The 57,671-nt window shown below is 71.2% G+C and carries 49 protein-coding genes (2 of these 49 cut by a window edge); 17 read left to right on the forward strand and 32 right to left on the reverse strand.

What is annotated here, in order from left to right; genetic code table 11:
* A protein-coding gene (locus AC507J_RS09185; RefSeq protein WP_496288649.1) for a cytochrome P450 family protein crosses the window boundary here: on the forward strand, window positions 1–830 show its 3' portion. Its footprint begins 361 nt before the window's first position; 830 of the gene's 1,191 nt are visible here — the last part of the coding sequence; its start codon lies off the left edge, out of view; the stop codon is at window positions 828–830.
* Window positions 831–907: 77 nt separating this feature from the next.
* On the opposite strand, the gene AC507J_RS09190 is transcribed toward AC507J_RS09185, so the two are convergent.
* The 7 genes from AC507J_RS09190 to AC507J_RS09220 all read right to left on the reverse strand — a co-directional run bounded on the left by AC507J_RS09190 (window position 908) and on the right by AC507J_RS09220 (window position 14,860).
* Window positions 908–1,540: a hypothetical protein gene (locus tag AC507J_RS09190; RefSeq protein ID WP_496288650.1), complete on the reverse strand. Its 633-nt coding sequence runs from the start codon at window positions 1,538–1,540 to the stop codon at window positions 908–910.
* Window positions 1,541–1,569: 29 nt separating this feature from the next.
* Entirely contained in the window at window positions 1,570–4,761 is a 3,192-nt protein-coding gene (locus tag AC507J_RS09195; RefSeq protein ID WP_496288651.1) for an OmpL47-type beta-barrel domain-containing protein, read from the reverse strand.
* A gap of 77 nt (window positions 4,762–4,838) precedes the next feature.
* Window positions 4,839–9,575, reverse strand: coding sequence for a discoidin domain-containing protein (locus tag AC507J_RS09200; protein WP_496288652.1), 4,737 nt, complete (start codon window positions 9,573–9,575; stop codon window positions 4,839–4,841).
* Window positions 9,576–9,674: 99 nt separating this feature from the next.
* A complete protein-coding gene (locus AC507J_RS09205) occupies window positions 9,675–11,633 on the reverse strand; it encodes a glycoside hydrolase family 127 protein (protein WP_496288653.1) in 1,959 nt (652 codons plus the stop codon).
* A 2-nt stretch (window positions 11,634–11,635) separates the two neighbouring features.
* The gene (locus AC507J_RS09210; protein ID WP_496288654.1) at window positions 11,636–12,556 is read right to left on the reverse strand and encodes a carbohydrate ABC transporter permease; all 921 of its coding nucleotides are present in this window, start codon (window positions 12,554–12,556) and stop codon (window positions 11,636–11,638) included.
* A 5-nt stretch (window positions 12,557–12,561) separates the two neighbouring features.
* Complete coding sequence (locus AC507J_RS09215) at window positions 12,562–13,479, reverse strand: carbohydrate ABC transporter permease (RefSeq protein ID WP_496288655.1); 918 nt, start codon at window positions 13,477–13,479, stop codon at window positions 12,562–12,564.
* Between the two features lie 121 nt (window positions 13,480–13,600).
* Window positions 13,601–14,860 (reverse strand): ABC transporter substrate-binding protein, encoded by a 1,260-nt coding sequence (locus tag AC507J_RS09220; RefSeq protein ID WP_496288656.1) that lies wholly within the window; start codon window positions 14,858–14,860, stop codon window positions 13,601–13,603.
* A gap of 359 nt (window positions 14,861–15,219) precedes the next feature.
* On the opposite strand from AC507J_RS09220, the gene AC507J_RS09225 reads away from it, so the two are divergent.
* On the forward strand, window positions 15,220–16,242 hold the full coding sequence (locus AC507J_RS09225; RefSeq protein WP_496288657.1) for a LacI family DNA-binding transcriptional regulator: 1,023 nt from the start codon (window positions 15,220–15,222) through the stop codon (window positions 16,240–16,242).
* 72 nt (window positions 16,243–16,314) lie between these two features.
* On the opposite strand, the gene AC507J_RS09230 is transcribed toward AC507J_RS09225, so the two are convergent.
* Entirely contained in the window at window positions 16,315–17,397 is a 1,083-nt protein-coding gene (locus AC507J_RS09230) for a LacI family DNA-binding transcriptional regulator (protein WP_496288658.1), read from the reverse strand.
* 267 nt (window positions 17,398–17,664) lie between these two features.
* Here AC507J_RS09230 and AC507J_RS09235 point away from each other — a divergent pair, with 267 nt between their 5' ends.
* Complete coding sequence (locus tag AC507J_RS09235; protein ID WP_496288659.1) at window positions 17,665–18,903, forward strand: cellulose-binding domain-containing protein; 1,239 nt, start codon at window positions 17,665–17,667, stop codon at window positions 18,901–18,903.
* A gap of 50 nt (window positions 18,904–18,953) precedes the next feature.
* On the opposite strand, the gene pdxY is transcribed toward AC507J_RS09235, so the two are convergent.
* A complete protein-coding gene (gene pdxY, locus AC507J_RS09240) occupies window positions 18,954–19,805 on the reverse strand; it encodes a pyridoxal kinase PdxY (RefSeq protein WP_496288660.1) in 852 nt (283 codons plus the stop codon).
* An 82-nt stretch (window positions 19,806–19,887) separates the two neighbouring features.
* Window positions 19,888–21,465, reverse strand: coding sequence for an alpha/beta hydrolase (locus AC507J_RS09245; protein ID WP_496288661.1), 1,578 nt, complete (start codon window positions 21,463–21,465; stop codon window positions 19,888–19,890).
* Between the two features lie 396 nt (window positions 21,466–21,861).
* On the opposite strand from AC507J_RS09245, the gene AC507J_RS09250 reads away from it, so the two are divergent.
* A complete protein-coding gene (locus tag AC507J_RS09250) occupies window positions 21,862–23,169 on the forward strand; it encodes a TolB-like translocation protein (RefSeq protein ID WP_496288662.1) in 1,308 nt (435 codons plus the stop codon).
* Between the two features lie 41 nt (window positions 23,170–23,210).
* Here the strand turns inward: AC507J_RS09250 and AC507J_RS09255 are convergent, their stop codons facing one another.
* The 4 genes from AC507J_RS09255 to AC507J_RS09270 form a co-directional block, all read right to left on the reverse strand.
* Entirely contained in the window at window positions 23,211–24,587 is a 1,377-nt protein-coding gene (locus tag AC507J_RS09255; RefSeq protein WP_496288663.1) for a pyridoxal phosphate-dependent decarboxylase family protein, read from the reverse strand.
* A 37-nt stretch (window positions 24,588–24,624) separates the two neighbouring features.
* The gene (locus AC507J_RS09260) at window positions 24,625–26,208 is read right to left on the reverse strand and encodes a GGDEF domain-containing protein (protein ID WP_496288664.1); all 1,584 of its coding nucleotides are present in this window, start codon (window positions 26,206–26,208) and stop codon (window positions 24,625–24,627) included.
* An 88-nt stretch (window positions 26,209–26,296) separates the two neighbouring features.
* Window positions 26,297–27,196, reverse strand: coding sequence for an RNA polymerase sigma-70 factor (locus tag AC507J_RS09265; protein ID WP_496288665.1), 900 nt, complete (start codon window positions 27,194–27,196; stop codon window positions 26,297–26,299).
* Window positions 27,197–27,326: 130 nt separating this feature from the next.
* Window positions 27,327–27,980 carry a DUF4360 domain-containing protein gene (locus AC507J_RS09270; protein ID WP_496288666.1) on the reverse strand — a complete coding sequence of 218 codons (654 nt, stop codon included), beginning with the start codon at window positions 27,978–27,980 and terminating at the stop codon, window positions 27,327–27,329.
* A 384-nt stretch (window positions 27,981–28,364) separates the two neighbouring features.
* Here AC507J_RS09270 and AC507J_RS09275 point away from each other — a divergent pair, with 384 nt between their 5' ends.
* Window positions 28,365–29,012 carry a DUF4360 domain-containing protein gene (locus tag AC507J_RS09275; RefSeq protein WP_496288667.1) on the forward strand — a complete coding sequence of 216 codons (648 nt, stop codon included), beginning with the start codon at window positions 28,365–28,367 and terminating at the stop codon, window positions 29,010–29,012.
* A 71-nt stretch (window positions 29,013–29,083) separates the two neighbouring features.
* On the opposite strand, the gene AC507J_RS09280 is transcribed toward AC507J_RS09275, so the two are convergent.
* The 3 genes from AC507J_RS09280 to AC507J_RS09290 are packed head-to-tail and all read right to left on the reverse strand — an operon-like array spanning window position 29,084 to window position 32,375.
* Complete coding sequence (locus AC507J_RS09280; RefSeq protein WP_496288668.1) at window positions 29,084–31,459, reverse strand: ATP-binding cassette domain-containing protein; 2,376 nt, start codon at window positions 31,457–31,459, stop codon at window positions 29,084–29,086.
* A gap of 50 nt (window positions 31,460–31,509) precedes the next feature.
* Window positions 31,510–31,920 carry a VOC family protein gene (locus AC507J_RS09285; RefSeq protein ID WP_496288669.1) on the reverse strand — a complete coding sequence of 137 codons (411 nt, stop codon included), beginning with the start codon at window positions 31,918–31,920 and terminating at the stop codon, window positions 31,510–31,512.
* Window positions 31,921–31,925: 5 nt separating this feature from the next.
* Window positions 31,926–32,375, reverse strand: coding sequence for a helix-turn-helix transcriptional regulator (locus AC507J_RS09290; protein WP_496288670.1), 450 nt, complete (start codon window positions 32,373–32,375; stop codon window positions 31,926–31,928).
* A gap of 77 nt (window positions 32,376–32,452) precedes the next feature.
* On the opposite strand from AC507J_RS09290, the gene AC507J_RS09295 reads away from it, so the two are divergent.
* Window positions 32,453–33,568: a sensor histidine kinase gene (locus AC507J_RS09295; protein WP_496288774.1), complete on the forward strand. Its 1,116-nt coding sequence runs from the start codon at window positions 32,453–32,455 to the stop codon at window positions 33,566–33,568.
* The gene (locus tag AC507J_RS09300; protein ID WP_496288671.1) at window positions 33,565–34,227 is read left to right on the forward strand and encodes a response regulator transcription factor; all 663 of its coding nucleotides are present in this window, start codon (window positions 33,565–33,567) and stop codon (window positions 34,225–34,227) included. The genes AC507J_RS09295 and AC507J_RS09300 overlap by 4 nt, the downstream gene beginning before the upstream one ends.
* A 4-nt stretch (window positions 34,228–34,231) precedes the next feature.
* Here the strand turns inward: AC507J_RS09300 and AC507J_RS09305 are convergent, their stop codons facing one another.
* Entirely contained in the window at window positions 34,232–34,579 is a 348-nt protein-coding gene (locus AC507J_RS09305; RefSeq protein ID WP_496288672.1) for a DUF6223 family protein, read from the reverse strand.
* A 204-nt stretch (window positions 34,580–34,783) separates the two neighbouring features.
* On the opposite strand from AC507J_RS09305, the gene AC507J_RS09310 reads away from it, so the two are divergent.
* The gene (locus tag AC507J_RS09310; protein WP_496288673.1) at window positions 34,784–35,125 is read left to right on the forward strand and encodes a hypothetical protein; all 342 of its coding nucleotides are present in this window, start codon (window positions 34,784–34,786) and stop codon (window positions 35,123–35,125) included.
* Here AC507J_RS09310 and AC507J_RS09315 read toward each other — a convergent pair.
* Complete coding sequence (locus tag AC507J_RS09315) at window positions 35,122–36,966, reverse strand: glycoside hydrolase family 3 protein (RefSeq protein WP_496288674.1); 1,845 nt, start codon at window positions 36,964–36,966, stop codon at window positions 35,122–35,124. The two genes, AC507J_RS09310 and AC507J_RS09315, sit on opposite strands and share 4 nt — an antisense overlap.
* A 189-nt stretch (window positions 36,967–37,155) precedes the next feature.
* Complete coding sequence (locus AC507J_RS09320; RefSeq protein ID WP_496288675.1) at window positions 37,156–37,992, reverse strand: metallophosphoesterase family protein; 837 nt, start codon at window positions 37,990–37,992, stop codon at window positions 37,156–37,158.
* 235 nt (window positions 37,993–38,227) lie between these two features.
* On the opposite strand from AC507J_RS09320, the gene AC507J_RS09325 reads away from it, so the two are divergent.
* Window positions 38,228–39,130 carry a hypothetical protein gene (locus tag AC507J_RS09325; protein ID WP_496288676.1) on the forward strand — a complete coding sequence of 301 codons (903 nt, stop codon included), beginning with the start codon at window positions 38,228–38,230 and terminating at the stop codon, window positions 39,128–39,130.
* A 55-nt stretch (window positions 39,131–39,185) separates the two neighbouring features.
* On the opposite strand, the gene AC507J_RS09330 is transcribed toward AC507J_RS09325, so the two are convergent.
* Window positions 39,186–39,614, reverse strand: coding sequence for a VOC family protein (locus AC507J_RS09330; protein ID WP_496288677.1), 429 nt, complete (start codon window positions 39,612–39,614; stop codon window positions 39,186–39,188).
* Window positions 39,615–39,930: 316 nt separating this feature from the next.
* Between AC507J_RS09330 and AC507J_RS09335 the strand changes: the two genes are divergently transcribed.
* Window positions 39,931–40,812, forward strand: coding sequence for a LysR family transcriptional regulator (locus AC507J_RS09335; protein WP_496288678.1), 882 nt, complete (start codon window positions 39,931–39,933; stop codon window positions 40,810–40,812).
* Between the two features lie 9 nt (window positions 40,813–40,821).
* Here the strand turns inward: AC507J_RS09335 and AC507J_RS09340 are convergent, their stop codons facing one another.
* From AC507J_RS09340 to AC507J_RS09390, 11 genes are read right to left on the reverse strand one after another with little or no spacing between them, the layout of a single operon-like run.
* Entirely contained in the window at window positions 40,822–42,390 is a 1,569-nt protein-coding gene (locus AC507J_RS09340) for an AMP-binding protein (protein ID WP_496288679.1), read from the reverse strand.
* A gap of 13 nt (window positions 42,391–42,403) precedes the next feature.
* A complete protein-coding gene (locus tag AC507J_RS09345; RefSeq protein ID WP_496288680.1) occupies window positions 42,404–42,928 on the reverse strand; it encodes a flavin reductase family protein in 525 nt (174 codons plus the stop codon).
* Window positions 42,925–43,782 carry a hypothetical protein gene (locus AC507J_RS09350; protein ID WP_496288681.1) on the reverse strand — a complete coding sequence of 286 codons (858 nt, stop codon included), beginning with the start codon at window positions 43,780–43,782 and terminating at the stop codon, window positions 42,925–42,927. Before AC507J_RS09350 ends, AC507J_RS09345 begins: the two co-directional genes overlap by 4 nt.
* Window positions 43,779–44,384 (reverse strand): 4'-phosphopantetheinyl transferase family protein, encoded by a 606-nt coding sequence (locus AC507J_RS09355; RefSeq protein ID WP_496288682.1) that lies wholly within the window; start codon window positions 44,382–44,384, stop codon window positions 43,779–43,781. The genes AC507J_RS09350 and AC507J_RS09355 overlap by 4 nt, the downstream gene beginning before the upstream one ends.
* Entirely contained in the window at window positions 44,381–45,586 is a 1,206-nt protein-coding gene (locus tag AC507J_RS09360) for an acyl-CoA dehydrogenase family protein (protein WP_496288683.1), read from the reverse strand. Before AC507J_RS09360 ends, AC507J_RS09355 begins: the two co-directional genes overlap by 4 nt.
* Window positions 45,586–45,843 (reverse strand): acyl carrier protein, encoded by a 258-nt coding sequence (locus AC507J_RS09365; protein ID WP_496288684.1) that lies wholly within the window; start codon window positions 45,841–45,843, stop codon window positions 45,586–45,588. Before AC507J_RS09365 ends, AC507J_RS09360 begins: the two co-directional genes overlap by 1 nt.
* Window positions 45,840–46,700, reverse strand: a complete 861-nt coding sequence (locus AC507J_RS09370) for an acyl carrier protein (protein WP_496288685.1) — start codon at window positions 46,698–46,700, stop codon at window positions 45,840–45,842. Before AC507J_RS09370 ends, AC507J_RS09365 begins: the two co-directional genes overlap by 4 nt.
* Window positions 46,697–48,013 (reverse strand): TrpB-like pyridoxal phosphate-dependent enzyme, encoded by a 1,317-nt coding sequence (locus AC507J_RS09375; RefSeq protein ID WP_496288686.1) that lies wholly within the window; start codon window positions 48,011–48,013, stop codon window positions 46,697–46,699. Before AC507J_RS09375 ends, AC507J_RS09370 begins: the two co-directional genes overlap by 4 nt.
* On the reverse strand, window positions 48,010–48,291 hold the full coding sequence (locus AC507J_RS09380) for an acyl carrier protein (RefSeq protein ID WP_496288687.1): 282 nt from the start codon (window positions 48,289–48,291) through the stop codon (window positions 48,010–48,012). Before AC507J_RS09380 ends, AC507J_RS09375 begins: the two co-directional genes overlap by 4 nt.
* Window positions 48,292–48,328: 37 nt before the next feature.
* Window positions 48,329–49,579: a glutamate-5-semialdehyde dehydrogenase gene (locus AC507J_RS09385; protein WP_496288688.1), complete on the reverse strand. Its 1,251-nt coding sequence runs from the start codon at window positions 49,577–49,579 to the stop codon at window positions 48,329–48,331.
* Entirely contained in the window at window positions 49,572–50,291 is a 720-nt protein-coding gene (locus AC507J_RS09390; protein ID WP_496288689.1) for an alpha/beta fold hydrolase, read from the reverse strand. Before AC507J_RS09390 ends, AC507J_RS09385 begins: the two co-directional genes overlap by 8 nt.
* A gap of 342 nt (window positions 50,292–50,633) precedes the next feature.
* Here AC507J_RS09390 and AC507J_RS09395 point away from each other — a divergent pair, with 342 nt between their 5' ends.
* The 7 genes in view from AC507J_RS09395 to AC507J_RS09425 are tightly spaced (at most 20 nt apart) and all read left to right on the forward strand, a layout consistent with a single transcriptional unit that may run on beyond the window.
* The gene (locus tag AC507J_RS09395) at window positions 50,634–51,950 is read left to right on the forward strand and encodes a KamA family radical SAM protein (protein WP_496288690.1); all 1,317 of its coding nucleotides are present in this window, start codon (window positions 50,634–50,636) and stop codon (window positions 51,948–51,950) included.
* On the forward strand, window positions 51,947–53,197 hold the full coding sequence (locus AC507J_RS09400; RefSeq protein ID WP_496288691.1) for a pyridoxal phosphate-dependent aminotransferase: 1,251 nt from the start codon (window positions 51,947–51,949) through the stop codon (window positions 53,195–53,197). The genes AC507J_RS09395 and AC507J_RS09400 overlap by 4 nt, the downstream gene beginning before the upstream one ends.
* A 20-nt stretch (window positions 53,198–53,217) precedes the next feature.
* Entirely contained in the window at window positions 53,218–53,478 is a 261-nt protein-coding gene (locus AC507J_RS09405) for a phosphopantetheine-binding protein (protein ID WP_496288692.1), read from the forward strand.
* Window positions 53,475–54,653, forward strand: coding sequence for an acyl-CoA dehydrogenase family protein (locus AC507J_RS09410; protein WP_496288693.1), 1,179 nt, complete (start codon window positions 53,475–53,477; stop codon window positions 54,651–54,653). The genes AC507J_RS09405 and AC507J_RS09410 overlap by 4 nt, the downstream gene beginning before the upstream one ends.
* Window positions 54,646–56,187 carry an amino acid adenylation domain-containing protein gene (locus AC507J_RS09415; RefSeq protein WP_496288694.1) on the forward strand — a complete coding sequence of 514 codons (1,542 nt, stop codon included), beginning with the start codon at window positions 54,646–54,648 and terminating at the stop codon, window positions 56,185–56,187. The genes AC507J_RS09410 and AC507J_RS09415 overlap by 8 nt, the downstream gene beginning before the upstream one ends.
* Window positions 56,181–57,461, forward strand: a complete 1,281-nt coding sequence (locus AC507J_RS09420) for an aminotransferase family protein (protein WP_496288695.1) — start codon at window positions 56,181–56,183, stop codon at window positions 57,459–57,461. Before AC507J_RS09415 ends, AC507J_RS09420 begins: the two co-directional genes overlap by 7 nt.
* Window positions 57,458–57,671 carry the start of an ATP-grasp domain-containing protein gene (locus AC507J_RS09425; protein WP_496288696.1) on the forward strand. It continues 1,049 nt past the right edge of the window, so 214 of the gene's 1,263 nt are visible here — the first part of the coding sequence; it begins with the start codon at window positions 57,458–57,460; the stop codon falls past the right edge of the window. The genes AC507J_RS09420 and AC507J_RS09425 overlap by 4 nt, the downstream gene beginning before the upstream one ends.

A 57,671-nucleotide genomic window follows, 5' to 3' on the forward strand; every position in this document is an offset into this window, starting at 1 on the left:
GGATCAGCGACCTCGCCGACCAACTGGTCGCCCGCGCCCGCCGGCAGGGCAGCATCGACGGCATCACCGACCTCGCCGATCCGGTGCCGGTAAACGTGATCGCCGAACTTGTCGGCGTGCCGGAGCCGGACCGGCCCCGGTTTCGCGCCTGGTCGGCGGCGATCGTCTCGGCAAGCGTCGACGGTCCGGCCGCGCTCACCGAGTTCGGGGCGTACCTCGACGGGTTGGCGGCCCGCCGCCGCGCGGCCCCGGCAAACGACCTGATCTCGCAGCTGGTGACCATCTCGGACCAGGGTGACCGGCTCGATCGCGACGAACTGGTGGCGCTTGTGCAACTGCTGCTCATCGCCGGCCAGGAGACCACCGTCGACCTGATCGTCAACGGGGTACGCCTGCTGCTCAGCCACCCCGAACAATGGCGGGCGCTGCGCGACGACCCGTCCCTGGCGTCGGCGGTGGTCGAGGAGACGCTGCGGTACCGGGGACCGGTCGAGGTCGTGCCACCGCGCTACGCCTTCGAGGAGATCGAGATAGCCGGCGGGCGGATCCCCGCATACGACCGGGTGGGCCTGTCGTTGTGGGGTGCCAACCGGGACCCGGCGGTGTTCGACCGGCCGCACGTGTTCGACATCCACCGCACCGACGGTCGCCAGCACATCGCCTTCGGGCACGGGATCCACTTCTGCCTCGGCGCGCACCTGGCCCGGCTGGAGAGCCGGATCATGTTCGACCGGATCGCCCGGCAGCTTCCCAACCTGCGGCTCGCGGTGGATCCCGCCGAGCTGGACAACTTCCGGCTGCATCACGGCGGGCTGCCGCTGCTGGTGTAGGTGGGCTCGGCTCATGGCGGGACCCTTCGCCGCGAGGGGTGGTGGGGGCCGCCGGGTGGCGGCCCCCACCACGGGTGTCACTCGAACAGGGACAGGGTCAACGTCGAGGCGTACTCACCCGCCGCGACATCAGCCGGCGTACGCAGGAACAACTCCGCGTTCACCGTGAACTCGCCACCGGCCACCGCACCCGAGTCGAACGTCGACACCAACAACTCCTGGTCGACCAGACCCACGTTGTTGCCCGGCTGCGTCGGCTCGTCGACCACAGTCACGACCTCCTCGCCCTCACTCACCAGACCGGTGTCCCCACCATCCAGCAGCTTCGGACGCCAACCCAGATGCCCCGCAGCGATCGGCTCCTGACCATCAGCCCCGACGAAGTCCGACGCCGAACCCAGCACCGCCCACGCCGAACCCGCCGGCACCTCATCAGCCGTACGCGTGTCCGTCACCGTCACCGTCGGCAACGTCCCCACGAACTGACGCACCAACAACGTCGACCCGTCCTCCGACAACGCCACCGAGTCGGCCGCCACCGACATCGCCAGCACCCCCGGCTCCTTGATCTCCTCGATGTCGACGGTCACCTCGACATCGGCGTTGTCGCCCGGCTCGGCCGACGCCGGTGCGGCCATCGCCACCGAGCCGAGCAGCAGGGCGCCGGCGGCCCCGGCCGCGAGCAGCCGCTTACGGTTCACTGCGTTCATCTCTTCAACTCCATTCCGGATCAGGTGAATCACTGGGCTTGTCGGGGATCGGCGGCGCAGTTGGCCCCGGCGTACTCCCCGGTGACGGTGGTCGTCGTCGCCTTGCCGTCGACGGAACCGGTGACCCGGACCGTCGCCGTGCCGGCCGGCACCGAGGCCGTCCGGGTGGCGAACTGCTGGAAGGCGTTGCCGCCCGGCGCCACCGCCGCGAAGGACCGCTCGCCGTACGCGGTTTCCAGGGTGATGCCAACCGGCGCGCCGTGGTCGTTGCGGGCCTGCACCGCCACGTACGCCCTACCGGCGAGGCAGCGCGCCTGCGCGGTCACCGTCACCGGCAGCTCCGGTTGGACACCCGGATCGTCGGCGAAGACCCGCCACTCGGTGATCGCGACCGCGGAGTAGGTGGTGCCGTTGCCGTTGGCCCGGATGGTGGCCCGCACCCTCGGTGTGGTGACCGGGTCGAAGGTGACCGTGTTGAACGCGGTGGTGCTGGTGCCGTAGTCCGAGGCCCCTGCCACGTCCCGCCAGGCCGAACCGGCCTCGTCCCAGTACTGGAGGACCCAGCCGTCGGGCTGGGCGACGCCATCGCCCGAACCCTGGTTGGAGTCCCGCCAGAACTTCAGCTCGGTGCCGGTGATCCGCACCGGGCGGGCCCAGTCGTACTGCACCCACTGGGTGGCCGGGCGGGTGCCGGACCAGGTGCCCCAGATCTGCGCCTGGCTCGGGTTGGTCGGGTCGGTGCCGTCGTTGAGCGCGCTGACGCTGTTCCAGCTCGCCGTGTAGGAGGCGGTAGGCGTCCCGATCGGCCCGATGTTGCCGGTAAGTGGCCCGGACAGGTCGGCCGGGATGGCGATCGATCTGGCCGTCTCCAGGTTGCCGGCCGCGTCGGTCGCGCGGAACTGCACGGTGTGCCGGTTCGAGTCGGGTGCCGCGATGGGGCCGTCGTACGCGGTCCACGCGCCGGTGCCGATGGCGTACTCGATCCGGGCGACCCCGGAGGTGGCGTCGCTCGCGGTCACCGTGACCGCCCGGGTGGCACTGTGCACGGTGGCCGTGCTGACCGGTGCGGTGGCGTCGATGCGTACGGCGAGGTTCGCCGGTGCCGAGACGTTGCCGGCGCGGTCGGTCGCGGTCGCGGTGACTGTGTGTTCGCCGTCCCCGGAGACCGTCACGTCCACCGACCGCGTGTCATTCGTGACGACCGGTTCCGCGTCGTCGACCCGGGCGGAGATGCTCAACCGCCCGCCCCGGTCGTCGACCCCGGCGATCCGTACCCGCACGGCCGACCGGAACCAACCCGCGCTGCCGGCGCTGCCGCTCGGGGTGAGCGTCACCGTCGGGGCGGTCTCGTCGCCCTCGGTGTCGTCCGGGGAGATGACGGTGACCTGGGCGGAGACCCGGCCTGCGGCGTAGCCGAGCACGGTGCCGGCGACGGTGAGGGTGCCCGGCTGCGCGACGTCCTCCGGGGTCACCGGGTCCCAGTAGACCGGCAGCCGCAGGGTCTCGCTGCCGAACGTCACGGGCAGGGTGTCGGGCAGATCGTTCTCGCCCACCTCCACCGTGACGGACGGCGCGCTCACCGACTCCGGCTGCGCGGCGAGGATCTTCCACTCCTCGACCGCCACCGCCGAGTAGGTGCTGCCGTTTGTCGACGCGTCGAACACCGCGCGGACCTGCGTGGTGGTCACCGGGTCGAAGGTGGTGTTCTGGAAGCCCTGGGTGCTGGTGGGGAAGCCGCTCGGGTTCGGTACGTCGGCCCACCGGCCGGCGTCGAGATCCCAGTACTGGATGCGCCAGCGGGCCGGGGCGGCCACCCCGACGCCGGTGCCCTGCGGCTGGTCGTTCCAGAAGTCGATCTGCGAACCGGCGATCCGCATCGGCTGGTCCCAGGTGTACTGCACCCACTGCTGGGGCGGGTTGTTGCCGGTCCAGGTCCCCCACATGTCCGGCGGCAGCGGGTTCGACCGGACGATCTCGTCGTTTAGCGCCTTCACCCAGTACTGGGTGGGTACCGGCTCGTTGGAGACGGTGACCCGGGCCTCCTGGGCGATGTTCGGCCGGGGCGTGAGGTCACGTCCCTTGGCCGGCGTCGGCGTGACGAGCTTGATCCGCGGCGGGGTCTGGGTGTCGTCCCACTCGACCGGGTCGATCGCCACCGAGCGGCGGAAGTGGCCGCCGCCCACCGCGTCGGCGGTGTGGTACGCGAGGTACCAGCGGCCGTTGAACTCCAGCAGCCCGGGGTGGCTGGTGGTGGAGGAGACCGGCCGCAGGAACGTCCCCCGGTAGGTCCACGGACCCTCCGGCGAGGACGCCGTGCCGTACGCGAGGCAGGCGTGGTAGTTCGCCGGGGTGCACTGCGAGGTCGGGCCGGCGTTGTTGCCGGCGTACGCCAGGTAGTAGGTGCCGTTGCGCTTGAAGGCCCAGGCGCCCTCGAAGAAGCCGGTCAGGCCGGTGACGGTACGCGGGGTGCCGATCGGCGTCTTCATGTCCTGCTGGAGTTCGAGCATCCGCAGCTGGCTGAAGGAGCCCCACCAGATGTACACCCGCTGGTTGGGGGCCTCGCCGTCGACCAGGACGGTCGGGTCGATGTTGTGGATGTTGTTCGCCGTCGGTACCCGCTGGGAGATGATCGGTCCGCCCGCGTGGTCGGTCCACGGGCCGGTGGGGCTCTCCGAGACGGCCACCCCGATGGCGAACTTGTCCGACACCGGGCTGTCCCGCTCGTGGATCGGGACGTACCAGTAGTATCGCCCGTCCACGCCCGCTACGACCTGGCCGGCGTACGCGCGTCCCGGGGTGGCCCAGGAGAAGACCGCCTCCGGACGCATCAGCGACGGGAAGTGGGTCCACTCCCCCGCCTCGACGTCGGTGGTCCGGAAGGCGCCCCACTCGTTCATGATGAAGTCGTTTGTGGAGGGTCCGGCCTGGTCGTGGCCGGTGTAGATGTAGAGCTGGTCCTCGGCGGTGTCGTTGCCGGGGGCACCGGCCGGCACGACGACGGGCGCCGGGTCGGCCGAGTAGTAGCTGCCGTCGCCGAGGATCGGGTTCGCGGTGTTGGTGAAGGTGTAGGACTCGGGCTCCGCGGCGTGCGCCGGGCCGGCGACGCCGGCCAGGCCACCGGCGACGAGTCCGGCGACCGCTGCCACGGCGACCGCCCGGCGCAACCGGCGCGGACGCCGGGACGACGGTGGGGCGGCGCCGCGCCCCACGATGCTGTTCACGGTGGATGTCTCCTCACTGCTGTGCGGGAGGGTGGTGGTGGCGGCGCTCCCCCGGCGCCGCCACCACCTGCGCGGAATCAGCCGCAGTTGAGCGCGCCGAAGGGCGCCTCGAACTCCACGGTCACCGGCTCGCCGTCGACGGTTCCGGTGGCCTTCACCGTCGCGGTACCGGCCGGCACCGACTTGGCGCGGGTGTTGAACGCCTGGAAGGCGGACTTGCCGGCGGCCACGTCGGTGACCTTCCGGGTGCCGTACGGCGTGACCAGCTCGATGGTGAGCGGCCCGTCCTCGGCGTTGCGGGCGTTCACCGCGACGTAGACGTTGCTGCCGGTGCAGCGGGTGCTCGCCTGCACCTCGACGTCCCAGGTCGGGGTCTCGGGCGGGTCGCCCACGGTGAGGGTCAACGTGGTCCGCGTGGCACCGGCCTCGCTTACGTAGTCGGGCAGGATCAGGTCACCGATGATGGTGTAGCGGCCGGGGGTGTTGACGATGTTCTCGTCGAAGTCCCAGTCGACACCGATGGCCTGGTTGTCCCGGGAGCCGTCGTTGTAGGAGACCTCCACCCGTTCCGGCAGCCAGGGCAGTTCGCCCACCTCGACGGCCTGTTCGAAGGTCTCGGCACCCTGGATCGAGATGCCGCCTGTGGACATCTCCGGCCGGACGTAGATCCGGGCCTCGGCGATCAGGCCGTACGCGTCGTTCGTGCCGTAGACCACGAACGGGTCGACGTTCGGCTCGGCGACCTGCTCGGCTGTGATGTTCTGCCAGTTGAACGTCACAGTGCCCCGGGCTCCGCTGGTGTAGACCGCGTCGAGGCTCTCCGGCAGCGTCGGCACCTGGCCCACGCCGGTGCGGATCAGCACCGGCGAACGCACCGAGTCGACGGTCTCGCCGTTGGCCCGCCACCGCAGCACGCCCGTACCGGCCCCGCTGCCCTGCACGCCCCAGATGCGGATGCGCAGGTGGCTGGCGCTCACCGGCTCGAACTCGAAGCGGTTGAACCGGTTGGTGGCCAGCCCGGCCGCGTACGTCGAGTCACCGGTGAGGGTGACCGGCGTCCAGGTGGTCCCGTTCGTCGAGGACTCGATGACGTACGTGGTGGCGTTGGGCCGGCGGGTGCCGCCGTTGTCGTCGTACCAGTAGATGTCGGTCGACGACAACCGCACCGGCGCGCCCCAGCGGTACTGGATCCACGCCTCCCGCTCCTGGCTGGTGCCGTTGGCCGGCTGACCCCAGTTGCCCCAACCGTTGCCCGCGCCCGCGTTGGAGCTGTTCGGCGTGGTCGGCTCGTTGACCCGGGAGTGGTTCTCCCACGAGGCGGTGCCGCTGGTGCTGATCGTCGCCGACGCGCCGAACTCGGCGCTGACCTCCCGCTTGGCGAGGGTCACCGACACGTTCGCCGTGGACCGTTTCTCCCCGTCGTCGGCGAAGAACCGGAACACGTAGTCACCGGCGACCGTGCCGGTAACCCGGGTGGTGAGGGCCCCCGCGTCGGCGAAGATGACGCCCGCGCCCTCCGGCGCGGAGACGGTCTCCCAGCCGAAGGTGAGTTCGCTGTCGTACGGGATGCCGTCGTCGGTGGCGGTGGCGACCAGCCGGGTGGAGAGGTTGCCGTCACCCGAGCCGTCGCGGCTGGCGGTGACGACGGGCGCCTGGTTGGTCACCTCCGGCACGTCCCGGCCCGAGTCGAAGACCTGGATCTCGGAGATGGCGGTGTAGAAGGTCGGGTTGTTGGTGAAGGCGATGCGCAGCTTGTTCGAGGTGACGGTCTCGAAGAGCGCCTCGTTGAACTTCGCCGACGGCACGGTCGGGTTCTTGAACTGGTTCGGCACCTCCGTCCAGCCACCGTCGCCGTCGGGCACCTGCACCCACCAGCGGGCGGGCTCGCGGTAACCGCCGGCCTGGCGGTCGCTGACGAAGAAGACCTTCACGTTGTCGAAGGACTTCGCCGAGCCGAGGTCCAGCTCGAGGTAGCCGTTGCGCTCGGTGGTGCCGTAGTTGCCCCAGTACGGCTCGTTGGCGGTCACCCCGTCGGTCACCGCCGCCAGCGAGACCGGCCGCTCGGTGGTGCTGATCGCCCCGGGCGTGTAGTTCATCGAGGTGCTGCTCCAGCCGGGCGTGTGGAACTGCCGCCACGGCGTCGGCCGCACGCCCTGCTGGGTGTACGACGAGCTGAGCTGCGCGCCCCGCGCCAGGTTCGGCGCGTCCTCGGTGAGGTCGATGCCGGCCGTCTTGAGGTAGTCGACCACTCGGTCGTCGCCGATCGGGGTGTCCACCGCGCTCGGGAAGTCGGCACCTGTGGTGGCGGTGTAGGTGACGGTCAGCCCGGCGGCGGCCTGCACCTCGTTGGTGTTCGGGTCGTAGGTGAGCTTGCCGAGCTTGTCGGTGCTCACCTTCTTCTCGCCGTTCAGGAAGAGGCTGTAGCCGGCGCCCAGGCCGTACCTGCTGCCGTCGGGGTCCCAGACGATTGTGACGTCCTGCCCGTGGTAGCGCAGGTTGTTGACCATGAAGTGGTCGTAGCCGAACTCGATCGGCCACAGCTCGATCTTGTCGTCGGAGCGCGGCTGGATGCCCGCCATGTCCTCGACGAAGATGTAGTTCATGTTGCCGAGCATGATGTGGTTCGGGTTGTTGCGGTTGAACGTCTTGGTGCTCGGGTTCCAGTTGGAGTAGTACTCCGCCTGGTTCGGGGCGCGCACGTCCCCGCCCGGGTAGATGCTCCAGGCCATCCAGTCCAGCAGCCGCTTGGCGTACGCCGGGGTGACGTACTTCTGCTCCGGGTCGTAGTGCCGCAGCGCCGAGCGGACCCCGCGGTACTGCACGGTGAAGTTGATGTTGGAGAAGTTGTTCGAGCCGCCGATCCCGTAGGCCGCCCGGTCGTACTGGTTTGCGGTGTAGAACGGGAAGATCGGGAAGTTGTCGCCGTAGGTCAGGAAGCGGAACCCGTCGACGTACTTCTGCCACTGGTCGGTGGGGATGAGGTTCTCGGCGTAGATGTCGTAGAGGTTCGACTCCTTGGCCGGGATCAGGTTGCGGGCCTCCGCCGGCAACGGGTTGGGCCGACCGTTGGCGGTCGCCGCGCTGGTGGCGCCGTGCGACGTGCCGGCCAGGAACATCCGCATGTCGGGGCTCCAGAGCCGGTTGAGGATCGCGTCCCGGACCTCGTCGGCCCTGGTCCCCATCTCGTCGACCTTGGCCTGCTCGGCGTCGGAGAGCTGGTAGAGCTGACGGGCCGCGTCGAAGGCGCCCCACACGTACGCCGACTCCGGGCGCTCGATCGTCCGGGCACCGGGGGCACCGGCGTTGGACTTCGGGAAGCCGAAGGTGATCGCGTCCGCGTCGTTGCCGGGCATGTAGTTGGTGTCGTACGCGATCAGCTTGTCGTCGTTGCCGTCGTAGTGTTCGAGCTGGCCGACGCCGTCACCCTCGAAGTACCTGGCGAACTTGCGGGCGATCTCCTTGCCACCGCCGTGCACGTTGTACGCCTCGAGGCCGGCGGTGCCGAGGTACTGCGAGTAGTGGTTGTTCCAGCTGGTGTGCCCCGGGCTGTCCAGGAAGGCCGAGGAGCCGGAGAGTTCGCCGATGTTCAGGATCTGCCCGTACGGCAGGTACGGCGTACGCAGCCACTTGGTGTCCTGGAGGTGCATCGGCTGGGTCAGCGCGACGGCGTTCTGGTAGAGGTTCACTCCCTCGATCGTCGTCGGGTACTGGTAGACGTGACCGGAGGCGTTGGCGTCCAGCGAGTTGTACCGCTCGCCCCACCAGCGGTAGACGATCGCCTTCTCCAGCGCCGGGTCGGGCACGTTGATGTAGGGCACGTCCTGCGCCCAGCGGCGGTTGAACTCGGTGATGCCGGTACGCACGGCCTCGGCCGGCGACAGCTCGGCGTACTCCTGGTAACTCTGCACCGTCTCGGGCAGGGTGGCCGAGGAGACGGCGGCGACGACCTTCACCGACACCGAGCCGCCGGCCGGGACGGTCAGCTCCCGGTCGAGGTTGCTGCCGCTGCGGGTGAAGCCGGCCGCGGTGAGGTCGATCCTGATCTGGTCCCAGGCGGTGTCGACCAGCCCGTTGTTGGAACCGCTGGTGATGGTGCGGGTACCGGTCAGCGCGGCGTCGCCCGGCCCGGCCTGGGTGGCCAGCGGGGAGGCGGTGCGGACGGTGAAGGTGGTAGCCGAGTCGCCGGGGTTGCTGAAGTCGATCGTGGTGACCGCGACGTTGTCGTAGGTGATGAACTTGGTCAGGTCGGCGGTGACGCCGGTGCTGCCGATGTTGTACCGGCTCTTGGCGTGGCTCGGCGCGTTGAACCGGTTGGCGTTCACCTCACTGACGGTCTGCCCCGGCACGGTGACGGTGTAGAGGTTGCCGAGGTTGTTGGGGCCACCGACGTACGCGCTGCCGGCGAAGCCCATCACGGTGAAGTTGTTGTTGCTCGCGCCGCGCATGTAGAGGGAGCGGCCCCGGGTCATCAGCACCGCTGACCCGAGCGTTCCGTGTACCCCGAGGATGCGGTCGAGGTAGTAGTCGGTCCCGCCGGCGGCGAGGTCCTTCTCGAAGATCGACTGGTGCAGGTTACCCGCGGTGTACGGCACCCCGGGCGCGAGTTGGTCGGTGATGGCGTTGATGTTTGTGTAGACCGGGTCACCGATCTCCATGACGTGGTTCTGGCCGTTGGTGTAGACCCCGACGTCGCCCTCGTTGCCGGGCAGGATCGGGCTGGCGGCGTGGGCCGGGGACGGTATGGCTGTCCCGCCCACCACGAGCGCGGCGAGAGCGACCCAGAGGGGTGCCCTCCTCACGCGTCTGCGGTTCATGTTCCTTCCTCCCTGTTATCGGCGCGGCCGGGCGGGTGAGGCGTCACCGGCCGCGCCTGTCGGTGGTGTTCTCGTTCGGCTCGGGGGTTCGTGTGAGCGTTAACACGGGGCATCTCCGCCGGGACGGACCGGCTCGACGGCACCGGTGGGCAACCAGACCCGCATGGTCGAGGGCCCCCGGTTGGCCCAGGCGTGGTACGGCACCAGCACCACCTCGTCGAGCACTGCGCTCGGGGCGGGAGCCGACTCGGCCGGATCCGCCCGGTAGGGCCACTCGTGCTCCTGCGGACGCACCCGCCGGCAACGCACGGCGACCCTGCCGTCGACCACGCGCGGCGGCTGGTCGAGATCGACGCGGAGTTCGTCCACGCTGCCGACCTGCGGCACGTCCACCGACTCGACGGCGAGCACGAGCGGGCCGCGCTCCACCGCAACGCAGCCGCGGACCGCGTCGACCCGGGTGTCCGGAAATACGAACCGGGGCGTCATCGGCAGCGACAGGACGACCTCGTCACCGCGCCGCCAGATCCGGTGCTCGGTGAGGAATCCGGGACCGACCGGCCGGGTGTCCCCGCCGACGGTCACCGTCGCGCCCTGCGCCGCCCACCCCGGCACCCGCAACGACAGCGACCAGGGGTGCTCGTCGTCGCTGTCGATCCGCACCCGGATCTCGCCGTCGTGCGGGTAGTCGGTCGCGACGACCAGGCACCGGACGCGCCCGTCGGCGAGGTGATGCTCGACGGTGCCGGAGACGTACTGGTGCAGTTGCAGGCCCTCGTCGTCGTGGGTGGCGACGTAGCCGGGCAGGCTGGCCATCGTCCGGGCCACGTTCGTCGGGCAGCAGGAAACCTCGAACCACGGTGCCCGCAGCGAGGCCGCCGCCCGTGGGCTGGGCCGGTCGGCGTCGGGCAGGGTGCCGAGTTCCCGCCGGTGCAGGGTGTTCGTGTAGAAGAAGCTCCGGCCGTCCGCCGACGGCGAGGTGCAGACCACGTTGAACAGGGTTCGCTCGATCAGGTCGGCGTAGCGGGGGTCACCGTCGGCCAGCAGCAGCCGCCAGGCGAGCATCACCGAGCCGATGCCGGCGCAGGTCTCGGAGTAGGCGCGGTCGGGCGGCAGCATCCAGTCCTCGCCGAACGCCTCGTCCTGGTGCCGGGAGCCCTGCCCGCCGGTGACGTAGGTGCGCCGCGCCACCGCGTTGCTCCACTGGCCGCGTACCGCCTCCAGCAGGCTGGCGTCCTTCAACTCGACAGCGACGTCGACCGCGCCGGCGGCCAGATAATTGGCCCGCACCGCGTGCCCGCGCAGCACGGTCGCCGCCCGTACCGGAAGCTCGTCCTGGTAGTACTCCCGGCCGAACTCCACGTCGCCGAGCCGGCCGTGGCCGCGCCGGTCGACGAAGAGGGCGGCCTGGCTCAGGTAGCGGTCCTCACCTGTGGTCCGGGCGAACTCGACAAGCGCGGTCTCGATCTCCGGGTGCCCGCAGATGCCGTCGATGCCCTCCGGCCCGAACGTGTCGCAGACGTTGTCGGCCGCACGGCGGGCGATGTCGAGCAGCCCGTCGTCGGCACCCGGACGCGTCCGGGCCCGGGCCACCGCCGCCTGGAGCAGGTGCCCGACGCAGTAGAGCTCGTGGCCCCACTCCAGGTCGGACCAGCGCGGTGCCTGCCCCGGCCGGCCGAAGTGGGTGTTGAGATAGCCGTCGGGTTCCTGTGCCGCGGCCACCCGGCGCACCACGGCACGGAACCTGGCGTCCAGCCCCTCGTCGCCGGTCCGGCCGATCTCCCAGGCCGCCGCCTCAAGGAACTTGTAGACCTCCGAGTCGGCGAACTCGCGGCCGCGTCGCTCGCCGGGCAGGCCACCCCGGGCGGCGAGGTCGAAGTTGCCGACCCAGCCCTCCCGCTCGAGCCAGTGCTCGATGTGTTCGAGGGTCACACCGCCGTTGATCGACTGACGCTCGGCCCAGAATCCGCCGGTGATACGCATTCCGTCCAACCCGATCGGCCGGAACCGGCCACGGACCGGCAGGACGGGTGCGGCCGAAGGTGCGGTGCCGCTCATGTTCATCCTTTCAGCGCGCCCGACATGAAGCCGCGCACGTAGTGACGTTGGAGCAGAAGGAACAGGACGATGCAGGGCAGGGCGAGCACGACGACGCCCGCCTCGGTCGCCCCGTAGTCGACGACACCCTGGACCTGACCGCGCAGGTTGGAGACGGCGAGCGGGAGGGTCATCCGCTCGGTGTCGTTGATCAGGATCAGCGGTGCCATGAAGTCGTTCCAGGCGGCGAGGAAGGCGAACAACCCCACGGTGATCAGGCCCGGCTTCACCGCCGGCAGCAGCACCCGCCACAGCGCACCGAACGACGAGCAGCCGTCGACCATCGCGGCCTCGTCGAGTTCGCGGGGCACCGCCTCGAAGGAGATGCGCATCAGGAAGGTGGAGAACGGCAGTTGGAACATCGCCAGCACGAGCGCCACACCGACCAGGGAGTTCTGTAGCCCGACCTGGTTGAGCAGCACGTAGAGCGGGATCAGCAGGGTCGCGTACGGGACCATCAGGATGGCGAGGGTGACCAGGAAGAGGATGTTGCGGCCGGGAAAGCGGAACCGGGCGAAGGCGTACCCACCGAGGAAGGAGATGCCAAGCGTCAGGGCGACCGTGAGCAGCGAGACGAAGGCCGAGTTGGCGAGGTAGCGCCAGATGCCGGCCTGGTAGTGGGAGAGCGTCACGTAGTTGCCGAATCCCCAGCCGTCCACCTGGTTCGTCCCGGGTTGCGGGGAGACCGAGGCGACCGCGGTCCAGACCAGCGGGGCCAGGAAGATCAGCGCCACCGAACCGGTGAACACCCAGTACGGCGTGCGCAGCGCGATGCCGGCGATCGTGGTCCCGGCTGGTTGGCGGGGCCGGGCCGGCGCTGTGGCGGGCGGCTGGGGTGGTGGCTCATCGGCGGCGGGCGGGGCGGAGCTGGAAAGCGTGGCCATCGGCGTCAGTTCTCCTCGGTCCGGAAGGCGCGCAGTTGCAGCGCGTTGATCAGGATCAGGGCCAGCAGCACGATGACCGAGAGGGCCGCCGCCACGCCGAGGTCGTTCTGGCCCTGGAAGGCCACCATGTAGATGAGCTGGACGACGGTGATGGTGCTGTTGTCGGGGCCGCCCTTGGTGAGGATGTAGAACTGCTCGAAGGCGAGCAGGGAGCCGGTCACGCAGAGCACCGTCGTCAGGGCCAGGGTCGGGCGCAGCAGTGGCAGGGTGACCTTCCGGAACGTCTGCCAGGTGCTGGCGCCGTCGGAGCGGGCGGCCTCGTACACCTCCGCCGGGATGCCCTGGAGGCCGACGAGCATGAGCACCATGTAGAAGCCGGCGTAGCGCCACACGATGAGGAAGACCGTCGAGAAGAGCGCCGCGTTCGGCGAGCCGAGGAAGGTGAAGCCGAGGGCGTCCATCACGGGTGCCAGCGGACTCGCGTACGGCGAGTAGATCACGTAGAACAGCAGCGACGCCGAGGCCAGCCCGAGGGCGCTTGGGATCAGGAACGAGGCGCGGAGCAGGTTGTTCCAGCGGCTCGACTCCTGCACCAGCAGGGCCAGTCCCAGCCCGAGGGCGAGCAGCAAAACGGTGGTGAGCACTGTGTACTTGAGCGTGAAGACCACCGAGTCGGTGAAGAACCGGTGGTTGACCGCCTTGACGAAGTTGTCCGGAGCGTTGATTCCCTGATCGCCGGTGAGCAGCGGCCAGCGGGACACCGACATCTTGATGACCAGCAGCAGCGGCACCGCGAACAGCGCCGCCACGAACACCGCGGTCGGTGTCGCGTAGAGCCAGCCGAGCAGGGCCTGGCGGCCACGGGGACGCGCCCGGCCCCGCAGCGCCACACTAGGCGAGCGGGACGGTGCGATGACTTTCATGGAAACCTCTCCGTGTCTCGGCGGCGGCCGGGGCGTCGACCGGCCCGGATGGTGGTGCCGGCCGCAGGCGTGTACCGCCGAGGTGCCGTCGACCGGCACACGCCTGCGGTGCGTACGGCGGCTACTGCTGGAGCACGGCGGTGATCTCGCCGTTCTCCTTCTGCAGGTCGCCGCTGCCGTTGAGCACCTGGTTGCGGATGAGCGTCAGCCACGGGCTGTTCGGAGCGTTGAACGCCTGCTGGAAGTTGAGCGCCACGGGGGTGTCACCCTGCCCGGCCACCTCGTTGATGGTGACCAGCCGCGGGTCCTCGGCGGCGTACTTGTTGTTCGCCAGGTCGGCGCGGGACACCACGTCCTTGTTCTTCGCCAGCACCTCGACCTGGGCCTCCTCGGACATCATCCAGCTGAGGAAGTTCCAGGCCTGGGCCGCCTTCTTGGAGTCCTTCGAGACACCGATGCCGTCGCCGCCGACGAAGGTGGAGGCGCCGCCGTTCGGTCCGGGGATGCCGGCGACGCCGACGTCGAACGGGGTCGAGGAGAGCAGCGTGGCCGGGTAGAACATCAGCCCGACGTTGCCCTCGGTGAAGCCGGCGGTCCAGGTCGGGCCGGTCTCGCCCGCCGAGGAAGGCAGTACGGCACCCGAGCGCCACAGGTCCGCCCAGGTGCGGTAGACCTGCTGGGCGGTCTCGTCGGCGAGCTTGGACTCCTTGCCGTCCTCGCTGAGCACCTCGCCGCCACCGGCCCAGATGGACGGGAACCAGGTGAAGACGAGGCATCCGCCGCAGTTCAGGCCCGCTGCGGTGCCGTAGACGCCGTCCCGCTTCAGGCCCTGGATCGCCTTGGCGGCGGCGGCGTACTCCTGGAGGTTGGCCGGTGCCTTCTCCGGGTCGAGCCCCGCGTCGGCGAAGAGCTGCTTGTTCCAGAACAGCATGGACAGGTCCAGCACGAAGGGCAGCACGTGTGCCTTGCCGTCGACCGTGCCAGCCGAGAGGTGTCCCTTGTTTATGGAGTCCTTGAAGTCGAGCCCGTCGATGTTCGCGGTGAGGTCCTGGAAGAGCCCCTGGTTGACCCAGTTCGGCACGTAGACGATGTCCGCGGCGAAGAGGTCCGGCAGGCCACCCGAGCCGGCCGCCGCGCCGACCTTCGCGACGTAGTCGTCGTTGGGGACGACGGTCAGCTTGACCGTGTTCTGGTGACTTGCGTTGTAGGCGTCGACCAGCAGCTTCGCCTGCTTCTCCAGCGGGGCACGGGTCCAGAGGGTGAGTTCGCTGCCGTCGTCGACGCCGTTGGGGCCGGCCTCGGCCGCGCTCGAGCCGCTCGGTTCGTCGCCGCCGCAGGCGGCCACGCCGACCGTCAGCGCCGCGACCAGCGCTCCTGCCAACGAACGTAGGGCAGCACGCCTGCCCAAGGTCCTTCTCATCTTTCTCTCCCAGGGGGTCGTCGTTCGACGGGGCCGCGGCGCGGTCCCGTCGAGCCGCGGTCCACTGCGGATATGAAGCTCGTGTCTCGATGCGGGCGCGCGGTGCGGGAAGCCGACGCTGCCGGGGTGGTCGGTATCACGTTCCGCCGCTAGGGTGTCGCACGAAAACGCTTTCGGCAAGATGTCGTACGGGTAAAATGTGAACGCCCTACAGGACGGTTCCCGCCTTCCCGATACGCCTTCTACGCTCTAGGCTTGCCCGAAGCAAGAGGGCGGCAAGCATCTGCCGGCCTCGGTGAAATCCTTGCGAAAGGCTTTCGGTGGGTCGACGACGATCGCAGTCGGTGACGCTTAGCGACGTGGCGAATCGAGCCGGCGTCTCGGTCGCCACCGCCTCCAAGGCACTCAACGGACGCGCCGAGGTCGCCCCGGCCACCCGGGAACGGGTGCTGCGCGCCGCCGCCGAGTTGGCCTTCCAGCCCAACGTGCTGGCCACCGGTCTGATCTCCGGTCGCACCCGGACGGTCGGGCTGCTCACCGACGAACTCGGCGGCCGGTTCGCCATCCCGATCCTGCTCGGCGCCGAGAACGCGCTCGGCAACGGGCAGATGTCCGTGCTGCTCTGCGACGCCCGGGGCGACGCGATCCGCCGCCAGCACTACATCCGCACCCTGCTGGCCCGCCAGGTGGACGGCTTCATCGTGGTCGGCGACAGCAACGACGTACGCCCGTCGCTGACGCAGGACATCCCGGTCCCGGTGGTCTACGCGTACGCCGAGTCGACCGACCCACGCGACCTGTCGATCGTCGCCGACGACGAGGGCGGCGCCCGGCTCGCCGCCGAACACCTGGTGTCGCACGGCCGGCGTAGGATCGGTCACATCACCGGACCGGACACCTACCGCGCGGCCCGCGACCGGGTCGCCGGGTTACGCACGGTGCTCACCGACGCGGGGCTCTGCCCGGCCGGCGAGCCGCTCTACGGCGAGTGGTCGCAGCGCTGGGGCCGGCACGCCGCCCGGCTGCTGCTGGCCGCCCGGCCGGACGTGGACGCGATCTTTTGCGGCAACGACCAGGTCGCCGCCGGTGTCGCCGACACCCTGCGCGCTCTCGGTCGACGGATCCCGGACGACGTGGCGATCGTCGGCTACGACAACTGGGAACTCTTCGCCGCCGACTGCCGGCCGCCGCTGACCACCGTGGACCTCAACCTCGAACAGCTCGGCGCGACCGCGGTCAACCACCTGCTCGCCGCCCTGGACGGCAAGGCCAGCGCCGGCGTCATCCGCCAGCAGGGCCGCCTCGTGGTACGCGAGTCCACCGGCCCCGCCCCCACCCGCTGACCGCCCCCTCCGACCGCGTTGATCAAGAAGTTCTGGTCGGGATTTCGCCGATTACTGACGCAAACTTCTTGATCAACTCGCTGGGGCGGTGGGGGGTGTGGGGGCGGGTGGAGCCGTGCTGTGTCGGACCAGCAGCTCGGGCCGGAGGAGGTCGCGGCGGGAAAACGGCTCGTCGGGCCGGTCGAGTTGCGGCAGCAACAGCCCGAGGCTGCGCCGGCCCAACTCGGCGAAGTCCTGGCGCACCGTCGTCAGCGGCGGCAGGAACTGCCCGCCGTCCGGGACGCCGTCGAAGCCGACGACGCTCACCTCGTCCGGCACCCGCCGGCCGGCCTCGTGCAGGGCCCGCAGCACGCCGAGGGCAAGTTGGTCGCTGGCGCAGAAGATGGCCGTGACGGCGGGGTCGCGGGCCAGCCGAGCACCCTGTTCATAACCGGTGCAGGCGCTCCAGTCACCAGGGATCACCGCAGGGACCGGCGCACCGGCGGCTTGCAGGGCAGCGCGCCAGCCCGCCTCTCGTTCGCCCGCCTCCGGCCAGTCCTGCGGACCGGAGAGGTGGTGGACTGTGGCGTGACCCAGGTCCAGCAGGTGCCGGGTGGCGAGTCGGGCGCCGGCCGCGTTGTCGATCTGCGCGCTCGGGATCGCCTCGTCGCAGCCGCCGCCCACCGTCACGCATGGCGATCCGGAGGATGCCACCGCCAGGGCACTGGCCATGGCGGGCTTGGGCGCGATGGCGATGATCCCTTCCACCGACTGCCGGCGCAGCCAGTCGACCGCGTCGAGCACCGACCGCCGGTCCAGGTGACGCACGCTTGCCACGCTGAGGAAGTAGCCCGCGGAGCGGGCCGCCCCCTCGATGGCGTACAGCATCGAGGTCGGCCCGTACAGCGGGCTTTCGTAGCCGATGATGCCGAGCGTGCCGGAGCGCCGGGTGGCCAGCGCCCGGGCCGCCGAGTTCAGCTGGTAGTCGAGGGTGCGCATCGCGTCCAGCACCCGCTGCCGGGTGTGGTCCGCGACGTACCGATGTCCGTTGATGACGCGGGACACCGTCTGGGCGGAGACGCCCGCCAACTCCGCGACGTCGCGCATGATCGAACGGCCGGGACGGTTGACCGGCCGTTCGGCTTCGCCGGGTGGGGCGCACGGCTGTGTCTGCACCTCATCGAGAATGAAGGCCGAAAAGGGTTTCGGCAATGCCTCCAGGGAAATCTCCACCAGTCCGGAGCTAAGGGCAGCGGGCCAGACTCGCCCACGAAAAGCGTTTCGGCAAGAGTTTCCCCCGAGTTACCAGAGGGTTGCGAACACCACCATGCCGGACTTGCCGCCAGCGGCGACCGCCAACCTAGTTTGGATAGACATCGATCTATAGCCTGCCCGATGGTCCGTCGCCGCCGGCCCTCGGGCCCGACCATGGAGGGCCACCCGATGGCATCGTCCAGGACAAGAACCCGGATCCTACTGGCGCTGGCCGCCACGCTGACCTTCACCGGCGGTGCGACGCTCACGGTCGCTGCGGCGCAGGCGGCGGCGCCGGGCTGCCGCGTCGACTACCGGATCACCAACCAGTGGTCGGGCGGCTTCGGCGCCGACGTCACCGTCACCAATCTCGGTGACCCGCTTAACGGTTGGGCCCTGACCTGGACGTACGCCGCGGGTCAGCGGGTCGGCCAGGCGTGGAACGCCACCGTTTCCCAGAGCGGCGACCGGGTCACCGCCACCAACGCCGCCTACAACGGCGCCCTGGGCACCGGCACCGCCGCCTCGTTCGGCTTCAACGCCTCCTGGAGCGGCAGCAACCCGGCACCGACCTCGTTCGCCCTCAACGGGGTGACCTGCACCGGTGCGCCGGGCACGCCCACGCCCACCACGCCGGCACCCACCACCCCGGCACCGAACCCGACCACACCGCCGCCGACCAGCGGCTGGAACCCCCCGGCCAACCTGGTCAACCCCCTCAACCAGGTGTGGCAGCACGTGGAGCAGACCTACAACAACGGCAACCTCTACGGCTTCCGCAACTACGGCTGGGACCAGGTGATGGCCAACCGGGGCTACGTCAACTTCTGCGTACGGTGGGACTCCACCGCCACGGTCAGCACGGCGCAACGCGACCAGATCCACGCCACCCTGGCCCGGCAGTACAAGAAGTGGATGGACGTGATGGTCGGCCACAACGCCTGGCCGTACCGGGAGGTACCGGTACGGGTGGTCGGCTGGGCCGTCCGCAACCGCAGCCAGTTGCAGTGGAACGACACCTCAGTGGACATCTACGTCAACAACATCCGGGAGAACGCGCCCCAGTGCGCCCCCGAGTGCGGCCGCTTCTTCAACCAGAACGGCCAGTACCCCAACTGCCCCGGCGGCGTCGCCCGCCACTACGACCAGTCGCTCTGGCTGACCGACGGCTTCGGCGGCGGTGCCGGCGGCGACTGGGGACAGCGGATGGGCCGGGAGTACTTCATGAACAACCTCAACGCCGAGAACATGCACATCCTGTTGCACGAGATCGGCCATACCTTCGGCCTGGACGACTTCTATGACTGGACGCCGAGCGGCGTGGGCGGATTCCTGATGCGGGCCGGCAGCGCCAGCTCGATCACCGAGTTCGACGCCTGGATGTTCCGGGACTGGTGGCGCCACCTGAAGAGCCGCTACGGCTACTGATCCGTACGTCACCGCCCGGGCCGACCTGAGCGGCCCGGGCGGTGACGGCGTCAGCGCAGCTGGCGGGCGGTGAACCGGGCCGGCGGTTCGGCGATCGCGTCCTGGGCCGCGATCAGCTGGATCTCCCGGGTGCCCGCCGCCAGGGTCGCCTCGAGGACGGTGAAGACGGAGGCGACTGTGCGTTCCAGGGCCGTGGCGGGCGAACCCGTCGTCGTCAGGTGCGCCAGGTACAGCGCGGCGGTCACGTCGCCGCCGCCGTTCGGGTTGATCGGCAGCAGCGGCGTGGTCACCGCCCAGGCACCCTCGTCCGAGACGGCCACCACCTCCAGCGACCCCGCCGGCAGGTCGCCGTGCAGCACGCTTGTCACCAGGACGTGCCGTGGACCGGTCGCGCGCACCACGTCGACCGCGGCCAGCAGTTCGGGCAGCGAGTTCGTGCTGCGGCCGGCGAGGAAGTCCAGCTCGAAGTGGTTCGGGGTGATGATGTCCGCGCGCGGAACCACCACGTCGCGCAGGTACTCCGGGATGCCGGGGCGGACGAACATGCCCCGGCCGACGTCGCCCATCACCGGGTCGCAGCAGTAGACCGCGTCCGGGTTCGCGGTCTTCACAAGCGTCACCGCGTCGAGGATCACCGCGCCCATCGCCGGGTCGCCCTGGTAGCCCGAGAGCACCGCGTCGGCGTCGCCCAGGACCCCACGGTCCGCGATGCCCGCGATCACCTCGGCCACGTCGGCGGGTGCGAGCAGCGGGCCGCGCCACGCGCCGTACCCGGTGTGGTTGGAGAAGTGGACGGTCAACACCGGCCAGACCTCGTGACCGAGCCGTTGCAGGGGGAAGACGGCCGCCGAGTTGCCGACGTGGCCGTAGGCGACCGACGACTGGATGGACAGGATTCTCACAAGCACATCATGACGCCTGGCCACCGAGCCTGGGCACGGTGGTGGCCGGGACCCGCACGGGTCCCGGCCACCAGGGGTCAGCTCAGCGCAGCCAGGTCGGCAGCTCCGGCTCGGCGCGGAGTGGGAGCAGCTCCGGCGCCGCTGCCTCCGACGGGCCCGCGGACCTGCCCCGGGCGTCGTCGGCGGTGGTGCCCGGCGGCGGGGCGGCGGCGCAGCGGGTGCCCGGTGCCGGTACGACCAGGTCGATCAGGTACTGCTCGATGGCCTCGTCGGCGCAGGCCACCCGGCCGTAGACGATGTGCCCCCAACCCTCGTAGGTCAGCAACTCGGCGTGGTCACCGAACTGCGCGGCGGCCCCGAGCGCCCAGTTGTAACCGGTGGCCGGGTCGTGCAGCGAGTTGGTGAAGAGCAGCTTCGCGTCGTTGGTCGGGGTGATCGGGCGCTGCGGGTTGTTCGCCGGGGTCGGCCAACCCAGGCAGATCGCGCCCACCGCGGCCCGGGGCGGATCCGGCAGGTCCGGTGCGACGGCCTGGGCGTCGGCGGTGATCGAACTCCACTCGGCGAAGTCGCGGGCCTTGAGGTTCCAGTCCTGGCAGAGGACCGCCTGGTACGCGAAGGGGACGAGCGTCGGCTCGTTCTCGGCGGACCGTTGGGCCGCGGCGGCGGGCGTGGTCGACGGCCGGCCGGCGTCGAGCCGCTCCAGCTCGCTGGCGATGCCCAGCCAGTAGGGCTGGTAGTTCAGGTTGCCGAGCACGAAGTTGACCAGATCCCGCTTGGTGATCTTGTAGCTCGGGTCGTCCGGGTCCGGCAGTTCGCCACGACCGGCGCGGTCCAGCAGTCGCTGCCAGAACTGCCGGATGTCGCGGCCGTACAGGGCGCATTCCGTCAGTCGGGCGCAGCCGGCGACGAACTCGTTGAACGAGTCCTGCCCGGTGGCCGCCTGGGTGACGGCGAAGCCGCGGGCGTCCTGGCTGTGGTCCATCACGCTGTCCGCGACGATGGCGCGCACCCGGTTCGGATACAACTCCGCGTACTGCTGGGCCATCAACGTGCCGTACGACATTCCGAAGAAGCTCAGTTTGTTGTCACCGACTGCCGCCCGGATGGCGTCGATGTCCCGAACTACCTGGAGCGTGTCCACGTGGTCGAAAACCGGCCCGCTGTTTGCCCGGCAGTCGTCGGCCAGTTCCCGGCTCGCGGTGGTCATGGCGGCGAAGTCGGTGGCCGTTTTGATTGGCCCGGAAGGCAGTGCCAGAATCTTGTCGAGCGAACACGTGACCGGTGCGCTACGGGCGACACCGCGCGGGTCGAAGCCGAGAATGTCGAAGTGCCGGCGGAGGTCGTCGCCGTACCCGCTCCACAGCGCCGCGTCGACGCCCGAGCCGCCCGGCCCACCCGGGTTGACAAGCAGCGATCCGCGCCGCGCCGCCGGGTCGGTGGCCGGCCGCTTGGCCAGCGCAATTTCGATGGTGGGGCCGTCCGGATCGGCCCAGTCGACAGGCACTTCGAGAGTGCCGCACAGGGCATCGGCGGCCTGCTCGCAGGGGGCCCACTGCACGGTCTCGACCGGGGCCGCCGAGGCGATCGGCGGGGCCAGCGGCAGCAACGTCAAGCCCGCCGCCGCACCGACAAGAAATTGTCGGATCAGTTTTCGGTGCATGCTCCCTCTCCCAGTTAATTGCCGGCCACTGCCGGACCGGGTCGACGGTAGCGAATTCAACGAAGGGGCGAGGTTACATGATTGTGTCATCGAAATGACCTGCGTCAGAACGCCGAGAATTGACCGGCAGAACAACCGGCAGAACTTCCTGCAGCATATTCCTGCCGGCATTGTCGAATGCTGAGGTCAATGACCGTCGGCCATACCGGAATGACTTTCCGCCACCGATGAAACAATTGATCCGGGTGCCGGCTGTCAAGATGGCCGACATCACAGCCGCAGACCCGGGTCGCTCCCCCCGACCTCGACCTCGCCCCTGTCCAATGGCGGACAGCATCCGCATCGTCACCGGCAGTAACGTCCTGCTGGCGCTCTCTCCCGGCAGGAGGCACCCTCGTGATCAACTCACCGCATCGCAGGCTGGCGGCCGGAGCCGTCACCATCGGCCTGGCACTGGCGCTGACGCCCGCACCGGCCACGGCCGCCCCGGCCCGCTGTCGCCCCGTCCAGGCGAACGGCCCGTCGACACCGGCCGGCATCAGCACCGACGGTCGATTCGCGCTCTTCACCTCGACCGCCAGCAACCTGGTTCCGGGCGGGTCGACGCCGGGACACTCCCATGTCTACCGCCGCGATCTGCACGGCTGCCGCACCGTACTGGTCGACGTCACCACCACCGGCGCGGTACCGGACGGGCCGGCCGATGCCGCGCACCTGAGCGCCGACGGCCGGTACGCCACCTTCCGCAGCGCCGCACCAGCCCTGGTCCCCGGCGGCGGGACGGGTCAGGCGTACCTGCGGGACCTCGGCTCCGGGAGCACCGAGCTGATCAGCGTGACCGCCGACGGCAGTCCGGCCGACGGCGGCTCCACGCCGACGGGCGTGAGCGCGAACGGCCGCTACGTGCTCTTCGTGTCGGCGGCGACAAACCTGCTGGCCAGCCCGCTGCCCTACGGCGTCCCGAACATCTACCTGCGGGACCGCTGGCAGGCGACCACCCGGCTGGTCTACTGGAGCCACCCCCTCACCGGCGCCCGGGGCCGGGGGCCGGCACAGCTCAGCCCCGACGGGCAGTTCGTGCTGATGGACGAGATCCCGCACCGGCCTGCGGGCGAGTGGCGGTGGCAGACCTCGCTTAAGGACCACGTCAGCTCCGTCGGCCAGGTGATCGGCGGCTCGCTCGCGGGTGGCACGCCGAACGACAGCACCCACGGAGTCGGCACCAGCACGGCCGGCCGGTACGTCCTGTTCCACTCCCCGGCCAGCGACATCGTCGCCGGGGACACCAACGGCGCGGTGGACGTCTTCGTCCAGGACACGGTGGCGGGTGGCATCGAGCGGGTGAACGTCGGCAGCGGTGGCGGCCAGGCCGACGCCGACGGCAACGGCGGAGGCATCAGCCACGACGGCCGGCGGGTCGCCTTCTGGTCACCCTCGACGAACCTCGTGCCCGGCGACACCAACCAGGTCGACGACGTCTTCGTCCGGGACCGCACCGCCGGTACCACGGTCCGGGCGAGCGTGGCCACCGGCGGCACCCAGGGCAACGCGTCCTCCGACTCCCCGAAGATCAGCGCGCAGGGCCGGTTCGTCATCCTCCGGTCGGACGCCAGCAACCTGGTGCCGAACGACACAAACGGCAGCGGGGACGTCTTCGTGCGGGATCTGCGGGCCGGCACCACGGTCCGGGTAAGCGTGGGCTGAACCGGGTGGGCGTGGCGAATCCCGGCGCACGGCCGGGCAGGTCAACTCCGCCCGGCGGCGAGCCGGACGATCGCGGCGACCGAGCGGTCCACGTCCGCCTCGGTGGTGGTGGCGTTCGACACCGCGATCCGCATCAGTCGCCGGCCCCGCCACGTCGTACCGCCCACCCAGCAGGTGCCCTCGGCCTGCACCGCCGCCACCACCCGGTCGGTACCCGCGTCGTCGCCGAAGCCGACCAGGACCTGGTTGAGGACCACCTCGTTCGCCACCTCGAACCCGGCGGCGGTCAGTCCGTCGGCGAACCGGCGGGCCAACGCGCAGCAGCGGTCCACGAGCGCCGCCACCCCGTCGCGGCCCAACTCCCGCAGCGCGGCCCAGACCGCGAAGCCCCGGGCCCGGCGCGACGACTCGGCGGTCAGGTCCGCACCGACCGGCGCACCGCCGGAGCCGACCAGGTACGCGGCGGCGTAGGACATCGCCGCCGCGTGCACGTCGGGCCAGGCGCAGAAGGCGAAGGCCGAGTCGTACGGCAGGTTGAGCCACTTGTGGCCGTCGCAGGCCCAGGAATCCGCCAGTTCCAGCCCGTCGGTCAGGTGCCGCTTCGCCGGGCTCGCCGCCGCCCACAGGCCGAACGCCCCATCCACGTGCACCCATCCGCCGTGCCGGTGCACCAGCTCGCACGCCTGACGCAGTTCGTCGCAGGCGCCGGTGTTCACGTTGCCCGCCTGGAGGCAGACGATTGTGGGGGCCGGGGCGCCGGCACGCAGCGCGTCCCGCAGCGACGCCACGTCGATGGCGCCGTTCGGCCCGACGGCAACCGGCTGCACCACGTCGCTGCCGAGCCCGAGCAGCCGCAGTGACCGGTCGATGGTCGCGTGCCGTTCGGCACCGGCGAGGACCCGGATCGGCGGCGCGCCGAGCAGACCGCGCCGTTCCACGTCCCACCCCGCGTCGGCCAGCACCCGGTGCCGGGCTGCGGCGAGCCCGGCGGTGTTGGCCGCCTGGGCGCCGGTGACGAACCCGACCGATGCCGAGGCCGGAATGCCGAGCAGCTCCTTCAGCCAGCTCCCGGCGGCGGCCTCGGCGGCGACGGCGGCCGGCGAGGTGACGGCGTTGAACGCGATCTGGTCCCAACCGGCGGCGAGCATGTCGGCCGCGGTCGCCGCCGGCAACGCGCCGCCGACGACGAACCCGAAGTATCGCGGTCCGGCGGTCGCCACCAGGCCGGGCTCGGCGGCGGCGACCAGCTCCGCCAGCACCCGCTCCGGTGGGGTGGGGACGGCGGGCAGCGGACCGGCGAACGCGTCGAGCAGCCGGGCCTGGTCGACCGGTACGCCGACCGGCCGCCCCGGGAGCGACCGCCGGTAGTCGGCGACGTGGTCGGCGACCGAGCGGAACAGGTGACTCAGATCCTCCACCGGCGCACCCTATCCCCGGATCTGCGCCGTCGGCAGGTCAGGCACTGGCCGCGGCCTGGTTGCCGCCCGCCCGTTTGGCCGCGTACATGGCGCGGTCGGCGTGGGTGAGGGTCTCCTCGATCAGGTACGCCGGGCCACTGGCGACCCCGACGCTTACCTTCGCCGGCCAGTCCGTCAGGCCGGCGACGGCGGCCACGGCCCGCTTGGCCACCTCCGTGGCGGCGGCGGTATCGGCACCGGGCAGGATGGCCACGAACTCGTCACCGCCCAACCGGGCCACGAAGTCGCCCTTGCGTACCTTGCTGGTGAGCAGCTCCGCGACGGCGCGCAGCACGTCGTCGCCGGTAGCGTGCCCCAGCGAGTCGTTTATCTGCTTGAACCGGTCGATGTCCACGGCCAACACCGCCACCGGTTGGTCCGCGACGGTGCCGGGCGCGGTCAGGTTCCGCAGGAACATGTCCAGGCCGCGACGGTTCGCCACCCCGGTGAGCGGGTCGGTCCGCGCCGCCCGCTCGGCCTGCTCGTGCTGCCAGCGCAGCACGTCGTACGACTGCATCGTCATCGCCGTGTGCAGCCAGCGCTGCCGTTGGCGCCAGAGCAGCTCGGCCAGCGCGTCGCCGTAGGTGAGCCCGGGTACGGCGTCGGGCGAGCCGGTGGCCACCAGCAGCACCGCGTGCGTGCGGTGCAGGGCCGCCGAGATCAGCCAGTCCGTGTCGGGGGCCAGGGCGGCGACGGCGTCCTGGATGACCCGTAGCGCCTCGCCGGGTCGGCCCGAGCGGCGCAGCGCGACGGCGTGGAAGGGCCGGCACAGCAGCAGCTCCTGATGTTGTTCCCGCAGGCCGAAGGTCTCCAGCAGGCCGATGTAGCGGGGGATGTCGACCGCCGCGCCGGCCGGGTCCTGGCGGTCGGCGCGGGAGCATGCCGCGTACAGCAGCGCCGACAGCCGCCACACCTCCGCCCTCGGGCCGGACGCCTCCGCCGCCGCCCGAACCGCGTACTCCTCGGCGACCGTGGTGTGTTTTTCCGCCTCGGCGACCTGGCCTATCTGGTACAGCTCCAGCGCCCACATGAGGTTGAGCTCCGCCAGGTTGCACAGCCACATCGCGCGGTTGCCGTTGTCCGGGTACGCCGCCCGGCAGGCCGCCTCGTAAGCGGCCTGGAACTGGGGCACGGCCAGCTCGTAGAGGCGCAGTTGGGCGTAGCCGATGGCGATCCCGGTGCGGGCATTGCCCCTGATCACCGGGTCGGGTTCGTCGGCGAGCAGGGCGGTCTCCGCGCTGACCAGATCCCGTAGCACCGCCTCGATGTCGTAGTCGGCGATGTCCTGGTCCCCGAGGCGCAGCCGGCGGGTCGCCCGCAGCGACAGCGCGCAGGAGCGCCAGCCCGCGCTGCTTTCGCGATCCGCGGCGGCCAGCATCAGTTCGGCGGCGGCGATGGCCGCGCGCAGGTCACCCAAGCGGGTCAACGCCACGACGCGGGCGAAGTGCATCGCCGCCGGGCCGTCGGGCAGCTCTCCGGTGGGTTCGCGCAGCGCCGCCTCCGCGACCGCCAGCACTCGGGCGGCACCGCCGGCCTGAGCCTCCTCGAGGAGGTTCAGGGCCCGGAGGGTCACATCGTCCACGCGGTCCTCCGCGCCGCCCTGGGAAAGAAACAGCACGATGCTACGACACCGGATCGGTCTTCGGGCAGCCGTCGGGCCACCGACGGTTTCAGCGGCTCACCGTGGTTTCCCGCTGCACCCGGGACAACTTGTGCGGGTTGCGCACGTAGTAGAGCCCGGTGACCAGATGGTTGTCGATCCGCACCGCCAGCACCCCGTCGAGCTTTCCGTCGAGCCGGACGATCAGCGCCAGAGACCCGTTGATCAGCGCCGGTTCGACCGAGATCGCCGCGTCGAATTTGTTCAGGCCGGCGGTGAAGAGGCGGGCCGCCTTGTCGGCCCCCACGATCGGCTTCGGCAGCGCCTGTCTGACCCCGCCACCATCGCTCAACAGCACGACGTCCGGCGCGAGGATGTCGAGCAGACTCTGCAGGTCCCCGGTCTCGACCGCCCGCTGGAAGGCCCCGAGCGCCGCCCGGGTCTCGTCGACGTCGACGGTCTTCCGGGGCCGGCGCGCGGCGACGTGGGCCCGCGCCCGGTGGGCGATCTGCCGTACGGCCGCCGGGCTCTTGTCGACGGCTTCGGCGATCTCGTCGTAGCCCACCTCGAAGACCTCGCGCAGCACGAAGACGGCCCGTTCGGTGGGCGTGAGCGTCTCCAGCACCAGCAACATCGCCATCGAGACGCTCTCCGCCAGCTCGACGTCCTCCGCGACGTCGGGGGTGGTCAGCAGTGGCTCGGGCAGCCACGTACCGAAATAGCTCTCCTTGCGGCGGCCGAGCGTACGCAGCCGGGAGAGCGCCTGCCGGGTGGTGATCCGGACCAGGTAGGCCCGGTGGTCCCGCACCGTTTCGAGGTCGACACCGGCCCAGCGCAGCCAGGTCTCCTGGAGCACGTCCTCCGCGTCGGCCGCCGAGCTGAGCAGCTCGTAGGCGACCGTGAAGAGCAGGTTGCGGTGGGCGACGAAGGCCTCGGTAGCCGGATCCGGACGACCGTCCTCGCTCGCCATGGGGTGCCTCCTGTCCGCTCGCGGTCGACTGTCCACGCACCAGACGCCCGGTGCCACTGTTTTGTGACACCGGGCGTCTGGATCGTAGATCTTCGGCCCGACACCGGGTCGGGCGCGGCGGGTCAGCGGATCAGCACCTGGTCCAGTTCAGATTGAACAGCGTGTCGACGTCACCTTCGGTGGCCGTCATCGACATGCTGCTGCGCCCGCCGGAGGTGCCGGCATCCACCCGCAGCTCGGTGTTGATGTTGAGTACCCGCTGCTGCTCACAGGGTAGGTAGACAAGCGCGTGGGCGACATCCCGGGTGCTCCAGAAGCCGTTGTACGGACCCGCGAACGTCACCTCGGTACGACCGCTGTCGGACGAGCCCTGCCAGTAGTAGTTGGTGCGTTGCAGGCCGGTCGCACCGGCGGAGAGTCGGGCCCGGCCACGGTAGTCCACCGCGGCCACCGCGAAGGTCCAGCCCGCCGGCACGGTGAGCACCACGCCGAGTTGGCAGTTCTTCCGGCGGGCGGTCGTGTCGACGCCGCTGCCCGCCTCCGCGACGAAGTCGCCGTAGCGGATCCGGAATCCGGTCTTGTCGGAGTTGGCGACGACCCGGGCCGTGCCGGGCGCGCAGCCCGAGCCGTTGGCGGCCACCACCTCGACGGTGACGTTGCCGTCCGGCACCGTTTCGAGCGCGTCGCCGGTACTGGCCTGGGCCGGCGCGGACAATGCGAACGTGAGCACCGCGCCGAGCACGGTGACGACGCCCTTTCTCGCGACGGCAACTCGTTCTCTCATATCATTCCTCTCAATACGGGAGCGCCCCTCAATTGCTTCGGCCAAACCTGCGACGAATGTTAGTGGCGCGTTCACAACACAGGCAAGCATTCATTGTGATCGATTTGTAACCCGCCCATAACACGGGACCCGGCAGCTCAGGGCAGACTAGGGCTACTCGGATTCGCCGCAAACTTCGCGAAACGGCCGCCGGGATCGCGGCAATAATCCTCAGTCGCGCATGATGCCGGTTCTTGCGGGTCGCCGGCCGCGCCGGACCCGGATGCGGATTCACCTCACCTTGAGGCGGCGTTCGACGAATAACAGAAGCCGTTGACGTCGATCTATATGTCTAATTACATTGGTGGCCCACCATCGACCACGCATCGAACTGAAGGGAGTTCCATGCGAAAATTGTTGGCACGTGGCGGCGCGGTGCTCGCGCTACTCGCCGCATCGCTGACGACGGGCGCCCCCGCGTCGGCCAGCCCGATCATGAACAACCCGCCACCCGATCAGGTCGTGATCGACCTGGTGGCCATGGCCGGCTCCGGCTGTCGGCCCGGCACCGCCGATGTCGCGGTCTCCCCGGACAACAAGGCCTTCACCACGATCTACAGCGACTACCTGGTCCAGGCCGGTCCCGGCATCCCGGTCACCGAGGGCCGCCGGAACTGCCAGCTCAACGTCCTGGTGCACGTGCCGAGCGGCTACACGTTCGCGATCGTGAAGGTGGACTACCGCGGGTACGGGCTGCTCAACCGGGGCGCGGTGGCCAACCAACTGGCCAGCTACTACTTCCAGGGCATGACCCAGACCACCACCACCAACCACCGCATCGCCGCGCCGTTGGACGACAACTGGCTCATCACCGACGAGGTACCGATCGCGTCCGCCGTCTGGCACCCCTGCGGCGAGATGCGCAACCTCAACATCAACACGGAGCTGCGGCTCAGTCGGGGCACCTCGACCGGCACCAGCTTCCTGACGATGGACTCCACCGACGGCAGCATCACGACCATGTACCACCTGGCCTGGGCCGCCTGCCCGTGACCCCTGAGTAGATCTTGGTGCGAAGGCGCCGCCGGGCCCGTCCCGAGGGCGCTTTCGCACCAAGACCCGGTTCAGGACCTGGTGTAGTCGGCCAGGTGACGGCCGGTCAGGGTGGAGGGGTTCGCGGTCAGGTCGGCGGGGGTGCCTTCGAAGACGATCCGGCCGCCGTCGTGGCCGGCGCCGGGGCCGAGATCGATGATCCAGTCGGCGTGCGCCATCACGGCCTGGTGATGCTCGATGACGATTACCGACCGGCCGGAGTCGACCAGCCGGTCGAGCAGACCGAGCAGTTGTTCGACATCGGCGAGGTGCAGGCCGGTGGTCGGCTCGTCCAGGACGTAGATGCCGCCCTTGTCGGTCAGGTGGGTGGCCAGCCTGAGCCGCTGCCGCTCGCCGCCGGAGAGCGTGGTGAGCGGCTGGCCGAGGGTGAGATAGCCGAGCCCGACATCGGCGAGCCGGGTGAGGATGGCGTGGGCGGCCGGCAGCCGCGACTCGCCGCCGCCGAAGAACTCCTCGGCCTCGGTCACCGGCATCGCGAGCACCTCGCTGATGTCCCGACCGCCGAACCGGTACTCCAGCACCTCGGCCTGGAACCGCTTGCCCTCGCACTGTTCGCAGACCGTGGCGACACCTGCCATCATCGCCAGGTCGCTGTAGATGACACCGGCACCGTTGCAGGTCGGGCACGCCCCCTCGGAGTTGGCGCTGAACAACGCCGGCTTCACGCCGTTGGCCTTCGCGAACGCCTTCCGGATCGGATCGAGCAGTCCGGTGTACGTCGCCGGGTTGCTCCGGCGCGAGCCGCGGATCGCGCCCTGGTCGATCGAGACCACGCCGTCGCGTCCCGACACCGAGCCGTGGATCAGGGAACTCTTGCCCGAGCCGGCCACCCCGGTGACCACGACCAGTACGCCGAGCGGAATGTCGACGTCGACGTCGCGCAGGTTGTGCGTGCTGGCGCCACGCACCTCCAACACGCCCGACGGGGTACGCACCTTCTCCTTGAGGACGGCCCGGTCGTCGAGATGGCGGCCGGTGAGCGTGCCGCTGGCCCGCAGCCCGTCGACGGTGCCCTCGAAGCAGACGGTGCCGCCCGCCGTGCCCGCGCCGGGCCCCAGGTCGATCACGTGGTCGGCGATGGCGATCATCTCCGGCTTGTGCTCCACGACGAGCACGGTGTTGCCCTTGTCCCGCAGTCGCAGCAGCAGGTGGTTCATGCGCTGGATGTCGTGCGGGTGCAGCCCGATCGTCGGCTCGTCGAAGACGTAGGTGACGTCGGTCAGCGACGAACCGAGGTGGCGGATCATCTTGGTGCGCTGCGCCTCGCCGCCGGAGAGCGTGCCCGAGGGCCGGTCGAGGCTGAGGTAGCCGAGCCCGATCTCGACGAACGAGTCGAGGGTCTCCCCCAGCGCCACAAGCAGCGGCGCCACCGACGGTTCGGCCAGGGCCCGCACCCAGTCGGCGAGGTCGCTGATCTGCATCGCGCAGCAGTCGGCGATGTTGATCCCCTTGATCTTCGACGACCGGGCCGGCGCGCTGAGCCGGGTGCCGTCACATTCGGGGCACGTGGTGAAGATGACCGCCCGGTCCACGAACGCGCGGATGTGCGGCTGCATCGCCTCGCGGTCCTTGGAGAGGAACGACTTCTGGATCGTCGGAATCAGCCCCGAGTACGTCAGGTTGATCCCCTCGACCTTGATCTTGGTCGGTTCCCTGTACAGCAGGTCGTCCAGTTCCCGCTTGGTGAACTTGCGGATCGGCTTGTCCGGATCGAAGTACCCGCAGCCCCGGAAGATCCGGCCGTACCAGCCCTCCATGCTGTAGCCGGGGATCGTGATCGCACCCTCGTTCAGCGACTTCGTGTCGTCGTACAACGCGGAGAGGTCGAAATCGCTCACCCGGCCCATGCCCTCGCAGCGCGGGCACATGCCGCCGGTGATGTTGAATTTCCGCCGTTCCTTCGTCGTACGTCCGCCGCGCTCGATCGTGACGGCACCGGCACCACTGATCGAGGCCACGTTGAAGGAGAAGGCCTGTGGCGAGCCGATGTGCGGCTCCCCGAGGCGGCTGAAGAGGATCCGCAGCATCGCGTTGGCGTCGGTGACGGTGCCGACCGTGGAGCGGACGTTGGCGCCCATCCGCTCCTGGTCGACGATGATCGCGGTGGTCAGCCCGTCGAGCACGTCGACGTCGGGCCGGGCCAGCGTCGGCATGAAGCCCTGGAGGAACGCGCTGTAGGTCTCGTTGATCATCCGCTGCGACTCGGCGGCGATGGTGCCGAACACAAGCGAACTCTTGCCCGAGCCCGAGACGCCCGTGAACACCGTGAGCCGCCGCTTCGGGATCTCGACGCTGATGTCCTTGAGGTTGTTCTCGCGGGCGCCCCGCACCCGGATCAGGTCATGGCTGTCGGCGGTGTGTGGCACGGCCGATCGGGTCTGCGTCATGCTCGTCCTGTTCCTGTCCGGGTGCCGGCGACGCGAGGATCACGTCCGCCTCAGCGCTGTTCCTGGATGCGGACCATGTTGCCCGCAGCGTCCCGTACGGCGCAGTCCCGGATTCCGTACGGCTGCTCGATCGGCTCCTGGACGATCTCGGCGCCGCTGGCCTGGAGCCGTTCGAAGGTGCTGTCCAGGTCCTTGGTGGCGAGCACGATCATGCCGTAGGTGCCCTTGGTTATCATCTCCGCGATCAGGCGACGCTCGTCGTCGGTGATGCCGGGGTCGGCCGCCGGCGGGTGCAGGACGATGGACGTGCCGGGCTGGTTGGGCGGGCCGACCGTGATCCAGCGCATGCCGTCGTAACCTACGTCGTTGCGGACTTCGAAGCCGAGGAGGTCGCGGTAGAAGGCAAGCGCGGCGTCCGGATCGGTCTGCGGCAGGAAGGTGTTCGCAATTGTCAGGTCCATGCCGATCAGGCTAGTAGCGGGCGCCTGACCTGGGCTTCTCGATTCCTGATCGGTCTGGTCACCTGCTTCGTCACGCACGACGGCAGGCCCGCGGTCGTCCGGGTCACCTGGCGTCGGTAGGCGCTCGGCGACATGCCGACCAACTCGGTGAAGCGGGTGCTGAAGGTGCCCAGCGACGCGCAGCCGACCGCGAAACAGACCTCCGTGACGCTGAGGTCGCCCCGGCGCAACAGGGCCATCGCCCGCTCGATGCGCCGGGTCATCAGGTACGCGTACGGCGATTCGCCGTAGGCGAGCCGGAACTGGCGGCTGAGGTGCCCGGCCGACATGTTCGCGTCCCGGGCGAGCGCCTCGACGTTCAGCGGTTGCGCGTACTCCCGATCGATGCGGTCTCGGACCCGGCGCAGCCGCGCGAGGTCGCGCAACCGTTGCTCCTCGGCGGAACTGCTGGTCATCGGCCCATCATGCCACCGGAACGTCGGGTCCCGCCCCCACCCGTGGCCGGTCACCCCCTAGGCTTCGACGCGTGCTGATGCGCCAGTGGCCGGGTCGGGCGGCGGACACCTTGCTGGTGCTCGTGGTCGGCCTGATCGCCCTCGGCGGCCTGGTGGTGCAGTCGCGTGGTGTCGACACCGCCGCCGAGTGGGCCGCGGTGTCGATCGTGCTGGCGTCCGCCGGGGCGCTGGGTCTGCGCCGCCGTCACCCGGTGGCGGTGGGCGTGGCGGCGCTTGCCGCCGTCGGGGCGTACGGCGCGTTGCTGCACCGGCCCGGTCCGATCATGTTGGTCTTCGTCGTGGCGCTCTACACCGTCGTCGACGAGGGGCACCTCGCGGTCGCCGTCGGCCTCGGTCTCGCCTCGGTGCTCGCCTTCGCCGTCGCCGACAGCGGCAACCGGAACGCCGAGAACGTGAACGGGGCCACCCTGCTGCACGCCGGTTGGCTCGTCGCGGTCATCGTCGGCGTGACCCGAAACCGGCGGGCATACCTGACCGAGGCCGAGGCCCGGGTGCTCGCCGCCGAGCAGCGGGCCGAGGAGGAGGCCCGACGCCGGGCCACCGAGGAGCGGCTCCGCATCGCCCGCGAGCTGCACGACGCGCTCGGCCACCACCTCTCGCTGATCAACGTGCAGGCCAGTGCCGCGCTGTACCGCCCGGACGCCGCGCGGTCCGCCCGGGCGCTCACCGCGATCAAGCAGACGAGCGGGGAGACGCTGCGTGAGTTGCGCGCCACGCTCGGCGTACTGAGGCAGGGTGACGCGGCGCCGGCCGTTCCCGGCCCCGGCCTGGACCGCCTCTACGAGCTGGTCACCGCGGCCGGCCGGGCCGGGTTGGAGATCCGCACCGAGCTGACCGAGACCCGGCCGCTGTCGCCGGAGGTCGAGTTGGCGGCGTACCGGATCGTGCAGGAGTCGCTCACGAACGTGACCCGGCACGCCGACGCGACCGCCGTGACGATCCGGGTTCGACCCGACGGCGACGATGTGCTGGTGGAGATCGAGGACGACGGCGCTGGCGCGCCCGGCCCGCCCGGCAACGGGATCGTCGGCATGGGTGAGCGGGTCCGGGCGCTGGGCGGCGCACTGACCACCGGCGCCGGCCCGGAGGGTGGCTTCCGGGTCCGGGCCCGCCTGCCGAGGGGCGCGGCGTGATCCGGGTGCTGCTCGCCGACGACCAGAACCTGGTCCGCGCCGGCTTCCGCGCCATCCTCGACGGTGAGGAGGACATCGAGGTCGTCGGCGAGGCCGCCGACGGCACCGAGGCGGTGCGGCTGAGCCGGCAGTTACGCCCCGACGTCGTCGCGATGGACATCCGGATGCCCGGGCTGGACGGCCTGACGGCCACCGCGGAGATCACCGCCAGCTCCCCGGTCCGGGTGATCATCCTGACCACCTTCGACCTGGACGACTACGTCTACGGCGCGCTGCGGGCCGGCGCGAGCGGCTTCCTGGTCAAGGACACCGAACCGGCCGAACTGATCCACGCGGTACGGGTGGTGGCGCGTGGCGACGCACTGATCGCGCCCTCGATCACCCGCCGGCTGATCTCCGAGTTCGCCGCCCGGGTGGCGCACCCGGACCCGGGACCGCGCCTCGGCCAGCTCACCCAGCGGGAGCGCGAGGTGCTGGTGCTGGTCGCCGCCGGGCTCTCCAACGACGAGATCGCGGCGCGGCTGGTGCTCAGCCCGGCCACCGCGAAGACGCACGTCAGCCGCATCATGACCAAGACCCGGGTCCGGGACCGGGCCCAGTTGGTGATCCTCGCGTACGAGTCCGGCCTGACCGTTCCGGGCTGGCTCGAACGTTCCTGACCGGTCAGCCGGTGCGACGGGCCCGGGCCAGCGCCAACGCACCGAGGACGGCGGCGACCAGGCCCACCACCAAGGCGACGTAGGCCCCGCCCCGGCCGTTGCCGGTGCCGATGCCACTGTCGGAGGTGGCCACCACCGCCCCGCCCAGCGCCATGCCCACCACGCCGGCCACCAGGGCCGCGCCAGCGCCGAGCGGTCCCGAGCCGGTCCCGAACCGGCTGGCGGGACGGGCCAGCGCCAACCCGCCGACGATCACGCCGGCCAGCCCCAGCACGGCGGCGAGCAGGGCGCCGATCCGACCGGCGCTCATGGTCGTGACGCCGGGTGCGGCAAGCAGGTGGTAGACGTCCATCACAGCTCTCCTTCGCGCAGATGACGAGTACGCGGGCAGCGTATGAAGGCCACCGGTGGCATGTCGTCATGCCGAAGTGGTCGATGGAGCTACCCCCCGGGTTGCAGGTGCGCGCGGCGTCGTACCACCACGGTTGTCCGCATCGGCGACAACGAAGCGGGCGAGACGCCGGGCGATATCGGCCGGGGGCTATTGTCGTCAGTCGTGGAAGATGATCACAGCGTGGTGTGGACGTTGCATCGGCGCGACGACGGCCAGCTACTCGCTGATCTGGTCGTGACCGGCGGCGACTTCCCGTGGCTGGACGCCCGCGTCCGACCACGCGACGGGTTCGCGGAGTTTCGGCCGCTCTTCGCCGAGCAGTTGCGGCTGATCGAGGACGACACCGACCCGGAGACCTGGGATCGCGCGTACGAGGCGGTCCGGAACGCCGTCACGCTGCGGTACCCGGAGGGCGACGAGGCGCCCGAGTTCATCCTCCACATCGACGGCGACACGGCGTGGTGGCGGTGGCACGACGAGCCGCTGGACCAGGACGACGACTAGGACGTGGCGGTGCGGTAGCCGATGCCCGAGCCGTACGGGAAGAGCACCTTCCTGCCGTCCGGGGTGCGGATGGTGACCGGCAGGCGGCCGGTGGGCTCCGCGCCGACGATGGTGTCGGCGATCGCCGCGAGCGAGACGTCCCGGTAGCCGTAGGCCGCCAGGTAGGTGGGCGCGGACGGGAAGTACGCGATGTCGTACGGGCCGCCGACCGCCACCGTCACCACCGGCTTCTTCGTCGCCAGCAGCGCCTTGACCAGGTTCTGCTGGGTCACGTCGCCCCAGGCGTTGTTGGTGAGCACCACCGTGACGTCGCTGGCCCTGGCCGCCGCGACCACCTGTTTGATGGTCTGGCTGTCCGGCGACCCGGTCCACATCGGCGTGGCCACCAGCCCCTTCGTGGACAGTTGGCTGGCCAGGCCGGGCACCGCGTTGGCGCCCCAGCCGGTGACCAGCAGGTGCTGGCCGGACTGCGCCGCCAGCGGCAGCACACCGGCCCGGTTGCGCAGCAGGGTCATCGAGCGGTGCGCGGCGACGGACATGGTCTGCTGGTCGGCGGCGGTGCCGACCATCGAGTCCACGGCCTCGCTTGTGGTGAAGGGGTCCTCGAAAAGTCCCAGTTCGGCCTTCATCCGCAGGATCCGGTACACCGACTGGTCGATGCGGTGCCGGCTGACCGTGCCGTCGCGTACCGCGTCGAGCACCGTGGCGATGGCGGCGGGCGGATCCGTGGGCAGCAGCAACTCGTCGTTGCCGGCGTTGATGGCACCGAGGATCACCTGCTCCTGCGGAATGGTCGACAGCGCCGAGGCGCGCAGCGCGTCGGTGATCACCACCCCGTCGTATCTGAGCTTGTCGCGCAGCAGCCCGGTGATGATGGGCCGGGAGAGCAGGGCCGGCGTCCGGGTGGGATCCAACGCGGGCACGATCACCGCCGTCGGCATGATCGACTTCACGCCGGCGGCGATCGCCGCCCGGAACGGCGGGATGTCCGTACGCAGGATCTCCTCGCGGGTCTCGTCGACGACCGCGACGCCGGTGTCGGGATTGGCCTCCGCGCTGCCCAGGCCGGGGAAGTGTTTGGCGGTGGCCGCCACCCGACCGCTCTGCTGGTACCCGGTGACGGCCGCCGCGCCGAACGCGGAGACCGGCCCGGTCCGGTCGCCGAACGCGCGGGTCCCGTCCGCCGTGTTGCGCGGGTTGGTGTTGACGTCGACCACCGGCGCGTGGTCCATGTTGATGCCCATCGCCCGCAGTTGCCGGCTGGTCACGGCGGCCGTCGAGTACGACAGGCCCCGGTCGAAGGTCGCGCCGATCGCCATGTTGCCAGGTGATATCGCCGACGGCGGCGGGATCCGGGTGACGAAACCGCCCTCCTGGTCGGTGCTGATCTGGAGGGGTACGCCGTGGTCGGTCCGCGCCGCCCGTTGCAGGCCGTTGGAGAGCAGCGCGACCTGCTGCGGATTGTTCAGGTTGTTGCTCGCGGTGAAGTAGATGATGCCGCCGGGGCGGAACTTGCGCACCAACTGCTCGCCGTTGCGTACGTCGCTGCCGTAGAGCGCCTGGTTGGCCGCCACGTCGGTGGGGTTCGTGGTGGTGGCGGTGTCGCCGTAGGCCTGGAGCACGAAGAGCTGGCCGACCTTCTCCGCCAGGGTCATCTTCGCCAGCACCGCCCGGATCCGCCGGTCCGCCTGATGCTCTCCCGGCGGGCCACCGTCGGCCCGGTGCGCGACGCTCTCCGGGGTCGTGCCGACCCCCGCCGACCCGCCGGCGGAGAGCATCAGGCCGGACGCCACGGCGAGTACGACGGGAACCCGGAGCAGGGATCCGATCCGACGGATCATGCGACTGTCCTCCAGCGATCAGTGACCCCGACGGTCGGCGTCCACCTGCTGGCACCCTGTCTCACCGGACATGAATGTGTGGGTTTGTCGCTTTCAAATCACCCAACCGTGGCGATACCGCCGCCGGACGGACGGGCCGGCGGCATCCGGGGTCGGGCGAGGGCGGCGCGTGTGCCGCGCCCCGCGGGGTCAGCCGTCGACGGGGAGGATCCGGCGCAGCTTCGGTGCCGTCGATCGCGGGCGCCACTCCCGGGGGTAGCCCAGCGACACCTCCTCGAACCGCACGCCGTCGTACCAGGTCGTACGCGGGATGTGCAGGTGCCCGTAGACCACTGCGGCGGCCCGGAACCGGGTGTGCCAGTCGGCCGTGCGCACCGTGCCGCACCACTGGGCGAACTCCGGGTAGCGCAGTACCCGGGTCGGTTCCTGGACCAGCGGCCAGTGGTTGATCAGCACGGTGGACAACTCGGACGGGATCTCGTCGAGCCGGGCGGCGGTCTGCGCGACACGCGCCGCACACCACGCCTCCCGGCTCGGGTACGGGTCCGGATGCAGCAGCATCTCGTCGGTGCAGATCACACCGCTCTGCTCGGACCGGGCCATCGCCTCGGCCTTCGTCGTCGAGCCGGGCGGCAGGAACGTGTAGTCGTAGAGCAGGAAGAGCGGAGCCACCACGACCGGCCCGCCGACCCCGCGCCACACCGGGTACGGATCCTCCGGCGTGACCACGCCCAGCCCGCGCGCGACCTCGACCAGGCGTTCGTACCGCGCCACCCCGCGCAGTGGGTCACCGCCGGGCATCGTCCACAGTTCGTGGTTGCCCGGCGCCCACAGCACGGTGGCGAACCGTTTGGCGAGCAACTCCAGCGCCCAGGCCACCTGCTCTTCGGTTTCACCCACGTCCCCGGCGACGATCAGCCAGTCCCGATCGGACGACGACCGCAGGCCGGTCACGAACTCCCGGTTCTCGGCGTACCGGACATGCAGATCACTGATCGCGTAGAGGCGACCCGAAGGGCTGTCCACCCCGGGGACGGTAGCAGCCGTGCCGCGCCGCTTCGCGGCGGCGCTGTCGCGCACCCGCCCAACCGGCCGAGTTGCCAATTACCGACAGTAGTCGGATCTCGGATAACTCCTGGTGGCGCAAATACGTAGCGTGAGTCAGCCATTGCTTCACCCCGCGTGAGATCGGGGTGGCGACGCCAGGCATCGGCGCCGCCACCGCCCGCCGCCTCGCGGGTAGCGGAACAGGAGCAGCACCATGTCAGATCACACCGGACACCGCCGTCTCGTCGCGCGTACGCTCGCCCTCGTACTGGGTGTCACCGGAGCGACCCTGATCGCCCCGGCCACCTCGGCCACCGCCGCCGTACCCGGCCTGGTACGCATCTCCGCCCTCAGCGCCACCAACTCCTCCTCCTTCCGGACCGTCACCGCCACCTGTCCGGCCGGCAAGGTGCTCACCGGCACCGGCTACGAGATCAACGGCGGCGCCGGCGAGGTCATCGTGGACGACCTGCGGCCCAACGGCAGCCCCGTCAGCCCGCCCACCGCCGTGACGGTGGGCGCGTACGAGGCGGATCCTCTCGCCGGCAACTGGAACGTCGTCGCGTACGCCATCTGCGCCAACCCGCTGCCCGGGCTGGTCCGGGTCACGACGGTCAGCCCCACCGACTCCAACGACTTCCACAGCACCACCGCGGCCTGCCCCACCGGCAAGCAACTCACCGGCACCGGCTACGAGATGACCGGTGTCGCCGGTGAGGGCGTGGTGGACGACCTGCGGCCGAACGGCAGCGCCATCAGCGCACCGACCGCCGTGACGGTGGGCGCGTACGAGGCGGACACCTTCTTCGGCAACTGGAACGTGCGGGCGTACGCGATCTGCGCCAACCCGCTCCCCGGGCTGGTCCGGATCGTCGTGGGCAGCCCGCACAACTCGACAGACCCCCGCTCCGTCACGGCCCCCTGCCCGGGCGTGAAGGTGATGACCGGGGCGGGTTTCCAGCTCAACGGCGCGCTCGGTGAGGTGGAGGTGGACGACTTCCGGCCCAACGGGAACGCCATCACCGCACCCACCGCGGTCACCGCGGGCGCGTACGAGGAGGACCCCTACGCCAGCAACTGGAACGTGCAGGCGTACGCCATCTGCGCGACCAGGTAGGACGGCCGCACCGAACGATCGGGCCGCCCCGGACACCGGGGCGGCCCGTCCCTGCTCAGGCCACGAAGATGCAGAACGGATGCCCGGCCGGGTCGGCGTAGACCCGGAACGGTTCGTCGGGGCCGTTCTTCTGGTCGGAGAGCAGGCGACCGCCCAGGGCCAGCACCCGCTCGTGCTGCGCCTTCAGCTCCTCGATGGAGGTCACGCTGAGGTCCAGATGCAGCTGTTGCGGCACCGGACCGTCCGGCCAGGTCGGTTCCGGAAACTTGTCGACCTGCTGAAAGGCCAACTGCGGGGTGCCGTCGGCGGTCCGCAGCACCAGCCAGTCGTCGCCGCGTTCGTCCGCCTGCCCCGGCTCCGGCGGCTCGTCGCCCTCGCCGTACGTCAGGCCCAACAGCGACCGGTAGAACTCCGCGAGCGCCCTGGCATCGGTGCAGTCGAGCACCACCTGACACAGTTTCGGCACATTTTCCCGATCGGCCACATCAATCACCTCCGGACCACATTCTGCACCGGGACGATCGAGGCGGCACGCTGGACACTCCACACCCTGGTAAATGCCCCGCCACCTGGCAGGCGCCGCAGCTTTACCCATTCTGCCAGGGCTTAAACATCGATTACCGCGCTTGCACGTTCTGATTCGCAAGTGTTACGGTCAGCGAAGAGAAAATTCACGTACGGCAATTATCGTGAGCGCTAAGCAATCGGGCCGAGAACGCCGCTCATCAGACTCGGCACCCCCATTGGATTTGATCGTCGCCCGGGCATGCCCGGGCACGGTTCGTGCTGCGGGAGAAGCTGTGGACACTCGTCAACTTCAGGCGCTCCTGACCACGGTGGACGTCGGAAGTTTCACCGGGGCTGCGGTCCGCCTGCAGGTGAGCCAACCCACGATCACGCATCGGATCAAGACCCTGGAGCGGTCGCTGGAGGCGGTCCTCCTGGACCGGCTGCCTGGCCGGGTCCGGCCGACCAGGACCGGGCGGGCCCTAATTCCCTATGCCCGCGAGATCGTCAGGTTGGCGGACGAGGCGCGACGAGCGGTCACCGGCCCTGGCGAGCCGAACGGTCGGGTCAGCGTGGGATCGCCGGAGACGCTCACCAATCACCGACTGCTGCCGCTGATCGAATACCTGTGCGTACGCTATCCGAAGATCGATTTTTCACTGCATTCGTTGGAGCCGCAGGACGCCGTGGACCGCCTCCGTGACGGGCAGCTGGACTGCGCATTCCTGATCGGGGTGGAGCAGTCGTACGAGGATCTGGAGTTCAGCATTCTCCGACCGGAACCGCTGGCCCTGGTGGCCGCGCCGGAGAACGGTGCCGGCCGACCCGCCGACCGCGCGGAGATCTTCAGCACGATGCTTGTCTGTTCCGACGTCGACGCCCGGCAGTGCCTGGCCTTCCCGCTCCAGGACACCCCCTTCCCGGCCCCGCCCCGGCGGATGCTGAAGCTGAACTCGTTGGAGGCGGTCAAGCGCAGCGTCGCCAACGGGGTGGGTGCCGGGCTGCTGCCCGAGGTCGCGGTCTCCCGGGACATCGCGGCGGGTGTCCTGCGCAAGGTGCCCTGGCGGCCGCCGATGCAGACGTTCACCCAGGCGGTGTGGCGGCGCAGCAGCGCCCGCCACCCCGCTCTGGAGGTCGTGCTCGCCGCCGCCGAACAGGTGATCCGGGAGGACTGAGCGCCCCGGTCACTCCCCCGCGAGTGCGGCGAGCAGCTTGCGCTGATCGGTCTTGCCGTGCTGGTTGACCGGCAGCGCGTCGGCCACCCGCATCCGGCTCGGCGCCATGTAGGACGGCATGGACCGCAGGCAGAAAGCCAAGATGGCGCTCTCCTCGACCGGCGGCGCGTCGGCGGCGAGGACCACGAACGCGGCCAACTCGGGGTCCCGGCCCGGCGGCGTCACCACCACCGCCGCGGCCTCGGTCACCCCGGGGAACTCCAGCAGGCGCCGCTGCACCTCGGCCAACTCCACCCGGTTGCCACGGATCTGCACCTGCGAATCCACCCGTCCACAGAACCGCAACTCCCCGTTCACGCCCCGGTAGGCCAGGTCACCGGTGCGCAGCACCCGCTCGCCGGAGCGCGGTTCGACCGGGTCGGGCACGAGGGCGGCGGCGCTCGCCTCGGCGTCACCCCAGTAACCGGAGAAGAGCGCCGGGCTGCGCAGGTACATCTCGCCGACGACGCCGACCTCGTCGACGACCTCGCCGTCCCGGACGACAAGCAACTCGGCACCGGCGTGTCCGGCGCCGATCGACAGCCGGTCGAGCTGCTCGGGCAGCGGGTTCGGCACGTCGGCGAAGCTGGCCGCCATCGACTCGGTCGCCCCGTAGCAGTTGACCAGCCGGGCAGCCGGGCGCAACCGCTGGAGCAGGCGCAGCTCGGGCAGCGGGAAGTCCTCGCCGCAGAAGAGCACGCCACGCAGGTCGGTCAGCTCGGCGATCTGGTCGGGGACGTGCCGCAGCGCCTGCCGCCAGATCGACGGTACGCCGTTGACCTGGGTGGCCCGGGTGGTCCGCAGCACCTTGAGAAAGCGGGTGGGCCAGCGCAGCAGCGTCCGGGGCACCGGCACCACCGCCGCGCCGCTGCCGAGGGCCAGGCCGATGTCGAGCAGCGAGAAGTCGAACTGGAGCGGCGCGGTCGAGGCGACCCGGTCACCGGCCTCGACGATGTGCTCGGCGAGCATGCCCCGGTAGAAGGAGACCACCGCCCGGTGGCTCATCACCACGCCCTTCGGCCGACCGGTGGTGCCGGAGGTGAAGATGATGTAGGCCGGGTCGGTCGGGGTCACCCTCCGGCGCCGGCGGGGCCGGGGCTCCGGCGGGACCGGCACCTGGATGCCGTCGGGTCCGAACCAGCCGTGACCGGGGGCGGTGTCGGCGGGCGGGGCGGTGAACAGGCAGAGCGCGGGTTCGGCGAGGGCCGCGATCGCGGCCCGCCGCTCGGCAGGCGTCTCAGGGCTCACCGACACGAACGGCAGCCCCCGCGACGAGCAGGCCAGCAGGAGCGCGATGGCCTCCGCCGAGGTGTCCGAGACGATCATGACCCGGTCGCCGACGTCCAGGCCGTACCGGTCGAGTTCGGCGGCGTGGCGCTCGGCGGCGGCGGCCAGCTCACCGAAGGTGGTGTGCCGGGTGCCGCCGTCGACGTACTCGACCACGGCCGGGCTCTCCGGTCGGGTACCCGCCGCGGCGAGGAGAAACTCGTCGAAACGTTCGTCGGGGCGGTGCGCGACGCGGGCTCGGTCCGGGGACATGCGGGCCTCCTGTTCAGCAGTTGTCGGTGGGCAGCGGTGGGGTGGGGAGGTCGGGCACGGCGCGGTGCGGTCGACCACCGACGAGCACCAGCGGCTCGTCCGGGCCGGTCCGCAGCTCGCAGACGGTGCCGACGACAAGCGTGTGGTCCACCGCGGTGAGGGACTCGCGCAGCTGGCAGAGCATCGTCACGGCGACGCCGCGCAGCAGCGGCACGCCGTCGTGCAGCCGGTACTCCACCGCCGCGAACCGGTCCCGAGGGCTGCCGGCGGCGAAGCGGCGGACCAGCTCATCCTGGTCGCGGGCGAGCACGTTTACCGCGAACCGACCGGCCGCGAGCAGGTCAGCGAGGGTACGGCCACCGGTGCGGAAGGCCAGCAGCACACTGGGCGGCGCCACCGAGAGCGACATGAGCGAGGTGGTGGTGCAGCCCACCGGGCCGGCCGGGCCGAACGCCGTGGTGATCGCGACGCACTTGCCCAGCCGGGACATGGCCGCGCGGAAGACCTGTTCGTCGATGGCCGTGTCAAGGCTGATCATCGGTACACCTCTGTCCTGGTTGTCAGCTCGATGAGCCGGTCGAATGACTCGGTGAGCACCCCGGGGCGGGGGCGACCGCGGCGGGCGGAGTCGGCGGCGAACCGCAGCGCCTTGGGTAGCTGGGCCCAGGCGGCGGCCAGCGTGGGATCGCCGTGCCGGGTCAGCCGGTGGCAGTGGTGCCGGGCGGCGGCCCACAGGTCGTCGGCGTGCCGGTGCAGGGCCTGCTCGTCGACGAGGAACCGGTCCCGCAGCCCGGCCAGCACCGCCGCCGGCTCGCGTCGCCACTCGCCCGGCCAGGCGATCTCCCCGCTGCCACCGGGTCGCAGCCACCGGTACTGCTCCGGGTCGCCCACCTCGACGGGCACACCCAACGCGTAGACGTCCCGGTTGTGCTGGTGCGGCTCGCGCGGGCCGAGGGGCGTCAGCGCGGTCCGTAGCTCGGCGTCGTCGAGCCAGCCGGTGAAGGGCCGCTGTTCACCGGCGGGCAGCAGCGCGGCGAACCGGTCACTCACCCGCCACCGGCCGTCCCGCTGCTCCCGTAGGACGAGCCAGTGGGCGACCGACTGCGACCGGTGCTGCGGCGACCAGGGCAGGTGACAGGTGTTGCCGACCACGATCACCGAGCCCCGCTCGGCGAGCTGCTCGGCGAACGCGGCGCGGGCGGTCGCCCAGTCGCCGGTGCAGGCGTACGCCAGGGTGCCGTCGTCGATCCGGTCGTGGTGGGAGAAGGCCAGCACGCCGTCCGGGGCGTCGAGGCGCACCCAGAGGTGCACCGCGTCGGCGAGCCGGTCGGCGGCGACCGGACCGAGGTGGTCGACGAGTGCGGTGCTGTAACAGGACAGCTCGGGGATCATCGCTGCCCCCCGTCCCACGCGCACGCCACGGGCGGGCCCACCAGGTCGCGTACCTTGCGCCAGCGCACTCCACGCCAGGCGCCCTCGTCCGCGTCCGGTGGCACGTCGATGCGCCACGGAAGTCCACCGATGCCGGAGCCGTCGACCTTGACGCAGGCCTCCTGGACGGCCCAGATCTCGGTGAAGACACGGTCCCGGCGGCGGGGCGGCAGCGCGGCCAGCTCGGCCAGGTACCGCCGGGCGCACCGGCGCAACATCGGCACCGGGACCGGATCCGGTGGTGTCTGTACGTCGACACCGACCCGCCGGCCGGCGGCCACGCAGACCGCCACCTGTTCCTCGTCGTGGGAGATGCTGACGCCCACGGCGGGCCAGCGGGCCAGCACCGGCTTGCCGTTCGGCCCGGACACCAGCTCCGCTCCGGCGGCCGGTGGCACCACCTCGGCCAGCAGCGACCTCAGCAGGGCCCGCCCGCCGAGGAACTGCCGGGCCCGCCAGGGCGCCATCTGCCGGGCGGCCGCCCGGTCCGCCCGCGTCGTGCCCTCGGTCGTGGCGGTGCCGGCCGCCGCCCAGACCGCCGGGCCGACCTCGCGCGCCCTCATCGGTCCAGCCCCGCGAGGATGTCGGTGGCGGCGCCACCCATCACCGACAGCACGACCTCCGTCGTGCCGCCGCCGATACCGAAGAGGGCGGCCTGGGCGCGTAGCTGCTGCGGCCCACCGGTCCGGAAGCCGTACGCCCCCTGGAGGTGGGCGCACTCGTCAAGGACCCGTTCGAGGGTGCCGGCCGCGCTGGCCTTGAGCATCGCCGCCGCGACGGCGTCCCGCCCGGAGGCGACGGCCTCGGCCAGGCTGTCGGTGAGCGCCCGGTGCTGGCGGGCGGGCAGCAGGGCGGCGGCGTACCGCTGGCGGACAGCTTCCAGGTGCCAGAGGGTGCCGTCGCCGTACCGACGGTCCTGGAGATACCGCAGGGTGTCGGCGAGCACCCGCCGGCAGAGCCCGACCGCCCACAATGCCCCGGCGAGCCGCTCGACCGCGATGTGCGCGGCGAACCCGCTCATCCCCCGGCCGATCCCGCCGACCACCTGGTCGCGACCGAGCCGGACCCGGTCGAAGGAGAGGTGCCCGGTGCCCGAGCCGTCGAACAGGTCGGTCTCCGCCGCCTCGGCGCGTACGCCGGGGGCGTCGGCGGGCACCAGCAGCCAGGTGAAGTTGGTGAAGTGCGGGCCAGGCCGGTGTCGGGCCAGCACCAGCGCCGCGTCGCAGCGGGTGGCGTTGGTGATCCAGCGCTTGCTGCCGGTGAGTTCGACGTGGTCCTCGTGCAGCGCCACGGTCGTGCCGAGCGAGGCCAGATCGCAACCGGCGACGTCGTCGGTGGCGGCCAGGGCCACCACGGCGTCGCCGCGCAGCGCCTCCGCCAGCAGCCGGGCGGCGGGGCCGGCATCGCCACACACCGGGTCCGCCGGCGTCGCGGCGGCGGGGCCGGCATCGCCACACACCGGGTCCGCCGGCGTCGCGGCGGCGGGGCCGGCCCGGCCGGCCAGCAGCGGCAGGCAGGTGGCCAACGGCACGCAGACCGCCAGCGTGGTCCCGACCGGGCAGCGCTCGTCGACCGCGGTCAGCAGCGCGCCGAGCGCCGCCGGGTCGACCCCCTGCCGGGGATCGCCGTCGCGGTACACCTGCGCGAGCAGCCCCGCGCTGCCCAGCGCTCGCCAGACGTCCGGCCCGGTCGCACCGGGACCGAGGGCGTCGAGCACCCGGGGGGCGTCCGCCGCCGGGCCGTCCAGCATGGTCTGGAGGGTCATCAGAGCGCCACCTTCGGGCGCTGGTCGGCACCGGCCCGCTCCACCGCCCGCCAGAGGCTGCCGGCGGTCGCGAAGGTGGCGTCGTTGAGATCCTCGTCCGGCAGCGACACACCGAGTTCGTCCTCGATGGTGAAGAGCAGGTCGATGGCCTTCATCGAGTTCAGGCCGAGGTCGTGCAGGCGACTCTCCTCGGTGATCGGTCGACCGTTGAGGTAGGGCAGGAAGGGCACGAGCAGGTCCTGGAAGGTCTGGTTCACGGCTTCTCCAACTGGTCGGGCCGGGTCGCGAAGACGTCCCGGTCGGCGGCGAGGGCTGCGGCCAGGTCGGTCAGCAGCGTGCCGGGGGCGGGGCGGCCCCGCTCCACCCGGCGCAGGGCGATGAAGGCGGTGGCGGTGAGCTGGTCCCAGCGGTGCAGGTGCGCCTCCGCGTCCAGGCACTCCCCCCGGTGCAGGCGGTACGCGGTGTGCAGCTTGCGGGCCCGGCTCATCAGCCACGTCTCGGCGGTGAGCCGCCGGGCCGCGGCGACCGGATCACCGTGCCGGGCGTACGCCTCCAGGTAGGCCGTCGGGTCGTCCAGGCGTACCGAGGGGGTGGGTGCCCGATACCCGTCGGCGAGGGTGTAGACCACGGCCAGGTCGACGACGGGCAGTTGCGCCCATGGCAGCGTCCAGCTGCCCGGTCGCGCCGGTCCCCAGGCGGTCTCGTTGTCGTAGGCGTCGCCGACAAGCGCCTCCTCGCCGTGCAGCGCGACGAGGAAGCTGTGCTCCATGTGGCTGCGGCCGGCGTACGGCAGCCACGGCATGCGGTAACTGTCGCCGACCGCGTACACCACCGCCGTACGTTCCGCCAGTTCACGCAGGCCTTCCGGGCCCAGGCCGCGCTGCTGGTGCTGGGCGAGCAGGCCGACCTGTCGGGTCAGTTCGGCCAGGTGCTCGGGCACCGGCGGGTCCACCGTGGGCAACCCGTCCGGGCCGGGACGCGGCTGGAAGCGCAGCGTCGCACCGAGGGCCAGGTGCCGTTCCGGCTCCCCCCACCTGTCGGCAAGCACGGCGAGGTTGGCCTGGATGCAGTCGAGCAGGTCGGCCCGGACCCCGGTGGCGATGGCGGCGGTCATGACCGCATCTCCACCGGTGCCAGGCCGGCCACCGCGCGGGCCAGGGCCTCGTCGGACGGGGACTGGTCCTCCACCCCACCGGCCAGGAAGTGCTCGTACGCGGCCAGGTCCAGGTAGCCGTGCCCGCTGACGCAGACCAGCACGCCCTGGCGGGCCTCGCCGGAGGCGGCGATCCGGGCGGCGGCGGCCAGGGCGTGCCCGGACTCGGGGGCGGGCAGCACGCTCTCGTGCCGGGTGAGCAGTCGTCCCGCGTCGAGGGCGTCGGCCTGGCTGACCGCCACCGCGTCCACGTCACCGGTGTGCCGCAGCGCCGAGATGAGCTTCGCCGCGCCGTGGAAGCGCAGCCCGGCGGTGTGCGCGTCGGGGATCTGGTAGTCGCTGCCGATCGTGTACATCGCCTCCATCGGGCCGCTGCCTGTCGCGTCGGTCTTGTCGTACGCGTAGACACCCCGGGTGAGTTTCGGGGTGCTGCTGGACTCGGCGGCCACCAGCCGGGGCCCCTCGGTGCCGGCGGCGCGGGCTGCGGCGTGGAACGGCAGCGCGATGCCGCCGAAGTTGGAGCCGGCGCCGACGCAGCCGACGACCGTGTCGATCCGCGCGTCCAGATCGGCCAGTTGCTCGGCCGCCTCCAAGCCGATCACCGACTGGTGCAGGATGCTGTAGGTCTCGCCGCTGCCGATGCAGAAGGCGACCCCGTCGTGGTCGGCGGCGTACTCGACGGCCTCGCCGATGGCGAGGGAGAGGCTGTTGCCGGCGGCGAGTTCCTCGCTGGCGGAGACCTTGGTCAGGCCGCTCGGGCTGGCGTGCACCTCGGCGCCGAGCATCCGCATCAGCACCCCCCGGTACGGCTTGCGGCGCAGGCTGGACTCCACCATGAAGACCCGGCAGCGCAGCCCGAAGAGGGCGCAGGCGGCGGCCATCGCGGTGCCCCACTGGCCGGCGCCGGTGCCGGTGACCAGTTCCGCCACGCCGGCCTGCCGGTAGTAGTGGGCCTGGGCCAGCGCGGTGTTGAGCTTGTGGCTGCCGGAGATGTTGACGCCCTCGTTCTTGACGTAGATCGGCACCCGGGCGCCGACGGCCTCCTCGAAGCCACGGGCGCGCCAGAGCGGGGTGGGCCGGTACTGCCGGTATCGCTCGACCACCGTAGCGGGGATGTCCCAGTACTCCCGGGTGGAGACGCTCTGCCGGACCAGCTCGACCGGAAGGTTGATCTTGACCTCGCCGCCTTCCCGGCGCGGCGTGACGTCCGGCGGCAGCGGCTCGGCCAGGTACGGCAGGACGCTGCGCCAGCGGGTGGGTGCCTCGGCGGTCACGGCTGCACCTCCGCGGCGGTGACGACGTCGATCAGGTCACCGACGGTGCGGAAACTGCGGCCCACGAAGAGGTCGTCCGGCAACGTCACGTCCAGTTCGTCCTCGATCCGCACGAGCATGCCGACGAAGCCGAGCGAGTTGACGTGCAGCAGGTCACCGACGAGGGGTTCGTCGTTGGCGATGGTTTCGGGCGGGACGGACAGGCGTGACTCGGCGACGACTACCTTCTTGACGACGGTGGCGACGGCCGACCGGTCGAGCGACAGGTGCGCAGGCATGATCTCCCTCTCCAGGGGTGGGCGGACGGAACACGGGTCAGCCGCGCAGCGCTCCGGCCGCGTCGGTGACGTAGCTGTAGGTGACCAGCGCGGCGAGAGTCACCGGGCCACGGACGTGCAGCCGCCCGGTGGCGATGGCGATCTCGGCACCGAGGCCGAGGGTGGGACCGTCGTGCAGCCGCAGCGAGCCGTTGACGACCACCATCGCGGCGTCGACCGAGCGCCGGAACGCGTCGGTGACCTCCGGATCACGGGCCAGGACGCCCTCGGTGTGCCCGGAGCCGTGCTCCCGGATGTGTTCCAGGGCGGCGGCCGGACCGTCGACGCCTACCAGCGCGACCACCGGTTCGAGGAATTCCCGGCCGACGTCGTGCGGACCCAGCGGCTCGGTCCGCAGCCCCGGCGCGACCGGAGCGGCGACGCCGGGCGCCACCCGGAGGGTCAGCGTCGCCTCGGCCTCCTTGAGCCGTCGGGCCAACGCCTCCAGGTACGCATCGACCACGGCCCGGTCGACGAGAACCGTCTCCACCGAGGTGCAGCCAGCCGGTTCGGGGAGCTTGCTGTCAAGCGTCACCCGGGCCGCCAGGTCCAGGTCGGCGCTGCGGTGCACGTACAGGTGGTTGACCCCGCCGCCACTGGCGATCAGCGGGATGGCGCTGCTCCGGCAGGCGTCGACAAGCGCCGGGCTGCCACGCGGGATCAGCACGTCCACCTGGTCGGGCCGCTTCAGCAGGGCGCGCAGCAGCCGCCGGTTCGGGTCGTCGAGGACGGTGACCAGCCCGGTCGGCAGGCCGGCGTCGGCCAGGGCGGCGTGCGCGACCCGTTCCAGCGCGGCGTTGGTGGCGGCGGTCTCCCGCCCGCCGCGCAGCAGGACGGCGTTGCCCACCACGACCGGCAGCAGCGCACCGTCGATGGTGACCGTGGGCCGGGCCTCGTAGACCATCAGCACGACGCCGAGCGGGCGGGGCACCCGGTGCACGGCGCGTGCCGCGCCGGTGACCGGCACCTCGACCTCGACCACCGCGTCGAGTTCCCGGCGGGCCTGTTCGGTAAGCGCCACCATCCGGTCCCGGTGGACCTCGGTCAGCCGGAGCCGGTTGACCAGGGTGGGGGTCATGCCGGCGCGCTCGGCCTCGGCCACGTCCTCGGCGTTGGCCGCCGCGATCCGCGGCCAGTCGGCGACGAGCCGGCGGGCGAGCGCCGCGCAGTAGCGCCGGTAGGCGGGGTCGCCGACCGGAGGTGCGGCGGCGTACGCGGCCCGTGCGTCGGTGAGGAGGGCGTCAGGCACGGGCCACCTCCGTGGCGGCGAGGAACTCGTCGAGGTGGCCGAGGAGCAGCGGCAGCCGTTCCCGGTCGAAGGCGGTGAAGTGCCCGCCGGGCAGCGGACGCACAGTCAGCTCGGAGGTCGCCGACCGCCACGCCGCGAGATGGTCGGCGTTCTCCTCGTCGGCGCAGGGCAGCAGCAGGGTGGGGCAGTCGTGCCGGCTCGCCACCCGGTAGGCGGTGACCGCGTCCAGGTGGGCCTCGACCGTCCGGGCGACCCGCTCGGCCGGAAATCCGCCGTCCTCGGTCAGGGACGCGCGGACCCGCTCGCGCCAGCGTCGCGCGGCCGCCGGGTCGCGGTCGATGCCGGCCGACGGGCTGTCCACCAGCACGACCCGGGGTCGCCGGCCCGACGAGGAACTCAGCCGGGCCGCCAGCTCCCAGGCCACCACGCCCCCGAGCGACCAGCCGAAGAGCAGGTCGGGCGGGTTGGGCAGGGTGGCCAGCAGGTCCAGGTACCGGTCGGTCATCGCGGCGACGGTGGCGTCCGGCGTCTCGCCCGGAGCGAGTCCGTGGCCGCGGATGCCGAACACCGGTCCACGACGACCCAGCTTCAGCACCACCCCCGCGTACGCGCCGAGGCCGCCGCCGGCCGGGTGGATCAGGACGCTGCACATGCCCGACCGGGGCCGCCCCATCGGCAGCAACATCGGCTGCGTGCCGTCGAGGCCGTTCACGGCTTCCGCTCACAACCAGTGGCGAGATTCATGACCGACGCACTCCTTCAGCTTGTTCAACCTGACACGGGTCTATTTCCGTGCTTTCCGGGGCCATAAACACCGACCCTCCGACAATCGATTCAAAAGATTAATCGGCGACTCAGCGAAAGTTATCGCCGCTGCTGTCGACGGGGCGATCAAAGACTTCTATCGGGACATGAGGAATGTCGATCGGAGAATCCCGGAAGCTCGGTTGGGAAATCGATGCGGGGGTAGTTGGCGTTGGACGCCGCCACCGTCCGACGGGAATTGGTCACCGTTACCGGGGCAATCCGCCAAGTCTTGAGCAAAGGAATTCGTATGACACTGATGCTCGATCATCCCGTGGCCGCCACCCGTTTCCGCGCCTTCGGTCCACGCCAGATCAACGACATCGCCAGCCGGTACGGCCTCAGCCCCGGACTGCGCGAGGGCATCGCCCTGCTGGCGCACGTCTTCCCGTTCCGGGTCAACGAGTACGTCCTCGACCAACTGATCGACTGGACGCGGCCCGAGGAGGACCCGATGTTCCGGTTGGTCTTCCCCCAACGCGGCATGCTCTCCACCGAGGACGAGGAAGCCCTCGCTGCCGTGCTGCGTTCGGGTGCCGGCCCCCGCGAGATCGCCCCGGTGGTCGCCCGCATCCGCGCCGGCCTCAATCCGCACCCCTCCGGCCAGCGCGAGTACAACGTCCCGGTGCACCGGGGCGAGCGGCTGCCCGGCCTCCAGCACAAGTACCGGGAGACCGTGCTGTACTTCCCGACGCAGGGCCAGTCCTGCCACTCGTACTGCACCTACTGCTTCCGCTGGGCCCAGTTCGTCGGCGATCCCGCGCTGCGCTTCGCCGCCCCCGGCCCGGACCGGCTGGTCGACTACCTGCGGGACCATCCCGAGGTCAGCGACGTGCTGGTCACCGGCGGCGACCCGATGGTGATGAGCACCGAACGACTGCGCGGCCACCTCGAACCGCTGCTCGGCGTGCCGACGGTGCAGACCATCCGGATCGGCACGAAGTCGCTGGCGTACTGGCCGCAGCGGTATGTGAGCGACGCGGACAGCGACGAGCTGCTGCGCCTCTTCGAGCGGATCGCCGCGGCCGGCAAGCAGGTCGCCGTGATGGCGCACTTCACCCACCCGCGTGAGCTGCGTACGCCCGTGGTGGCGACCGCGCTGCGCCGGATCCGGTCCACCGGCGCGGTGATCTACTGCCAGGCCCCGATGGTCGCGCACGTCAACGACCAGGCCGACATCTGGACGGAGTTGTGGCGGGCCGAGCTGGCCGCCGGCGCGGTGCCGTACTACATGTTCGTCGAGCGCGACACCGGCCCGTACGACTACTTCAAGGTGCCTCTGGCCCGGGCCGTGGAGATCTTCCACGCCGCGTACCGCACGCTGCCGGGACTCGCCCGGACCGTGCGCGGGCCGGTCATGTCGACCACCCCCGGGAAGGTCGTCGTGGACGGCGTCGAGAGCAACCCGGACGGCCGCTACTTCCAGCTGCGGATGCTCCAGGCCCGCAACCCCGCGCTGGTCGGCCGCCCGTTCCGGGCCCACTACCACACCGGCGCGGCCTGGCTCAGCGAGCTGGAACTCGCCGCCGACGTGCCGGACGACATCCGCGCGGCGGTGCGGCCATGACCTCGATGTCACCGAACCTCGCGCTCAACGAGCAGGTCGCGCGCCTGCGCGCCGCCGGACGCTCCATCGTGCACCTGGGTTTCGGCGAGTCCCGTCTGCCGGCGTTCGGTCCGCTTGTGGAGCAGTTGTGCGCGGGCGCGCACCGCAACGCGTACGGCCCGGTCGCCGGGGCACCCGCCGCCCGGGCCGCGGTGGCCGGCTACTTCCAGCGACGGCGCCTACCCACCGACGCCGAGCAGGTGCTGCTCGGCCCCGGCAGCAAGCCGCTGCTGATGGCGCTGAACCTGGTGCTGCCGGGCGACGTGCTGCTGCCCCGCCCCTGCTGGAACTCCTACGCCCCGCAGGCCCGGCTGGCCGGCAAGCGGGTCTGGGGCGTGCCGATCCCGGACAGCTGCGGCGGCATCCCCGAGCCCGTCGCGCTGCGGGAGACGATCGCCGCGGCCCGCCGCGACGGCGGTGATCCGCGCATCGTCGTGCTCACCCTGCCCGACAACCCGACCGGTACGCTCGCCGGCGCGGACCTGGTCGGCGAGGTCTGTGCGATCGCCGAGGCCGAGGGGCTGACCATCGTCTCGGACGAGATCTACCGGGACGTGCTGCATCAACCGGAGGCTCCCTTCCTGAGCCCCGCCGAACTGGTTCCGCACCGCACCGTGGTGACGACCGGTCTGTCCAAGTCGCTGGCGCTGGGCGGCTGGCGGATCGGGGCGCTGCGGGTCCCGCCGGACGCCGCCGGACACCGGTTGCGGGACGGGCTGATCAGTGTGGCCAGCGACCTGTGGTCCACCCTGGCCGGTCCGACGCAGCAGGTGGCGGCGTACGCCTTCGCCGAACCGCCGGAGATCCGGCAGCGGCTGGCGGCAAGCGCCCGGCTGCACGGCGCGGTGGCCCGCGCGGTGTACCGCGCGGCGGTGGCGGCCGGGGCGACCTGTCGACCGCCGACCGGCGCCTTCTACGTCTACCCCGACTTCGAGCCGCTGCGCGAGACGCTGCGGCTGCGCGGCGTGACCGACTCGGCGTCGCTGGCCCGCCACCTCCTCGACGAGGTGGGCCTGGCGGTGCTCGCCGGCCACCTGCTCGGCGACGATCCGGGCGCGCTGCGCTTCAAGGCCGCCACCAGCATGTTGTACGGCGACACCGACGAGGAGCAGGAGGCCGCCCTCGCCGCCGAGGACCCGTTGGCCCTGCCGCACGTCGCCGACACCCTGACCCGCGTCGAAGAGGGCTTCGCCAAGCTCGGCGCCTGACCGTATCCCCGGAGGACACAATGGACCGATCCACCGTCCGCACCGCTGTCACCGAGGTCACCGCCGAGGTCCTCGGCGTCGACCCGGACATCCTGCACACCACGCCGACCCTTACCGACCTGCCGACGTTCAACTCGTTCCGGATCGTGGAGGTGGTCGAACGCGTCGAGGAACGACTCGACGTCGAGGTCGACCCGGTCGAGCTGACTCCGGACAACCTGACCCGGATGGAGACGCTTACCGCCCTGTTCGAGCGGACCGCGCTGGGGACGCCGGCATGACCGTCACCATGACCCGCCCGACCGGGTGGAGCACCGACGATCTCGACCGCGCGGTCGCCGAGGTCGACGCGGTCGCGGCCCGACACGCCACCGAGTGCGACCGGGACGCCCGGTTCCCCGTCGCGGCCCTGGCGGCCATGCGCTCCACCGGGCTGCTGGGCCTGATGGTGCCCGCCGAGCATGGCGGTGCCGGCGGCGACCTGGCCGACCTGGTCGCGGTCAGCGGCCAGCTCTCGCGTACCTGCATGTCGGTCGGAATGATCTTCACGATGCACTGCCAGCAGGTGGCCGCCATCGTCCGCGACGGCGGTGCCCTGCGCGACGAGTTGCTGCCCCGGATCGCCCGGGGCGAGCTGTACCTGGCCTCGGTGACCACCGAGGCGGCCACCGGCGGCCACCTGCTCTCCTCCGGCACCGCGCTGACCGGGGACGGCGCGGTGCTGCACCTGGACCGGTTCGCGCCGGTCGTCACCGGGGGCCAGTACGCCGACGCGTACCTCGTCACCATGCAGGCCCCCGACGCCACCTCCCCCACCCAGCTGTCGCTGCTCTACGCCGAGCGGGACCAGCTGGCGATCACCGTCAAGGGCGGCTGGAACCCGATGGGCATGCGGGCCACCCACAGCGCGCCGCTGCACCTGAGCGGCGACCTTCCGGTCGGGCAGGTGATCGGCGAGCACGGCGGGTTCCGGGACATCGCCGTGCGGACCTTCGCCCCGATGGCCCACCTCGGTTGGGCCGCCTGCTGGCTAGGTGCGGCCGACGGCGCGCTCAGTCGCACGGTGACTTTGTTGCGGGCCGAGCGCCGCCGCCGCAACCTCGACTCCGAGCTGCTGCTGCACCGGCTGTCCCGGGTCCGGCAGCGGCTGGACACCGTGCACGCTTTGGTGAGTCACACCGTCGCGGTCCTAAACAGCACCGCCGATCCGACCTCGGTCGGGGTGCAGCTACTTGTCAACGCGGTCAAGCTGACCGCCTCCGAACTCTGCCCGGCGGCGGTCGACGACCTCGTCGAGCTGCTCGGCATGCGGCACGGCTACCTGCGGGACTCGGAGCTGGCACTGGAGCGGTCCCTGCGCGATCTGCGATCCGCGCCGTTGAACTACAGCAACGACCGGTTGCACGCGGCCGATGGCGCCCTGGTGCTCATGGATCGCGAGGTGCGGCATGTCTGACACCATGTACGACTGGTTCGCCGCGACCGCCCGCCGGCATCCGGACCAACCGGCGCTGCTGGTCGACGACGCCACCCTCAGCTACCGCGAACTGGCGGCGCTCGTCGACCGCCTCGCCGCCGATCTCGGCCCGCTGCCGGCGGGGGCGCGGGTCGGGCTGCTCGCCGCCCGCAGCCCGCTGGCCTACGCCGGTTACCTGGCCGTGCTACGGGCCGGCGGGACGGTCGTACCGTTGAATCCGATCTTCCCCCCGGACCGCAACGCGACGATCGCGACCCGGGCCGGGCTCTGGACGGTCCTCGTCGACACCACGCTGCGCGCGTCGCTCGCGCCGGTGCGTGCCCCGCTCGTGCACGCCGCGCCGAGCGGGCAGGTGGTGGGCCGCGAAGGCCGCCCGGCCCAGGCAGGCGACGAGCCGGCCGAGGCGGTCGACGGGTCGGGACCGCCCGGGGAGGCGCCCGCGTACATCCTGTTCACCTCGGGTTCGACAGGGGTGCCGAAGGGACTGCCGATCCGGCACGACAACGTCCGGCCATACGTCGAACACCACGTCGCCCGCTACGACGTCGGTCCGGGCAGCCGGCTCAGCCAGACGTTCGACCTCACCTTCGACCCGTCGGTGTTCGACATGTTCGTCACCTGGGCCGGAGGCGGGGCCCTTGTGGTGCCCCGCCGCGAGGAACTGGCCGACCCGGCTGCCTTCGTCAACCGGCACGGGGTGACCCACTGGTTCTCCGTACCGTCGGTGGTCTCCCTTGCCGGCCGGATGCGACGCCTGCCGGCCGGCTGCATGCCGCAGCTGCGCTGGGGGTTGTTCGCCGGGGAGCAGCTCACCTGCGACCAGGCGGCGGCCTGGCACCGGGCCGCACCCGAGGCGGTGATCGAGAACCTCTACGGGCCCACCGAGCTGACCGTGACCTGCACCGTGCACCGGCTGCCCGCCGACCCGGCGGAGTGGCCGCAGACCCGCAACGGCACCGTTCCCATCGGGCGCTGCCTGCCGCACCTGGAGTACGTGGTCCTGGACGAGCAGGGCCGCCCGGCGCGCGAGGGCGAGCTGTGCGTACGCGGAGCGCAGCGCTTCGCCGGTTACCTCGACCCGGCCAACAACGCCGGCCGGTTCCTCGACTGGTCCCCGGGCCGGACGGCCACCGTCCACTCCGGATCCGAACCGCCGCCGGCACAGCTCTGGTACCGCACCGGGGACCGGGTCGTCGACGACGGCGGCGAGCTGACCCACCTCGGCCGGCTCGACGCGCAGGTGCAGGTGCACGGCTACCGGGTGGAGCTGGGCGAGATCGAGGCGGTGCTCCGCCGGCATCCCGAGGTCGAGGACGCCGCGGTCTTCTTCGACGGCGTCGACCTGCGCGCCTTCTACGTGGGCGACGCCCTGCCGGCCGAGCACCTGGCCCGGTGGGTGGCGACCCGACTGCCGGGGTACATGGTGCCGGCCCGGTTCGCGTCCGTGGAGCTGTTTCCCCGCAACGACAACGGCAAGCTCGACCGTAGGAAGCTGGAGGCCCTGGCGTGTTGAGAGATCCCCACGACGCTCTCTGGTACAACTCCGTCACCCGCGCGGCGATCGACGACGGCCGCATCGCGCGCAGCGCCGTCACGCAGGGCAAGGGGTGCTGGGTGCAGGACGCCGCCGGCACCTGGTACCTGGACGCGCGGGCCGCGATGTGGAACACCACGCTCGGCTACCAGGCCGAGCGGGTGGTGGCGGCGATGTGCGACCAGCTGCGCCGGCTGCCGGTGGCCCAGGTGATCCGCTACGAGGAGCCGCCCGAGGTGGCGCTGGAGTACGCCCGCCGCCTCGTCGGCACGCTGCCCGACCCGCTCAACCACGTCCGCTTCGGCAGCACCGGCTCGCAGATGACAAGCGCCGCGGTCCTGCTGTCGCGGTTCGTCCGCAAGGTCCGCGGCGAGACGGGCCGGACGAAGGTCATCGCGTTCACCAACGGCTACCACGGCACCGGCGGCATCGCCAGCGCGCTTACCGGCGAGCGGCAGATGCACGCGTTGCAGGCGCCGCTGGCCCCGGACGTCCACCACGTGAAGCCGTGGAACCTGGACGCGCTGGCGCGGATGGTCGACCGGCACGGCCCGGAGCAGGTCACCGCGATCATCGTTGAACCCATCATGGGTACCGACGTGCTCGCCGCGCCGGACGGCGCGCTGCGGCAGATCCGCGCGCTCTGCGACCGGCACGACATCCACCTGATCGCCGACGAGGTGACCACCGGTTTCGGCCGGACCGGCGCGATGTCGGCGCTTGTCGACCAGGGTGTCCGGCCCGACCTGCTGGTTCTCGGCAAGGGCATCACCTCCGGCTACTTCCCGCTGGCGGCCCTGGTCAGCACCGACGCGATCTTCGACGAGGCGATTTCCCGACCCGGGTACGTCTTTCCGCACGGCTGCACGGCCGACGGTCACCCGGTGGGGATGGCCGCCGGGCTGGCGGTGCTCGACGAGCTGGCCGACGGATCGCTCTTCGCCCACGTGCGCGAGGTCGGCGAGCGGCTCCGGGAACGGCTGCGGGAGCAGGCCGCCGGCACCGGCCTGGTCCACGACGTACGCGGCGCGGGCCTGATGATCGGCGTCGAGCTGCGCGACGGCGACGAGCGGCCGGGTGCGACCTTCATGACGGCGGTCCGCCGCGCCTGCCAGGAGGCGGGGCTGTTGCTCACCACCACGAACAACACCCTGGTCCTGATGCCGCCGCTGGTGCTGAGCGAGGCCGAGGCGGACGAGATCGTGACCCGGCTGGTGCAGGCTCTCGAGACCGTCGCTGCGGGCGCGTCGTGAGCGACCGGCCGACGGTCGCCGTGGTCGACGGCTTCGGCTCGGCCAGCCGGCTGGCGCAGGGCTTCCAGGACGCCGGGCGCGACTGCGTCCGGGTGCAGAGCACCGCCGAGATCCCCGAGCACTACCGGCGCGAGCTGGACCTGAGTCGCTACGCGGCGAACATCCTGCACCAGGGCGACGTGTCGGCGACGGTCGGGGCGCTGGCCGCGT

The organism is Micromonospora sp. PRAS1, from assembly GCF_059553435.1.

Bases quoted from the DNA above. Each gene is read 5' to 3' on its own strand.
- AC507J_RS09190 (WP_496288650.1), bottom strand. From the start codon at position 1,540: ATGAACGCAGTGAACCGTAAGCGGCTGCTCGCGGCCGGGGCCGCCGGC.
- AC507J_RS09200 (WP_496288652.1), bottom strand. From the start codon at position 9,575: ATGAACCGCAGACGCGTGAGGAGGGCACCCCTCTGGGTCGCTCTCGCC.
- AC507J_RS09205 (WP_496288653.1), bottom strand. From the start codon at position 11,633: ATGAGCGGCACCGCACCTTCGGCCGCACCCGTCCTGCCGGTCCGTGGC.
- AC507J_RS09210 (WP_496288654.1), bottom strand. From the start codon at position 12,556: ATGGCCACGCTTTCCAGCTCCGCCCCGCCCGCCGCCGATGAGCCACCA.
- AC507J_RS09215 (WP_496288655.1), bottom strand. From the start codon at position 13,479: ATGAAAGTCATCGCACCGTCCCGCTCGCCTAGTGTGGCGCTGCGGGGC.
- AC507J_RS09235 (WP_496288659.1), top strand. From the start codon at position 17,665: ATGGCATCGTCCAGGACAAGAACCCGGATCCTACTGGCGCTGGCCGCC.
- AC507J_RS09245 (WP_496288661.1), bottom strand. From the start codon at position 21,465: ATGCACCGAAAACTGATCCGACAATTTCTTGTCGGTGCGGCGGCGGGC.
- AC507J_RS09265 (WP_496288665.1), bottom strand. From the start codon at position 27,196: ATGGCGAGCGAGGACGGTCGTCCGGATCCGGCTACCGAGGCCTTCGTC.
- AC507J_RS09270 (WP_496288666.1), bottom strand. From the start codon at position 27,980: ATGAGAGAACGAGTTGCCGTCGCGAGAAAGGGCGTCGTCACCGTGCTC.
- AC507J_RS09275 (WP_496288667.1), top strand. From the start codon at position 28,365: ATGCGAAAATTGTTGGCACGTGGCGGCGCGGTGCTCGCGCTACTCGCC.
- AC507J_RS09280 (WP_496288668.1), bottom strand. From the start codon at position 31,459: ATGACGCAGACCCGATCGGCCGTGCCACACACCGCCGACAGCCATGAC.
- AC507J_RS09285 (WP_496288669.1), bottom strand. From the start codon at position 31,920: ATGGACCTGACAATTGCGAACACCTTCCTGCCGCAGACCGATCCGGAC.
- AC507J_RS09290 (WP_496288670.1), bottom strand. From the start codon at position 32,375: ATGACCAGCAGTTCCGCCGAGGAGCAACGGTTGCGCGACCTCGCGCGG.
- AC507J_RS09295 (WP_496288774.1), top strand. From the start codon at position 32,453: ATGCGCCAGTGGCCGGGTCGGGCGGCGGACACCTTGCTGGTGCTCGTG.
- AC507J_RS09305 (WP_496288672.1), bottom strand. From the start codon at position 34,579: ATGGACGTCTACCACCTGCTTGCCGCACCCGGCGTCACGACCATGAGC.
- AC507J_RS09315 (WP_496288674.1), bottom strand. From the start codon at position 36,966: ATGATCCGTCGGATCGGATCCCTGCTCCGGGTTCCCGTCGTACTCGCC.
- AC507J_RS09325 (WP_496288676.1), top strand. From the start codon at position 38,228: ATGTCAGATCACACCGGACACCGCCGTCTCGTCGCGCGTACGCTCGCC.
- AC507J_RS09340 (WP_496288679.1), bottom strand. From the start codon at position 42,390: ATGTCCCCGGACCGAGCCCGCGTCGCGCACCGCCCCGACGAACGTTTC.
- AC507J_RS09345 (WP_496288680.1), bottom strand. From the start codon at position 42,928: ATGATCAGCCTTGACACGGCCATCGACGAACAGGTCTTCCGCGCGGCC.
- AC507J_RS09350 (WP_496288681.1), bottom strand. From the start codon at position 43,782: ATGATCCCCGAGCTGTCCTGTTACAGCACCGCACTCGTCGACCACCTC.
- AC507J_RS09355 (WP_496288682.1), bottom strand. From the start codon at position 44,384: ATGAGGGCGCGCGAGGTCGGCCCGGCGGTCTGGGCGGCGGCCGGCACC.
- AC507J_RS09360 (WP_496288683.1), bottom strand. From the start codon at position 45,586: ATGACCCTCCAGACCATGCTGGACGGCCCGGCGGCGGACGCCCCCCGG.
- AC507J_RS09370 (WP_496288685.1), bottom strand. From the start codon at position 46,700: ATGACCGCCGCCATCGCCACCGGGGTCCGGGCCGACCTGCTCGACTGC.
- AC507J_RS09380 (WP_496288687.1), bottom strand. From the start codon at position 48,291: ATGCCTGCGCACCTGTCGCTCGACCGGTCGGCCGTCGCCACCGTCGTC.
- AC507J_RS09395 (WP_496288690.1), top strand. From the start codon at position 50,634: ATGACACTGATGCTCGATCATCCCGTGGCCGCCACCCGTTTCCGCGCC.
- AC507J_RS09400 (WP_496288691.1), top strand. From the start codon at position 51,947: ATGACCTCGATGTCACCGAACCTCGCGCTCAACGAGCAGGTCGCGCGC.
- AC507J_RS09405 (WP_496288692.1), top strand. From the start codon at position 53,218: ATGGACCGATCCACCGTCCGCACCGCTGTCACCGAGGTCACCGCCGAG.
- AC507J_RS09410 (WP_496288693.1), top strand. From the start codon at position 53,475: ATGACCGTCACCATGACCCGCCCGACCGGGTGGAGCACCGACGATCTC.
- AC507J_RS09415 (WP_496288694.1), top strand. From the start codon at position 54,646: ATGTCTGACACCATGTACGACTGGTTCGCCGCGACCGCCCGCCGGCAT.